The following is a 51590-nucleotide window of genomic DNA, read 5'->3' as shown; positions in this document are numbered from 1 at the left end:
ATGGGAATTAGTATCAGATATTAAAATTCTTTTTGACGAACTTAATTCTAATTTTGCTAAGATTCATTCATTAGCTTATGCTAGAAGTTTCCTAGTATAAGTTAAATTATCACTTAGAAACCCTATATAATATTATGTAAAGAATTAATTTATTAATTTGTACATTTTAAGTATCCAGATCAATGATTGTAGAATTACGAAAGAAATTGAAATATATTTAATAAGGGAGGTAAAACAATGGGTAATAAACTTAAAAAGGTGGATATTATTACTCACAAAGCTAAATTGGAGGAATTAAGAGAAGCATTAAATGACATTGGTGTTACGGGTATGACTGTTACAAATGTTTTAGGATGTGGAGTACAAAAAGGTTATAAGGAATATTATCGTGGATTAACCATGGACATTAATCTACTACCAAAAGTAAAAGTAGAAGTGGTAGTCTGTGAAGTACCTGTAGAACTTGTTATTGAAACTGCTAAAAAAATACTCCACACAGGAGAAATAGGTGATGGAAAAATATTTGTTTATGATATTGAAAACGTTATACGTATAAGTACTGGTGATGAAGGGAGAGAAGCCCTACAATATAGTAAGCCTTAGATTTAATATTAAATGGAAATACCCACTTGTTTATTGTAGTAATATTGCAGTAGACTAGCGGGTGTTTTCTTATTTGTAGTGTTTTCATAAAATAGGTATATGGTAAATTAATCATAAATTTACTTATATACAAATGCAAGGAATATATTTCAATTTATACAAGTAAGATGTATAATATATATTGTATTTATAGTAAATTAATTGGAGGCAAAAATATGTTATCACCGATAGTTGAAAATACAATATTTAATTCTTTAAATGATTCACTGCAATACATAGATATACTTTTTGGTCATCATATAACTATATATATTACTGATACAGAAAAAATTTTAAAAATTCTTTATAGTGACAAGCTAAGTTTATCAAGTAAAGAAGGAGATCCAATACCAAGAAAAGGACCGCCAGGTGAGGCACTAAGAACTGGAAAGCCAGTAATAGATATTGTTTCCAAAGAATTATACGGAGTACCTTTTAGATCGTACTCAATTCCAATTAAAGATAATAATAACAAGGTAATTGGTCTTTTACTAGCGGCACAAAGTCTTGAAAATATGGATAAGGTGCTGACTCTATCTAAAAATGTATCTGGTTCTCTTAAACAAATGTCCTTGGCAAGCAGTGATATTTCCGAGCAAATCCAAAACATAGTTAACTCAAATGAAGATACTTCTAAAGCATTAAATAAAGCTAATAAAAATGCTAAGGATACTAATGAAATCTTAAGATTTATACAAAGCATTTCAAAGCAGACAAATCTTTTGGGATTAAATGCAGCTATTGAAGCTTCAAGAGCAGGAGATAATGGAAAAGGCTTTGGTGTAGTTGCACAAGAAATAAGAAAATTGTCTAAATCAAGTAGTGAATCAGTTAAAGAAATTGATTCCGTGCTAAAAGAAATTACCAGTTCTATGGAACTTGTTACTAATAGTATAAATAAATCAAATTCCAATTTTGAAGCAGCAAGCAGTGCAATAGAGGAGATAACTTCATCTATTCAAGAACTTTCTTCAACTGCTGAAGTATTGGAAGAAGTATCTAAAAAAGTTTAATTAGCATAGTATAAAAGTGCTAATTGATAATCAGTAGACTGTAGGGTCAAATGCTGTTATAACTGCCAAAAAATAAATGGTTATAGGAATTACAACTGCTTATTTTTTGGTTTTTTAGTGCAGCTGAAATTTCAATTAATCATAGTATAGAGATTACGGCAGCTTAGTAAGTAAAAATAACGCATGTATATTAGTTTTAGTAATTTAGCATATAATTTGTGAATATTTTCACTAAATTGGGCTCAAATCGGTGTTTCTTAGTTATTAAACAAATTTCCCATTTGAAAGAAGGATCTTTAAAAGGAATTGGATAAATGTCCTCATAGTTAATATCTTTAGCCATAAAATCAATACTTATTCCAATACCTTTATTAAAATGACTTAGTTTATGAACGGTAATAATTTCTGAGGTAGTAAAGACTATATTTGGTTCAAAACCTGATTCTCTGCATTTATTAATAAAGTTGTGATAAAAATGAAATTTTTCATTAAGAATAATAAATTTTTCGTTTTTTAATTCTTTAAAATCCACTGATGTTTTTTTAGACAATGGATTTTTTTTATTTACTAAAATACAAGGATACTGAGATTTAATGGCAGTAGAATTAAAAGTTTTTTCATTAACGGGGCCAATTGAAACAGCTAAATCTGCTTTTTCATTCATAACAACTTCTTCACAAATTGAATCAGGATAAGTTTTTATAACTAACTTAATGTTAGGATAAGTTTTTTGGAAGTCAGATATAATATCTGGTGATAGAGCATTAAGAACTCCAAAGCTAAAACATACGGTTAGAGTTCCCTCATTGATATTAGCCATTTTATTCATGTCATCTAAAATCAAATCAAACTCCTGTACAATATGTTCCGATCGTTTTTGCAAGTATTGCCCATATTTTGTTATTTTGATTCCTTTAGGTGTAGTATGAAGTAAAGGATATTGAAGTTCTTCTTCCAAATTACTAATTGCCTTGCTTAAGCCCTGTTGAGTAATATAAATTTCTTTAGCAGCTTTTGAAAAACTCTTATGTTTGCAAACTTCTAGAAAATATTTTAATTGTTTGATCTCCAATTCATTACACCTGCCTTTTATAATATCTTAAGAAATTTTAAAAGTATAATATGCTAATTCTTATACTTTTATCTATTATGATATAATAATATAAAATATTGGTTGATACCGTTTTATGTTGATAAAATAAGAAATTAATATAACTTTATTGTAAAACACTAGTGTTATATGTAAAAGTGCCAGATTTAGAAAAAAGAATGAGGCCAACTATAGAAAAGCGTATTCTTAAAGAATCATGATTTTAGGTTAAAAGGATGTGAACGTATGTTTGTTTTAAAAGATAAAAGTGATGTTCCATTATATATTCAGTTGTACCAGCAGTTTAGAGAGCAAATTTTAAATGGTGATTTAAAGCCAGGTAGTAAACTGCCATCAAGCCGAAAACTATGCAGTGATTTACATATAAGTAGAAACACTGTAGAGATAGCTTATCATCAACTATATTCGGAAGGATATTTAATTAGTAAACCTCGCAGCGGATATTATGTTGAAAAGTTAGATCTTTCATATATTCATGGTACAAAAGAAGTTTTTTATAATAAACCTACGTTGCCAGATAATTCGGATTCATTAATTCAATATGATTTTAAATATGGGAAATTGAATGAGAGTGAACTTCCTATGACGCAGTGGAGAAAGCTTACAAATAAGTGCATAAAAAATTTTTCTAGGCAGATGACAAGTTATGGTCCAACTTTTGGAGAAATTGATCTTCGAGAAGAGATATTAAAATATCTTCATTATTATCGTGGAGTAGAATGTACGTTAGATCAAATTTTTATTGGGGCCGGCGTGAATTACTGTTTAGGTATGTTATGTCAACTTATTAAGGATATTACTACCACAATTGCAATGGAAGAACCAGGACATCATATAACCCGCCGTACCTTAGAAAATCATGGATTTAATGTGAAGCCTATTTCTCTTGATTCATCCGGATTAAATGTAACGGAACTAAATTCTACAAATACCAAAGCTGTGCATGTTACTCCATCACATCAGTATCCTTTAGGAATTATAATGCCTATTTCTAGAAGACTTGAGCTTATAGAATGGGCAATTAAAAACAATTCAATAATTATTGAAGATGATTATAGCTGCCACCTTAGATATAATACAAAACCTGTGCAGTCTCTTCAATCTCTTTGTAGTGATAGAGTTGTATATATCGGCAGTTTTTCAAAATTTTTATTTCCAACATTACGTTTATCATACATGATCATTCCCAAATGTATGTTAAATAAGTTTACTGTAATGTTTGAGGGGTATCCACCTTCTGTACCTTTTATTATCCAAAAAACTTTAGAACTTTTTATGAAAGAAGGGCATTGGGAAAGCTACCTTAGAAAAACTAATAGGATGCAGAAGAAAAAACATGATGCACTAGTTGAAAGTTTGAAAAGAATGTTTGGAGACAAAATTTCTATTTATGGCATGAATGCTGGTCTTCACATCTTAGTACAGGTGAAAGAAAATGTGTCAGAAAGGGAGTTAATTGAAAGAGCTCATGAAGTTGGTGTAAAAGTATATCCTACGTCGAAGTTTTGGAAATATCCTGAGAACAGTTTAAAAGGTACTGTTATGTTGGGATTTGGAGGAATAAAATTAGATGAAATTAATCCAGCTGTTAAACTTCTATATAAGGCGTGGACCAATAATAATGTAGATTAAAATAGAGAAAATAAATTGTTTTTGCCCTTCTTTTAAATTTTAAAGTTATAACTTTTAGTTGTATAAGTGTAAATTTAAGTTGTTTATCAAATGTAAATATATGTCGTATAATTTAAACATAAACACAAATATGTTAGGGGTAATCTCATTATTAGTATAATAGTGAGAAAAATTATATTAAATACAATATATCCTTCTTATATAAAATAGCAAAAGTATCTTATAAAGATACATTGTATAATCTTAAAAATACCTAAAACCCTATTTAGTTAAAAAAAGATTAATAATTTTTGCCCCTTCCATGTTAACCTTTACAAATTTGGTAGACAATTAGATTTTAACTATAATAAAAAAATACAATTTGGGTTATAAATTTATTATATTTTAAGGAGGTATTTTATTAATGGAAGACAGAAGATCAGAAATAGTAGCAGCTGAGGAAGAGCTTATTGAAAAAGCAAAAAAAGATGGTGTAGAAACTGTATGGGATAGAAAAGCTAAAATGAAAGTACAATGTGGTTTTGGTTTAGCTGGTGTATGCTGTAGAAATTGTGCTATGGGGCCTTGCCGGGTAAGTCCAGTTCCAGGAAAAGGAGTATCAAGAGGTATTTGTGGAGCTACAGCAGATGTTATAGTTGCAAGAAACTTTGCAAGAATGTGTGCAGCTGGAGCGGCAGCACATTCAGATCATGGTAGGTCAATATGTCTTTATCTTGAAAACGCATCAAGAGATGGACAAATAAATATAAGAGATGAGAAAAAGCTTGCAGCTGTTGCAAAGAGATTTGGAATTGAAACTGAGGGAAGAGATATTTATGATGTAGCACATGATTTGGCCGCAGCTACATTGAATGAGTATGGAAAACCTCATGGAAATTTGACTTTGCCTACAGCACTTCCTAAAAAAAGAAGAGAAGTATGGGACAGGCTTGGTGTAACTCCAAGGGCAATTGATAAAGATATAGTTAGTATAATGCACTCAACTCACATTGGATGTTCAGGAGATGCAGAAAATATTCTTAAAATGTCAATGAGAGCATCCCTTGGAGATGGATGGGGTGGTTCTTATATTGCAACTGAACTTAGTGATATTCTATTTACAACTCCATCAGAAGTAGAAACTACAGCTAATTTAGGCGTATTAGAGGAAAATTCAGTTAACGTTATACTGCATGGACATGAACCAGTACTTTCAGAAGCAGTTGTTGCAGCTGCTGAAGATCCTGAACTCATTGCTCTTGCAAAAGCTCAGGGTGCAGATGGAATAAATCTTTGTGGTATGTGTTGTACAGGAAATGAAATAGCACTAAGACATGGTATTAAGATGGCAGGAAACTTCCTTCAACAGGAACTTGCTGTAGTAACAGGTGCAGTTGAAGCATTGATAGTTGATGTTCAGTGCATAATGCCATCACTTGCAAAACTATCTCAATCTTATCATACTAAATTTATAACAACATCACCAAAAGCTAAGATAACAGATTCATTATATATTGAGTTTGATGAAGACAATGCCTATGAATGTGCAAAACAGATATTGAAAGAAGCTATATTAAATTATAAGAATAGAGATAGAGAAAAGGTTTTAATTCCTCATGAAAAATGTGATGCAGTGGTTGGATTTAGTACTGAAGCTATAGTTGACACCCTTGACAAGGTTGTCAATTCAAATATAGATCAGCTTCAAACAGTTAAACCTCTTGCAGATGTTATATTATCGGGTGTTATAAGAGGTGCAGCTGCTTTTGTAGGTTGTAATAACCCGAAAGTTGAACATGATGGACCTATAGTAAAAATGATTAAGTATTTAATTGCACATGATGTAATAGTAGTTGTTACGGGCTGTGCAGCTCATGCAGCAGCAAAGGCAGGATTGCTTTTAAAAGAAGCTAAAGAGATAGCTGGTCCTGGACTTAAAAAAGTGTGTGATTTATTAGATATTCCACCTGTTCTTCACCAAGGTTCATGTGTTGATATCAGTCGTAATTTACAACTTGTTGGTGAACTAGCAAATTATTTAAAATTGGATATCAGCGATTTGCCAGTAGTTGGAGCTGCTCCTGAATGGATGTCAGAAAAAGCAGTAGCTATAGGAATGTATGTAGTAGGAAGCGGTATAGATGCATGGCTTGGTGTTGTTCCACCTGTAACTGGAGGTCCATTTGTTGCAGATTATCTGTTAAATAAGATGGAAGATGACTATGGTTCAAAATTCTTTGTAGAACCTGATCCAGATAAGGCAGCAGAGCAAATGCTTCAAAGGATAGAGTCAAAACGTAAAAAATTAAATATCTAAAGATAAAAAACAAAGCAGGCATTTATCTAAAATGTCTGCTTTATTTTATGAGATTTATATGTTAGCCGTGAGAGAAAGTTTCAGGATAACTAGTGATTTCATAAAGTTCATTTGAAAAGTCTTTTTTACCAGGTATTCCACATGCATCTGCGCGGCAGTGTTTACAATTTTTAAATACAGAAATATACTTTTCAGCTGTTATTCTTGCTTCATTTAATTGCTGACATGTAGGAGCAAGAATATGGCTGAATTCATGTTGAGGTATAAGTGGTATGATGTTGTATAGAAATGCTCCTGCATCTTTAACGGTTTTAGCTATTGCCCCTATATGTTGGTCATTAATGCCTGGAATCAATACCGAATTTACCTTTACTATAACTCCAAGTTTACTTATTTTGGATATACCTTTTAGCTGATTATTTATGAGAATACTTGATGCTTCTTTACTGTAATATTTTCCGCCTTTGTAATTTATGTAAGATATAATTTTACTTCCAATACATGGATCTACAGCGTTTACAGTAACTGTTATAGTTCTTACTCCTACATCATAAATTTCTTGGGCATACTTATAAAGTAAAAGGCCATTAGTGCTAAGACATTTTATAAGGGTAGGATAGGCTCTATGAATAAGTTTAAAGGTTTCAATTGCTTGAGGAGTAGCCAAGCTATCTCCCGGACCGGCTATACCTACTACAGTTATTTGAGGACAAAGTTCTAGAGCCTTTTTAACTTTTTTTATAGTGTCTTTTGGAGATAGTATTTCCTTTGTAACACCAGGTCTATTTTCGCTGTCATTATAAACTCTTTTACAAAATTTACACTGTATGTTACAGTGAGAACTTACTGGAAGATGAATTCTTCCATAATTCGAAGCATTCCCTCTACTAAAGCAAGGGTGAACTTTTAAAGCATGAGATAATTCCATACTCTTATTTATATCTGCATTCTCCATAATATTTTCTCCCCATGCTATTGATTTTCTTGTTTCAGTAAATAATTTGCTAATTGCTTACCCCAATCTCTTAGTTCTTGAATACCTAGAGGGGAAGGCACTTTTGATTCAGTATGAACTGCTATTTTTTTAGCTAATCTAGTATAAATTTTAGCTTGATCGGAATCCGGGGCATCTTCAATGGTAGTTTTACCTTGAAGTTCGCTGTGTGTAACGGTAATTGACCTTGGTATATATTCGATTACCTGTGTATTTGTTTTTTCTGCAAAAGCATCAAGTATTTTTTTGTCATAAGGTTTGTTAATAGAATTTCCTATAATACCGCCAAGTAATGCTCCATCAGAATTAGAATATTTTTTAATACCTTTAAACAAATTATTAGACGCATATATAGACATGAAATCTGAGGAGGAAACCGTAAATACATGTTCTGCTATTCCCTCTCGTATTGGCATTGCAAAGCCGCCGCATACGACATCACCTAAAACGTCATATATTATATAATCTAAATCCAATTCCTCGAAAATTCTTTGTTGTTTAAAAAATTGTACTGCGGTAATGATACCTCTACCTGCACAGCCTACTCCGGGACATGGACCTCCTGATTCTACACAGTAGACTCCATTGAAACCCTCAAAAATTACATCATGTGCATCTACTTTATCTTTTTCTCGTAGTGTATCTAAAACGGTAGGAATGTAATTACCATTTCTCAATGTGTTTGTTGAATCGCTTTTAGGATCACAACCAAATTGCATTACTTTATAACCCATTTTAGATAGTGCTGCACTGATATTTGAAGTTGTGGTAGATTTACCTATACCGCCCTTACCATATATTGCAATTGACTTTATTTTTTTTGTCATTTCATTCACTCCCATAAATAAGTTAAAACTTTAATAAAATACAGTCCTTTTTGTAAGGTATAATTATTTAGTACTTATATGTTCCTAAAATGCTGTCGTATATATCTTCTGCCAATCGAAGTCCTCCGCTGTATCCAATATAGCTTCTATCTAAAACCAATCTGTGCATAACCGGCAAAGATATATTTAACCAAAATCCATTTTGATGTCGAGCTATATCAATATCCCAGGAGCTACCTAAAATTAGAGGAGTATGTCCATCATAATCATATTCTTTTAATTTATGAGATATTTTGCCTCCATCAATTTCAAAGATTACTTTAGATGAAGTATTTTTTGACAAGTGTTTAAATTGATTTATTATAAATTCTTGATATTCTTTAGGTGTATCTTCTGTAATGTATTGTTCTCCAGGAAGAATGCCGAGTCCATTTGGCAAAAATTTACTAATGCCAAGTGCATAAAAAGAGTCGTTTATATTAAAAAATCTATCTGGCATACTAAAGCGAAATTCAGTAAAAAAATCAATAGCTCTCTCTATGTAGTAGTAAAAATTTTTTTCTTCTTTTTTAATTAGACTTTCAATTCTTGATTTATCGAGTCCTGCAAATTCTCCTACTTGTCTTAGAAATTTACTAGTTTCACTTGCTCCTATAGGCACAACGGGGTAATGGAAATAAGGAGTTTTATATTTAGTTTTAAGCAGTTTGGCAGTTTTCAATCCTACCCAGGGAGATAGTACTAAATTAAACTCTGCATTAGGAATGGTTTTCCATTCTTTAACTCCTCCAGATTCTGGCCCAAAAAGTATATTTACCTTTAAACCTGTTGCTTCTAACAGATGCTTTATTTTAGCTAAATTTCCAGACCAAAAGCTATCCTGATAGGGAATTGATGCGAAAACATTTACTAATCGTTTTTCTTTTTTTACTTCAACATCACCAATAAATTGATTTATTATAGCTTCAATTACTAACTCATGACCCTTGTAATTAGTTCCTTTAAATCCGCCGGTTTCTGCAAAAACTATTGGAATATCTTTTTGCTGATATTCCTTAACTATATGTTTTACATCATCACCTACAATATCAGCTGTACATCCAGTTAAAACAACAAATAGATCTCCTTTTAAAACTTTTAATGCTCCATCTATTACTTCTTTTAATCTACTTTCTCCACCAAATATTACTTCTTTTTCTGTCGAATTAGTACAAGGAACGGAGCTTCCACCAGAATATCCTACTCCTTGATAGCCTGATGATGTGCTTAATCCACGGAAGAGTTTATATGAACATCCAGGGCCTGAATGAACTATAGGAATAGCTTTCTTAATAGCAGCTACAGTCTGTTGGCATCCTAGTGCACAAAAATGCCGGGGTTGTTCAACTATATTATTTGTATTATTACGCCACCAGAATAAGGTAGAATTCCATTTTTCTGAACGCTGATTATCATCATTATTATTATTCAATTTTCTCCCTCCCTAAAAATGTTTGAGGATCTTGATTCATCCACCAGCTAGTATATGGAAGTTCTGAATGAGCAGCAATATTGCTTACGAATTCCTTAGTTGCAAGAGTGTCTAAAATTTTATTACCATAGTTCAAGATTCCTTGATAGCTTATACCAAATTGTTCATCTCCAATTAATAATGTTGGTATTCCAAGGTTTACACCCCAAGCCGATAAACTACCGTGCCGTACAATTAATACATCTGGCTTTAATTTATTTAATGTATTCACCAATTCAAAGACTTGTTTATTGCAAACATTAAAGTTTTTAATATCTCCATAATTGTCAACTACATATTTTAAAACATCACATTTTTTATTTCCATTGTCATAGTGGGGATCATGATGGAATATTCCTGCACCAACAACATTCATTCCAAGATCATTCATCAGTCCTAGTAAACTATGTCCATGGGCAGCTCCAGCACATACATAAACTTTTTTACCTTTCAATTTATCTCTTAATTCTTCAAGTTCTTCTGAAATTCTTTTTCTTTCTTGTTTTATAAGTATTTCAACTTCTCTTTCTTTATGGGTTACCTTCCCAAGTTCCCTAAAAAATTGATCTGAAGCTTTAAGACCATAGGGAGGTGGTGATTTTACCTCTGGAACTCCATATTCTTGTTCTAAAGCTGCAGCTAGATAGGTACCTAGAGTAGGGCAAACTTCTACTGTGGCAGCAGCTTCGGATATTTTCTCTAATTGCTCAATAGTGGTAAAGGGTACAATATAATTAGGCTTAAGACCTATTCGTCTAAACAAATCAGTAAATACGTCGCTACCCCAAAAATTTATAACATTAACTAACTTCTTTTCCTTTTTAACAGGTGGCTTGACTATTTTTCTGATAATCCCATGAAAAGCAGAGTCAAATCCCGTTGCCCATATTTTAGATTTAAAACCTTCACAGGAAATGTATACAACCGGTATACCTAATTCACTTTCTAGTTTATCAGTTATACCTGACACATCATCTCCGATGATACTGGATGCACAAGAGGTTGTTACAAATATTGCTTTTGGTTTAAATCTTATATATGCATTCCTTATAGTTGCCTCTAGCTTTGCTCCTCCACCATAAATCATATCTTTTTCTTCAAGATTTGTGCTCAATAAATTTACATTTTTTAAAGGTAGTTTCCTTCTTATCTGTTCTCCTCTATTAGTAAAATTAAACTCGGCGAAATCCGCACTACATCCTAGTGGGGCATGGTTTATTATTGCAGAATCTCTTATCATTACAAGCATAGACAATGCTCTACTTGAACTACATTCAGTACATTGAGTGAAGGAACGTTTTCTTCCACAAAACTTATTTTGTGTGGATTTGTCACATAACTCCCTAGCAGTTCCTTTGAATTCATTATTTGAACCTAATCGTGATTCTCTAATTTCAACTTCTGATGATTTTGTGTTGATACTCACTTATATTCCCCCTTTCAGGTTTTCTAAGTATAGAAATAAAATTTAATATTATAATTTAGACATGAAAAAGATTTGGGGTTTTTCATACTATGATAAATCTAATTACAGCTTAGAATTGATTGTCCATTAAAATTGTAGGAATTAATATAATACGTTTACAATTAAATTGTACAGCAGATATTTATATTTTAAAAACAACTTAATTTTAGATATTAACAACTAAAAGTTTAATGTGTATAACAAAAAGTAATAAGAAGAAATTAAATAGAACAAACTAGTATATGGACTTATACATGAGAGGTGTTTTGTTTGAAATATAAAAAAAACAAGATAATCCATTTTTTCATATTCGGAAGTATTTATTTAAATGTAGAGATAATTTCTAGAGCATGCTGTGGTGCATTAACAGGTTTTAGTGGTATATGTAAATGGAGTTTATGTGGGTGGACTTCCCTTTGGATGTTTCCTATAGGAGGATTATGTGCTGCATTAATTGGAAGTTTGAATGATAGACCTGAATATTATAACTTAAAAATGTGGCAGCAGGTTATAATGGGAGGTTCTTTAATTTGTATAGTGGAACTACTTACAGGAGTATTTTTTAATTTATATTTGCATTTCAATTTGTGGGACTATTCACAAGAGAAATTTAACTTTATGGGACAAATATGTTTAAAAAACAGTATTTACTGGTATGTATTAAGTATTGTAGTAATATGGTTTGATGATGTTTTATCTTACTATTTTTATGAAGGAGAAAAACCATCCAGCTTATTAAGTTACGTTGTAAAGTTAGTTAAGTTGCAATAGAGCATCATAAGAGAATTTAGAAGTCTTATAAAAAATATTAAGGTATTGATTTTGAAATATGGGATGAAGATACTATAGAGTATTAGAGCTACTAAAGAGAGGAATAATAGAAGTTGAAATTTATTATTATGGGCAAGTAGTGGGATAGGAACAGCTGTTGTACCTGAGGCTGCTATTGGACTTATTCCCAATTCAAATTTCAATTATAAAAAAATTAAACTAGCTTCTGTGGAAACACAGACAGCTATAATATGGATGAAAAATCAGTATTTGTCCTCAGCAGCCAGACATTTTTTAAAAACTTTTAAGGTATAAAATTATTTAATGTTTTACTACAGTTAAAAGCATTTTAAATTTTTCTACAGCTTTTAATCCATGGGGAATGTCAGAAGGCATTATTATAGCTTCACCTGATTTTAAAATAAAAACATTATCATCTATTGTAATTTCAGCTGTACCATCTAGTATTTGAACCATAGCGTCACCAGAAGTCACATGTGTGCTTATACCTTCACCTTTGTCTAGTGAGAATAAAGTAATATTTGAAGTAGGTATTTGTGCTATAGTTTTGCTTATAACTTGACCTTCTTGGTAAGAGATAAGATCTTTCAAATTAAGCACCTTTGAAAATTCTATGTTCTTCATTAAATTGTTCATAACGTTACCTCCTAGAAATTTTAATTATAGTATAAGCTTGTTTTTGACAAAAATACGTACCATAAGATACCATTATTACTGGAATAATTAATTATGTATTAAATAAGTTATGGACATTTTCTTAAGCACATATTAATATATCTCAACAAATAGAGAATATTTTTAATATTTATAATTGTGTTATTTTACTTTTTGCTATAATGCTTGCATAATTTATTACGAAAAAAATCATACAAAGGGGATGATTTTTATGCAAGATGCTAATAAACTAAAGGATTCTGTAAAATTTAAAATATTAGCTGTGCCTGCAGCAATAATTTTTATAGTTATAACTATTATTGCATGTGTATCTATAGGAATAGCAAGAAATAAAATATTATTACAGACAAAAACAGATGGAATGAGTATAGCAAATGAAATTGGTGCTGAATTAGAAAGAAACAATAATTCTATAGATGAGTTGAATAATTCTATAGACACTAGAATAAGGACACTAGGAAGTTTTTTAGTAAACAATTCTGATAAAATTAATAATGATTATCTAACATCCATTGCAAAACAGTTTGATGTAGATGAAATAAATTCTACTGATCCATCTGGAAAAGTAATATATTCAAATCTAACATCAAGTATTAATTTTGTATTTGACAGTAAAACTGATTCTTATAAAGTACTAAAGGGAAATAAAGATATATCAATAGAAAATATTAGAAAAAGTGCTGAATCCAACAATTATTATAAATATGGAAGTATTAGAAAATCCGATGGAGGAATTATACAAATAGGAATTTTGGCAAATAAAGTTCAAAAATTAACTTCAAGTCTTGAAACACAAAACGTTTTGGAAAATATAGTTAAAGACAAAAGTATTGTATATGCTTTGTTTGTAAATAAAAACTTAAAAATTATAGCTCATAGTGATAAAAGCAGAGTGGGTATGACTGTACATGATATAGGAAGTAAAACTGCTGCTGTAGATGGAAAAACTTATTTTTCAGAGTATAAGTATAAAGGGAAAATACCAGTTTATGATATACTAATACCTATAGCTAAAAATGGTATAACCATAGGAGCAGTAGATGTAGGTATGTCCATGGAAAATGTACATAAGACAGTTTATACTACTATAGCAATTATAATAATTTTATCACTTATGTGTTTTACTGTAGCTGTAATTATACTGATTAAGATATCTAAGGGTATAACATCTCCTTTAGAAGAATTGGTTACTGCTGCTAAAAAAATAGAAAATGGTGATTTAGACAGTAAAATAACTGTAAATAGTAAAGGTGAGATTGGGGTATTAGCACGCAGCTTTAAAAATATGAGTGAAAGTTTAAAAAATACTATAGGTTCTATAAGAGAAAATTCAATAAATATAAGATCAATGTCTGATGATTTGAATACCAGTGCAGAACATATGACTGGTGCTGCAAATGAAGTTGCAAATGCTATACAGGAAGTAGCAAAGGGAACTACACAGCAGTCACAAGATTTAATTTTTGTGTCAAATGTTGTAGATAAGTTTGAAAAAGAATTTGAAAATATATCCGGAAAGCTTTCAAATGTCAATGATAGCTCCAAGATAACAAGAAGTAAAGCTGATAATGGAAAAGAACAGGTAAAGCTGCTTCTACAATCAATAGGAGATGTAAAAACGTCATTTGAAAAAGTTACAGGAAAGATTGATAGCTTAAATGATAGTGTTTCAAAAGTTGGAAATATAACTGAAGTGATAAATGACATATCAGAACAAACCAATCTTCTAGCACTGAATGCGGCAATTGAAGCATCAAGGGCAGGGGAAGCAGGAAAGGGTTTTTCTGTTGTAGCTGAAGAAGTTAGATTACTTGCAGAACAGTCCAAGGAATCAACTGGCCAGATACAATCACTTGTTAAATCAATAAGCATTGAGACTAAAGAAGTAATGTCTACTTCAAATAAAGTTAAGAATTTAGTTGAAAATCAAACTGTTATAGTAGATAAAACTATAAATTCTTTTGAAGAAATGACTTCTTCCATACAGACCATTAGACCACTAGTTAAAGATGTGAATGAATCTTTAGAGTCTACCAATAATTCCAAGAATGATATTGTTGGAAAAGTTGAAGCTGTGACTGCCGTATCTGAGGAAACATCAGCTTCATCGGAAGAAATAGCAGCATCTTCAGAGGAAATGTTAGCCTCATCTGAAAGTGTTGCAAAACTTTCAGAACAACTAGAAGAAATGGTAGATAAATTTAATGAGCAGATAAGTAAATTTAAATGTTAAGATAAACAGGGTTCTTGGCATCAGATGGAGTTTTGACTCCACCTGATGCTTAGAAATCGTTATCCAGGGACGTACCTGCTTTAATACTCCAACTTAGAGAAGTTGGAGTATTAAAGCAGGTAGTCATCGGATAAATTATGTAAAAAAGGTTTTTGGAAAATCCAAAAACCTTTTTTAGTTACATAAAATATTATAGATCATAAAATTTATTAAAGGATTCTAAAGCATATACATAATCTTTTATGCCACCTAATTCTCTTACGGAATGCATGGATAATATAGCTAAGCCCATGTCTAAGGACGTCATGTTTATATGACTTGAAGATATTGGACCTATAGTTGAACCTCCTCTTTCATCTGATCGATTCACAAATACTTGAACAGGAACTCCAGCTTCGCAGCATATATTTTTATATATGGCACTGGATACAGCATCTGTAGTATAGCTCTGGCTGGCACTTATCTTTATAATAGGGCCTTTATTTATAATAGGTCTGTTTACAGGATCAGATTTCTCTTGATAATTTGGATGCAGTGCATGACCCAAATCACAGGATATTATAAATGATTTTGATATAGCTCTGTAAAAATCATCTTTGCTTTTACCAAGATTGAAAGCTATTCTTTCTAATATAGACAAAAGCATAGGTGAATTTGCACCCTGTTTTGTGGTGCTCCCTACTTCTTCATTGTCAAAGCAGACCATTACATTTGTAGTATTTTTAATCTTGCTATTTGAAATTGCTTTTATCCCTGAATAAACCATGCTTAAATCATCTAGTCTTCCTGAGGATATAAATTCCTGGTCAGCGCCTATTATGCTGCCTTTTTCAAATTCATATAGGAATAAGTCAAAATCCAATATATCTTCTTCAGGTACTGAAAGTTCTTCACTTATAATTTGAGTAAGGTAATGTCCCTGTTTGAATTTATCATTTACTAGTGCTAAAAGAGGGAGGATATGTTTTTGCCTATTTAGTTCAACACCTGAATTTATATCTCTATTCATATGTATTGCTAAGTTTGGTATTACCATAAGAGGTTTTTTTATGTTTAAAAGTTTTATCTCAGGATGAAAGGAATCTTTGCTTTTTAAAACGACTCTTCCTGCTAACGAAAGAGGTCTATCCATCCATGTATTTAATATTGGGCCTCCGTATACTTCTGTATTTAGCTTTACATAAGCACCTTCTACTTCTATGTCTGAATTTGGCTTTACTCTAAAGCTGGGTGAATCAGTATGAGCTCCTATTATTCTAAACCCATCGTTTTCAAGTTCGCCTTTTCCAACTGTAAAAGCAATAAGGGCAGATTGATTTTTAGTTACAAAATATTTACCTCCCTTTTTTATTTTTAAAGCTTCTCCCTCTTTAATTTCTACAAATCCAAATTTTTTAAGTTCAGATACAGCATTTTTTACTGCATGAAAGGAAGTTGGACTTTCGTAAATATAATTTATAAGTTCTTCAGCCTGTTTAATTTCATAATTTTTCATAATGTCCTCCTTAAAATCTAGATAGATGATTTATCTATGTTAGTTTGCCATTTTAAAATTCTTATTTAAATCAGAAAACTTATCTTTAAACTTTGATGATGTGTAAACCTTATTATCTTTGGTAGTAACCTCGCAAGATATACCAGGTGTTTTGTTTACCAAATTTAAACCTTCCTTAGGGCCTAATTCAAATACAAGTAGAGACATGATGTCGGCTGTGGTATTACTATCAGAGACATTATTGTCAACTATAACAGTTACACTCATAACTCCATTATCTACAGGGTATCCTGTTGCAGGATCAAGTATATGATGATATCTTTTACCATTTTTTATAAAATATCTTTCATAATCACCTGAGGTAGATAGTCCTTCGTTTGATAGTTTAACTATACCTAGCATATCATCGCTTCTAGGATTTTTAATTCCTATTCCCCAAGGGGAATTACTTTCATTTTTACCAACTGCATATATAGAACTTGAGCCTAAGTCTATAAGTCCATTTTTTATATTATATTTTTTGTAAATCTTTAATACTTCATCAGCAGCAAATCCTTTGGCAATTCCGCCTAAATCTAAGGCCATGCCGGGCTGCGTCAGCATAATACTACTATTTTTTTCATCAATTTTGATCTTATCATATCCGACTAGTGGTAATTTAGATTTAATTTCTGAATCCGATGGTAGTCTTGCTTTGTCGGTACCTATTCCCCATAGGTTTATTATAGGACCTACTGTAATATCCCACTTACCACTACTTATTTTTGAATATTTTTGTGAGAGTTTTATCATTTTAATTATTTCAGGGTTAACCTTTACATAATTTTTGCCTGAAGCGTTGTTAATTTTCATAATATCGCTGTTATTTACAGTAGTACTTGCCATATCATTTAGTTGATACAATTTTTTAACACTTTCATCTACTGCTTTCTGAGCATTAGTCCCATAGGCTTTTAAATCCATTGGCGTATCCATCGTTATTATGTTTTTTTCATAGAGCTGATTATTAGAAGCGTTATTGTAAGAACATGAACTAAGTAGTAAAATGAATGACAAACAAACTATTAGTTTTAAAACATGGAATTTTATCTGTGAATTGTATTTTTGACCATTTCGTAACATTTTACATCACCTCATATGTTATATTATATATGACTCATGTTTGTACATCAACTAAAGGAAAAACGGTATAATTTATGTATATATAAATGTGATGTATATATAAAAATAGGAGAATAAAATATGAAAAAGAAAAATAAATTTTTATTGATATTAAGCATAATTGGTCCTGGATTAATCACTGTAAATGCAGGAAATGATGCAGGTGGTATTACTACTTATGCGACTATTGGAGCATCCTATGGTTACAACATGCTTTGGGGACTGTTATTAATAACATTTAGCTTATCTGTTATACAGGAAATGAATGCTAGAATGGCTGTTGTAACAGGAAAGGGGCTTTCTGATTTAATCAGAGAAAATTTTAGCGTTAAGCTTGCCTTTTTTGCAATGCTAATTTTATTTGTTGCTAATTTTGGTGTTTGTGTAGGTGATTTTGCTGGTATAGCTGCTAGCATGGATATGTTTGGCATAAATAAATATGTTTCGGTTCCTGTAATGGCGTTTGTTGTTTGGTTCCTTATTACAAAAGGTTCTTATTCAAATATAGAAAAGATATTTTTAGCTTTTACACTTGTGTTTTTTTCTTATATAATAACTTGTTTTATAGAAAAACCAGATTGGAATCATGTAATAAGAGCAACTTTTACTCCTACTTTAAAATTTGACAGTGGATTTATTTTGTCATTTATAGGAATGATAGGTACTACAATTACTCCGTATATGCAGTTTTATCTTCAATCTTCTGTAGTAGATAAGGGACTACAAATAAAAGACTATAAATATGAAAAATTGGATGTATATTTAGGTTCCGTTTGGGGAAATTTGGTTGCATTTTTTATAATAATATGTACTGCTGTTACCTTATACAAAGCAGGAGTAAAAATAGATAGCGCCAGCCAAGCTGCACAGGCACTTAAGCCGCTAGCAGGAAACTATGCGTCCATCCTCTTTGGAGTTGGGCTTTTTGGAGCATCTGTGCTTGCATGTATGGTTATTCCATTGTCTACTTCATATGCAATATGTGAATGCTTTGGACTTGAAAGCGGATTAGACCATAAGTATAAGGAATCGCCTGCTTTTTATGGTATTTTTACTTTTATGATAATATTTAGTTCAATAATAGTATTGATACCTAATGTATCATTAGTAGGGGTTATGCTTGTTACCCAACAGCTTGCAGGAATTTTATGTCCTATTATATTAATATTTATGGTATTACTTACTAATAATAAAGAACTTATGGGTGAATATGTTAACAATGGATTACAAAATATTATCATATGGGTAACTGTAATATTTATAATTGTTCTTTCAGTAATTCTTTTTGTTTCACCGTTTATTAAAATCTAAGAAACTAAAGGAGCTAAATTAAAATTCTTAATTTAGCTCCTTTAATAATTTAAATGATATTTGAATTAATTTTGGTTTAATTTAGTGTCATTAGATAGATCTTTAGTATTTTTAAGTGTATCCTCATTATTTGCTTTACTTAAATTGTCTGCAGAGGAGTTATCTTTATTGTCAGTATTATTGGTGGTATTTGTATTTAAATTATTGTTTGAAGTTGTATCCTGAGTATTTAAAGAAGAGTTATCTTTAGGTACTGTATATATAATATTATTTATGTTGTAAGTTCCCTCTAAAGTTGTAAGTGGTTTAGTAAAAGTACCTTCTGCTTCTGTTTGACCTTCTTTTAAATCATTAAGATAAGCCATACCTACAAAATCATCACCTTTATATACAAGAACAATTACTTTGTTTCCAAAAACTGTATTTTTGGCAAAAGGATCAGTAAAGTGAACTTTTATACCTTCCTTAGTCAATTTTTCTATAGTGAAGTAAGGTTTAATTTCTATTGGATCAGAAACATAATCATCCATAGTGTTTCCTGCATCATCAGTTATATTTTTAGCTACTAGTTTCCATTTACCTTCAGTTAATGTAGTAACAGGATTTATTAGAAATGAACCAAAATCTCTAAATCTAATGATTCCTTCATTCTGTGGATCAAAATCATACTTAAAAGGGATTTGATTTAGTCTAAATGCAATTTTATCACCATTGTCCTCACCTTTAGCACCAGTTTTAAGTATGTCACCCATTAATGAATATTTTCCTTCGATTGTTACAGGATTACCATCTTTATCAAGTATGTTGTTTCCCTTATCATCAACTTTATAGTATTTAGCTGAGAATATTGGAAGACCATATTTGTTATCTTTAAGTTGTTGTTGACTAGGGGTCAGAGGATTGTATCCACTTTCTATTTCGGGAAGGGTTCCGCCTGATTTTTCTAAAGAATCTGCCATTTCTTGTGTAAATATTTGAACAGGCTCATTAAATACAAGTCTTGTATTTCCAGCAGTCTGGAAACCATTTTCACCGATATAAGTATATATAGGTTTTTGATATATTACCTTTGGTTTTTGAGTATCTTTTGCAAGATTTATGCTGCGTTTTGCAGTTAACTCGGTTGAACCATCTGCATTTGTGAGTTTGTTTCCATTTGCATCCTCTAGGTTTTCTGCTGTGAGTTTTAATCCATTTACTCTAGCATCGTAATAATTTATGCCAGTTTCTTCAGTATTTAAAATTCTTGTCCAATCTTCTGTAAGTTCTATGTATAGACTGTTTACATTTCCTTTATTTTTTACAACGAAACCTGATACAGGTTTCCCCCCATGTACATTTGCAAGAGCTGTAGGTTTATTAGAGCCATCCAAATTAATGATAATTTCTCCAAGTTTATCAGTTCCGTAGGGATCTTTTTTAGTGTTGTCTGGAACTATGATTTTTAAAGTCCCTTTACTTCCGTTTATATTTTGATTAAAATTTACTACAAATTGTTCTATAGATTCATTGTCAGCATCTTTATCATGTGAGTAATCTCCATCTTGATACCAATCAAATGAAAAATTATGGTTTTTGTAAATACTTGAATCTTCACCATTTACTTTTAAGATATCATTTGAAATAGTGTCTAGAGGTGTACCATTTTTTAAATTTGTAAAACTTTCTATATCCTTTCCTGTGTACCATTTTCCATTGTATTTATAGTAAACTCCATTTTTATTGTCTACTGTTTTTGATGACTCTACAAAAGTATTTAGATTATAAACTGAATTATTAGCACTGTCTAGTTTAAATAAGCTTTTTCCAAGTACTAGAGAATTATCTTGTATATTAGGTAATTGATCAATGCTTTCTGCTAGTGCACAATTTCCTGCTCCTAAAATCATTATTGTTGATAGTGCCAATGAATACATAAATTTTTTTCTTATCATTTTTATACCTCCAATTATTTTATTCCACTAAAGTTAATATATTTTCCATCCTTTGAAATTTGAAATTTGGATCTATCAGTGTCATCTCCAAAGAAAATAGATAGAGGTTTTGTTATTCCATCTCCATCCTCGTCACTAGCTATTACTGTTCCATCATACAGTAATTTATATCCTTTTAGCATTTCTGAACCGTTGTTTGAGGTTACTTCTAGGTCATAAGTAAATGCGCCTGGAAATGACTGTTTCATAGATACAGTATAGGAGGATTCATTAGAATTAGAAGAACTACTTGAACCTCCTGAACTTTCAGAAGTGTTATTTTCTTTAGAAGGAGAGCTATTTATATTAACTAAAGTATCTACTAGATTTGCAGATACAATTTTTTCTCCACCAAGTGCAATTATAATGCTTTCTTTAGTAACTTTGGATTTTATAAGATTCAAAGTATCTTTATTTATATCAGTGTTAACTAACACCACTGGGTTACAATTCTTTGCAGCTAATGCAGAACTTGATAGAGCATCGGCAAATTGGTCTATTCCATTATGCTGTGCAGCAGTTAAGTATATGTTGTTAAAATTTATAGAGTCTTGAAATCTGTTCAATATTTTTTCGTTACTTTCATAACGATCTTTTCCATATATTCTCTCAGGGTTTGAAACAATTTTTTCTATATCTTTTGAAACACAAGCTTCTCCTCCAATTATGTAAGTTTTAGTAACAGAATTACTTTTTACATAATTTTGTATACCGTTATTGTTTTGATCTGCTAACAATATAGGCATATTTTTATTTGCAGCTATAGAGCTTATTGATAGTGCATCTGACGGAACTTTACCTGAAACTAATACAATATTATTACTTTTTCCGACTTTTTCTGCAATGATTTTTGAAGTTTCATATCTATCAGTTCCACCTAATCTATCAATTTTTTTCAAATTAGGTACAGAGGATTTTATTTCATCTTCAACTTTGCTATTTATAACTCCTTTTCCACCTATAATAGTGACGCTATCAGGATTTAATCTTTTTAATTCTTGTTTTATATTTTGATTTAGACTATCTTTATTGTTAAGTAAAATAGGTGCATCATATTTTTTAGCTAGTGGTACAGCACAAAGTGCATCGGGGAAATTTTCTCCATTGCATATAATCACATTGGAAGAAATTTTCCAACCTTCCTTACTTATCAGTGCAGAAGTTTCATATCGGTCGTTTCCGAAAATTCTTTTTTGATTTAATGTATATGAAGATTCCGCAAAAACAGTTGATGTAGAAAGTAGTATTGTTGACATTATTAAGCCTATAATTTTTTTTGAATTCAATTAGATCCCCCCTCGTAGCATTTCTTGATTTAGTTAAAGTTTAATTATGATAGAAATTTAACATAATAAAGCCTCCTTACAATATAATGATAATATATTTCATATGAGATTGATTATCATTCACGTTCATACTTTAACATAGATATGATGTGTAGTCAATATAAAGTGAAAAGCAGTTGACTGAAATATTATTTTAGCCAACTGCTTTTTACTTTATAATTATATCTCTTGTAATTTAATTTTCATCGTCCCATGCCATTTTAGCTAGTGGAAATGGTTTTAAAGCTCTATCTAGTATACCTTGGACATATGCAATAAGTATGCCATAGTTTACAATAGGGACATTAAGTTCTTTTGCAGTATTTATTCTATAAAGCATTGCGGCTCTATTTAACATGCAAGCACCGCAGTGAACTACTAAGGCATATTTCTTTATTTCTTCTGTAAAAGAAACACCAGATGAAAATTCAAAATCTATTTTTTTACCGGTAATTTGTCGTATCCATCTAGGAATTTTTACTTTACCTATATCATCAGATTGTCTATGGTGAGTGCAGCCTTCTGCAATAAGTACTTTGTCTCCATCTTTTAATTTTTTTACAGCTTTTACTCCTTTTATAAGTTCTACTAGGTCTCCTTTGCATCTTGCAAAGAGTATGGAAAAGGAAGTCATCAATATATCTTTTGGGGTATCTGCTGCTACTTTTAAAAATGCTTGGGAATCTGTAACTACTATTTTAGGTTTTTTCCCTAGGTTTTGTAAGGTTTCTCTAAGTTCAAATTCTTTAGTTACCACTGCAGTAGCATCACTTTCCAGTATATCTCTTATGGTTTGCTGCTGAGGGAGAATAAGTCTTCCTTTAGGAGCTGCTTTATCTATTGGAGTTACAAGAACCACAAAGTCTCCAGGGTTTATTAAATCACCAATTACTTTAAATTTATCTTCACTTTGAGGTTGTGCAGCTATTATTTGATTTTTTAACTCAAGTATACCTTTTCTTTTAAGTGCAGATACTTTTACAATTGGTATTTTGAGTTCTTTTCTCATATGTTCTACATCTAAATCTTTTATATCAGCAGCATCGATTTTGTTTAAGACTCCTATAAGGGGAATTTTTTTATTTTTAATTTGATTTATTATAGACTCGTCATAATCTGTAATTCCAACAGTTGAATCTATTACAATTATTGATATGTCAGTTTTATTTAAAACGCTTAATGTTTTTTCTTTTCTAAGTTCGCCGAGTTCGCCTTCATCATCAAGGCCTGCGGTATCTATTATTACACAGGGACCTATGGGAAGTATCTCCATAGATTTATAGACTGGATCTGTAGTAGTACCCCTTACGTCTGATACGATGGCTATATCTTGGCCTGTTAAAGCGTTTATAATACTTGATTTGCCAGCATTCCTTTTGCCAAAGAGTGCTATATGTGTTCTTACTGAGCGAGGTGTTTCATTTAAACTCATAAGTAATCTCCTCCAATATTTATTTGCCAGGTATACCTGGTTTTGTCAGCTGATATGGATTTATTATTTCATCTATTTTTTCCTTAGGCAGTATTTTTTCTTCATATAGAATTTCTCTTATAGTTTTATGATTTTTCAAGGCTTTCTTTGCAAGCTCACTAGCCTTATCATAACCTATGTAATGTACTAATGCAGTTACCAGTGCTGTGGAATTTTCAAGATTTTTTTTACAATTTTCTTCATTTACTTTGATTCCGCTAATGCACTTTTCCCTAAATAGTGTAACTGTTCTTTCTAAAAGTTCTAGGGATTCAAGTAGACATTCTGCAATGAGTGGAGTGAATGCATTTAACTCCAATTGACCTGAACTGCTGGCCATAGTAATTGCTGTGTCGTTTGATATTACTCTCATACTTACCTGTGCTACCATTTCAGCTATGACTGGATTGACTTTTCCCGGCATGATGGTTGAACCTGCTTGTACCTTTGGAAGAATGATTTCTCCTATTCCTCCCCGGGGTCCCGAATTTAAAAGCCTTAAATCATTTGAAATTTTTAAAAGATTGCAGGCTAGGGACTTTAAAAGTCCTGAGACCTCAACAAATACATCACAATTTTGAGTAACATCCATAGGATAATCGGAACGGGCAATTCCAAGGCCGGTTAAGTCTTGAAGTACATCTGTTATCTTATATATAAATTTATTAGTTGCATTAAGACCTGTACCTATAGCGGTACCGCCTATGTTGATTTCCCTGAGTCTTTCTTCTACTTTATATATTCTCCATCTATCTCGAGATATTGCTTTGGCGTAAGCACCAAAACCTTGTCCTACCATCATGGGAAGCGCATCCATTAGTTGGGTTCTACCTAATTTCAATATATCTGAAAAATCGTTTTCTTTAACTTGAAGCTCTTCCTGAAGATCAGACAGACAACTGCTTAACTTTCTTATGCGGCGTATAGCTGCAATTCTAAGAGCAGTAGGATAAACATCATTTGTAGATTGAGACATATTTACATCATTTAAAGGATGTACTAATGAGTAATCTCCCTTTTTACCACCTAGTAGCTCTATAGCTCTGTTTGCTATGACTTCATTTACATTCATATTTGTGGATGTGCCGGCTCCACCTTGAAATGCACTTAACTTAAATTGATCGTCAAATTTGCCACCGATAACTTCTTCACTAGCTTTAATTATGGCATCAGCTTTTTCAATTTTAAGTTCTCTTAAATCTTTATTGACTAGGGCAGCTGCTTTTTTTATGAGTGCAATTTCTTTAACTAAATTTAAATTAACGGTTTTGCCCTGTAAATTAAAATTTTCTAAAGCTCTTTCGGTATTAATACCAAAATAGGAAGAGGTTTCAATTTCCTTTTCTCCAAGTAAATCTTTTTCTACTCTAAAGTTCACATTTTATCCCCCTTAAGTTAATAACTAAAATTTAACTTATTAATATTTTATAACAAAAAAGCTAAAAATAAAATAGAATGCAATTTTGAAGAGAAATATAAAAATAAGCACTTAAATTTAATTAAGTACTTATTTTCAAGAGGTATAGAAGTATTAAGGTTTACCAATCCCAGTCATCAAAATCTAGTGGAAATACAATTGGGAATATGAATGGAGAATATGGCATTCTGTGTCTACGTCTGCGTCTTCTTCTTCTCCTTCTTCCACGTTGTCTGTATAGATCATCTCCTGATTCAGTAAAATCGTCCTCTTCATCCATCATTTCTGGATTGTAGGGGCAGTTATATACAGGGCAGTAATAAGCAGGAGAAGAAGCATAAGTATCTTTATCAGTACGATCATAATACTGGGTATTTTCTTCTTTATCATTTGAGTTATTTTGATTGGTATTCATTTAATGCCTCCATAAAATTTATTATATTATCATAGTATGATGAAAGGAAAAATTTGTTACAGAAAATTTCACTATGGAGTTTTACGAATTTTATTATTATTTTAATAGAAATTATTCGTGATTTTCTGTTGACTGTAACATACAATTTTGATACCATATTGTAGGAGGGATGCTACTTGAAAGAAAAATATGATGTAATAATAGTTGGAGCTGGTCCTGCGGGAATATTTACTGCTTTAGAAATTACAAAGCTTAACAAGAATCTAAGTGTACTTATAATTGATAAAGGCAGAAATATAGAGGATAGAAAGTGTCCGGCTAGGATAAATGGAAAGTGTGTAAATTGCAATCCATGTGGTATCACTTCTGGCTGGTCAGGTGCAGGAGCTTTTTCTGATGGAAAGCTTTCTTTAAGCCCAGAAGTCGGAGGTAGAATTTTAGAGTATTTTTCAGAAGATGAATGTAAAAAATTAATAAAATATTGTGATGATATATATTTAAATTTTGGAGCTAACAAGGTTGTATATGGATTAAACAATGAAAATATAGATAAGATAAAGTATGAAGCAAGCAAATATAATATTCGTCTTATACAGTGTCCTGTTAGGCATCTGGGAACAGAGTTAGCCTATGAAGTACTGAAAAAAATGTATTACCATCTTTTGGATAACACAAATACTGAATTTAATGAACTTACTACAGTAGATGAGATATTAGTAGAAGGTGATAGCGTAATTGGAGTTTGTGTGGAAAACAAGGATGGTAAGAAAAAGGTTTTAGCACATCATGTAGTAGTTGCTCCAGGCAGGGGTGGTGCAGAATGGTTTTCAAATCAATCCCAAAAGTTAAAGTTAAAAACTACAAATAATGCTGTAGACATAGGTGTTCGGGTTGAGGTACCAAATTCAATAATGGACCACTTGACTAAAGACTTATATGAAGCAAAACTTGTATATTATTCTGATACTTTTGATAATAAGGTTAGAACTTTTTGCATGAATCCAGGTGGGGTAGTATCAGAAGAGCACTATGATGGTACCATAGCAGTTGTAAATGGGCATAGTTATGAAGAAAAAGAATTGAGAACAGAAAATACAAACTTTGCAATGCTCGTTTCTACATCTTTTACAGAGCCCTTCAACCAACCTATAACTTATGGTAAGTATATTGCAAAGCTTGGAAATATGCTTACTGGAAATGGCATAATGGTACAAAGACTGGGTGATTTATTAAATGGAAGAAGAACTGATTATTCAAGACTTAAAAAATCCACTACTATTCCAACTTTGAAATCAGCAGTGCCTGGAGATTTAAGTTATGTTTTACCTCAGAGATATCTTACATCCATAGTTGAGGCACTAAAAGCTTTTAACAATGTAGCACCAGGACTTTATAGCAAAAATACACTTTTATATGGCGTGGAGGTAAAATTCTATTCTAGTAAATGTGACACAAATGATAAGTTTGAAACTTCTATAAAGAATCTATATGCCATAGGAGATGGTGCAGGTATTACAAGAGGGCTTATGCAGGCCTCAGTAACAGGTGTAGTAGTTGGAAGAGATATAGTTAGCAAATAATTGTAAATTATTATATATTATTTTGAAAGATTTGGGTTATACAAAAAAAGGGGAGGAAATTCTCATGTCAGCATTTATTGTTTTAGGATCCCAATGGGGTGATGAAGGAAAAGGAAAGATGACAGATTATCTTGCAAAAGGGGCAGATGTTGTTGTCAGATTTCAAGGTGGAAATAATGCAGGTCATACAGTTGAAGTAGGTGATAAGCAATACAAACTTCATCTTGTACCATCTGGAATATTGTATAAAGATAAGGTGAATGTAATAGGAAATGGAGTAGTGCTTGATCCAAAAGCATTATTTGAAGAAATGGATTATTTAAAAGACCTAGGAGTAGACATATCACCTGAGAATTTAATAATAAGTGATAGAGCCCAGCTTATTATGCCTTACCATAAGGTATTAGACGGTATAAAAGAGAGGGCAAGAGGTAAAAAAGATATAGGAACTACAGGAAAAGGAATTGGACCGTGCTATACGGATAAAATGGAAAGAAGCGGCATAAGAGTTTGTGATCTTATGCACCAGAATATATTTGAAGAAAATCTAAAAGAAAATTTAAAAATAAAGAATGACATAATAACTAAGGTTTATGGAGAAAAGGCTCTTGACTTTGATACTATATACAATGAATATATTGATTATGCAAAGAAATTAGCTCCTTATGTTAAAGATATATCTGTAGAAGTATATAATAGTATAAAAGGTGGAAAAAAAGTATTATTTGAAGGTGCACAGGGTACTTTGCTGGATATAGATTATGGAACTTATCCTTATGTTACATCTTCAAGCACTATTGCTGGTGGAGTATGTATTGGTTCAGGAATAGGACCTACTATGATAACAGGAGCAGTAGGTATTGCAAAGGCGTATACTACAAGAGTAGGAAAAGGACCTTTCCCTACAGAGCTTTTTGACAAGACAGGAGAATGGATTAGGGAAAATGGTCATGAATATGGAGTTACTACAGGAAGAGCTAGAAGATGCGGATGGCTAGATCTAGTAATACTTAAGACTAGCAGCAGAGTTTCTGGACTTACAAGCTTTGCTATTACAAAAATAGATACTTTAGCAGGACTTGAAAAGGTAAAAGCATGCGTAGGATATAAATTTAATGGAAAAATTATAGACTATGTACCTGCAAGTTTAGAAGATTTAGCTAAATGCGAACCTGTATATGAAGAATTTGAAGGTTGGGGCAGAGAAATAGAAAATGCCAAAACTTATAACGAGTTACCACAGAATGCTAAAAAGTATTTAAGTAGAATAGAAGAATTTACTGGAACAAAGGTATCTATAGTATCTGTTGGACCAAGAAGAGATCAGACAATAGATGTAAGTGAAATATAAAATTAAAGTTATCACCCTTAAATAAATTTATTAAATTAAGTTTATTTAAGGGTGAATTTTTTATCTTTAGCAATTTTATTCTACAGAAAAAATGGAAATTATATTATAATATAAATGTAATAGAAATTTCTAAGATAAGGAGGGTAAATAAAATTGGAAAATGTAGTTACTGAAAAAGAATACGAAGTCCAATACTATGAAATAGATTTTAGAAAGAAATTGCTTGTAACAAGTCTTATGAACTATTTTGAAGATGTATCTACAAAACAATCAGAAGATATAGGAGGAGGACTTGATTACTTAAAACAAAAAGGGGTAGCCTGGGTACTGTATAAATGGGATATACATATTAATAGGTATCCTCATTATGGTGAAAAAATAACAGTTCAAACTAAAGCATATTCCTTCAGAAAGTTCTATGGATATAGGACTTTTAAGGTTTTAGATGATAAGGAAAATGTCATTGCATCAGCCAATTCAATATGGCTTCTTATAGATAAAGAAAAACGTAAAGTAATTAGGATAACTGAAGATATGTATAAAATGTACGGTGTATCTGGAAATGAGATAAAACCGTTGATTATTAAAAAAATAAAGTTACCAGAACAGTTTGATATAGAAAAAGGTTTTAATGTAAGGTACAGTGACATAGATACCAACAGGCATGTCAATAATGTTAAGTATGTAGATTGGATTGTGGAAACTATACCTCTTGATATAGTACTTAATTTTACTATAAAAAATCTAAATATAACTTATGAAAAAGAGGCATTATATGGAGAAAAAATAAAAATATATACTGAACTGAAAAAGAAAGAAAATAGTTATATATCTCTGCATAAGATAGTGGATCAAGAGGAAAAAGAATTATCAGTGATAGAAGCGGTTTGGGAAAAGAATGAAGAATAAAAAGCAGAGAGAAAGGCTGATGAATTATGTTTCAGCAGCACTTTTCCCTGCAGTAAATCCCGAACTCCAGGCCCATTGTAAATTAAAACCACCACAGTCACCATCCACATCCAAAATTTCTCCTGCTAAATATAAATTTTTTATTTTTTTTGATTCCAAAGTAGTGCTGTTTACTTGAGAGGTGTCTACTCCTCCACAGGTAACTTGAGAATTTTTGAAGGAATTAGTATCATATACTGTAAATTCCCAGGATTTGAGTAAGTGACATATATTCTTTTTTTCCTGCCAATTTAATTCACTACATGATTTATGAATATCTTCAATGGATGATTCTCTTAAAAGTATAGGTATGATTTTTTTATTTATTACTCCTATGAATGAGTCGAATATACTTCTGTAACCAAAAGTTCCCCAGCGATTTTCCAGGAACTCTACTAAATCCTTTTCTTCAAAATCTGGAAGCATGTCAATTTTAATCTTAACGGACTTTTTACTAAATAAATTACAGGAAGCTATGCGACTTATGTCAAGTATAGGTGGCCCTGATATTCCGTAATCTGTAAATAATATTTCTCCATATTCTTTTTTTTGTATTATATTATCCACAACTATGTATACATACCCATTAAATTTTACTCCCGATAGGGCTTTTAAATGAGTATAGCTTAATTTCAACTGTACAAGGCCAGGAAGGGGTGGTATTATACTGTGGCCAAGGTTTTTACATAGGGTAAATCCCGAACCGTCAGATCCTGTATTAGGGGCAGATTTGCCACCTGTACATAATATTAGTTTATTACATTCGTAAATTTGATCATTACAGTATATTTTAAAGGATTTTTTACCAAAAGCTATATTACCGACTTTTGAATTTAAATAAACAGGTATATTTCGATCTTCAATAGCCATTTTTAATATATCTAGTACGGAGGATGATTGAAGAGAGAGGGGATACATCCTTCCGTTTTCCAAAGTTGTAATTGGAAGACCTAGTGAATTAAAAAAGTTTATTGTGTCGTCAAGGGAAAAATTATTTAAGACACTTTCAAAAAAATGAGTATTATTACTGTGATATCTACAAAAATCTATATTTTTATTAGTTATATTACATCTCCCATTTCCAGTTGATAATATTTTATTTCCTATTCTACTTTTAGATTCTAAAATTGCTACGTCTTTTCCTCTGTCTTTTGCCGTAATTGCAGCCATGATACCAGAAGCACCTGCACCAATTACTATGATTTCATGAAACATGTAGATACATCTCCTATTTAATAAAATTCATTTATCCGATCGCTATCAGTGCTAACCCCCTCATCTTTATTAAAGTGGGGGATAAGTACTGTTACGCGCCTGGATAAGTTCTTCCCCTAAAGGATAACGTATTCTAAGTGCTAAAGACACTAAGAATACTGTTAATAAGGTTCAGCTAGAGAAAGTCATCCTTATAAGCAAGCTCCATCTGAACCTAAGAATCACTTGATAGTTATATTTTAACTTACTTGTACTTCTTTTAATACAGTTTGCAAAAAAATATATATTTAACTGCAGTTTGTAATATAATAAAAACAACATTATAAACATGAACGAGGTAAAAATTCATTTCTATTATCTTATATATTTTGTAAAAAGGAGTGTTGTCCAAATGGAAGCTGCTAATTTTCTATATTATAAGAACTGGGTAGTAGTTGGCGATGTGTCTAATGAAGAAAAATATGCTTTTAAAATATTAAGTTCTCTTAAGGGCGCAATGTATAATGCAGAGGGAGTGAATCCTAGAGATGCTAGCGGGAAGGTACACAAATCTTTAAGTGAAATACCTTTTAAAGTAGATGTACTTGATTTGTGCATAAATCCTAAGACTGGTATTGATATAGTTAAAAAAGCTTTTGAAATTGGCATAGACAAAATATTAATACAGCCAGGTGCAGAAAGTGAGGAAATATTAAATTTCTGCAGTAACAATGCAATTGATGCAGTAAAAGGATGTGCACTTGTAGAACTTACGAAAAAACATCAATGAATCTTACTTAGTGGGAGTTCGGTTTCTCCCACTAAGTCTAGATGAATTATCTAGGGGCGTAGCTACTGTTATCTCCCGCTTTGATAGAAAAGCAGATATCCCAAATCTTTGATTTGGTGATAGTCGCTTTCACAGAGTGCGTGGGAGTGTTACAGTAGGTAGCCATCAAATAAAGTTTAGGGGGTTTTTTATGCTTAAAATATATGCAGTTTCTGACTCTATAGGTGAGACTGCAGAACTTGTTGCTAAAGGTGCTGCTAGCCAATTTTATTCAGAGATAGAAGTACACAGGGTGCCTTATATAAAGAGTTATGAGGATGTAAATGAATTTATAAATGGGTTAGAAAGCAAAGAAAATATCATGGTTATATCTACAATAATCCTTGTAGAAGTAAGAGAATTTCTAGTTCAAAGGTGTGTAGAATGTGGTATTCCTATAAATAATATTTTAGGACCTTGTATAAGTATGATATCAAGGATACTAAATAAAATACCTGAATATAAGCCAGGTGCTGTATGGGAAATAGATTCTGAGTATTATAAAAAGGTAGAGGCAGTAGAATTTGCCATAAAGTATGATGATAGCAAGGATAATTCAGGAATAAAATATGCGGATGTTGTTCTTTTAGGTCTTTCTAGAACTTCTAAAACGCCACTTTGTATGTATCTTGCAAATAAGGGAATAAAAGCTTTGAACATACCGCTTATGCCCGAGGTACCTGTGCCAGAGGAGCTGTTTGACATTGATAGAAAAAAGATTGTAGCTCTTACTATAGATCCAGTGCACTTAATAGAAGTAAGAAAACATAGAGTAGATAGATACAATACTACATCTAATAGGTTTAAGTATGCAAATGAAGAAAGGGTTCTTCAGGAACTGGAATTTTCAGATAAGGTTATAAGAAGATTAAGGTGTAAGGTAATAGATGTGACAAAAAGGGCAATAGAAGATACAGCATTAATTGTAATGGAATATATAGGATATATGGAATCAAAAGGTTATTAAAGTACAAATTTTATTATAAGAAAGCTGTTTTTTGCTTTTAAATCCAAAATTATATAAGAAATTTTAAAATATAAAATTGACCTAATACGTTGATATATAAGGAATCGTGAAGAAAAGTTCAAAGATGTCCAATAAAATATCACAAAAAAGTATTGACACTTTATAAAATATTTTGTATTATAGTGTATGTCAGGTCGTCAGGTACGACTTAATAAAACAGTATAAGGCCCCTTGGTCAAGTGGTTAAGACACCACCCTTTCACGGTGGTAACAGCAGTTCAAGTCTGCTAGGGGTCACCAAGAGTAAGTATATGTGGGCGCATAGCTCAGCTGGGAGAGCATCTGCCTTACAAGCAGAGGGTCACAGGTTCGAGCCCTGTTGTGCCCACCACATATGGCTCAGTAGCTCAGCTGGTTAGAGTGCCGGCCTGTCACGCCGGAGGTCAAGGGTTCGATCCCCTCCTGAGTCGCCATTATCTATGGTTATGCATAGGTTTGATTTTTAAGTTTAACTTAAAGAGAAGTCTACACTTAAGGTGAGGGTTACTTGTTTAAGTTAAAGTTCTTAGCTTATGCTGTGTAGTAATAGTTAAAGATTTGCATTGACAATTAAATAAGGCCCCTTGGTCAAGTGGTTAAGACACCACCCTTTCACGGTGGTAACAGCAGTTCAAGTCTGCTAGGGGTCACCAAAAGTAAGTATATGTGGGCGCATAGCTCAGCTGGGAGAGCATCTGCCTTACAAGCAGAGGGTCACAGGTTCGAGCCCTGTTGTGCCCACCACATATGGCTCAGTAGCTCAGCTGGTTAGAGTGCCGGCCTGTCACGCCGGAGGTCAAGGGTTCGATCCCCTCCTGAGTCGCCATATGTGCTGGCATGGCTCAGCAGGTAGAGCAACTGACTTGTAATCAGTAGGTCGTGGGTTCGATTCCTACTGCCAGCACCAAAAATAAGAATGTATTTTTAAATACATTCTTATTTTTTTTATCTAGATATTTATTTGAAATTTTTATTTTGTATATTTTGTTTTATTCTTATGTCTTCTCCGAAAAACTTATACAAGGTAAATTCTCCAAGCAACCTAGAAGAAATTCTCTCTGAATAGCATTTTAAAATTTCTTCTAAGTCATAGTTTGTGGATACAAGCATTTTGCTTTGTCTCAATAGTTTTTTATTTAAAAGGTTAAATAGTTCAGTTTTAGAAAAGTCCGTTATTTGCTCAGATCCTAAATCATCTATTATAAGTAAATCACAATTCATTAAAATATCTTCTAATTCTATATTATTGTTGAATCTTATATCTCTTAGGTCTTTAATCAAGGATTCAGAGGTTCTATAAATTACTAAAAAACCTCTGTCTATCAATTCTTTTGATATACAATTTGACAAGAAGGTCTTTCCTGTTCCGGCAGATCCATAAAATAATAAATTTTCGCTGCAGTTAGAAAAGTTTTCTATGTATTTCCACGATGTGGATGCTATTACTTCTATATTTTTTCTAGGACTTGTAGGGTTTCCCTCACTTTTGGTGGAGGAATATAGCTGAAAGTTAAAGTTATCGAAGTTATTCTTAGCTAACATATTTTTGAAGTCAGAATTGCTGTAGTAAAGTTTAATAAGTTTTTGTTTATAGCAGTCGCATTTTTTGTTTCCAATGAATCCAGTGTCTTTGCATTTATCACATTTATAGGACATATCTAAATAATTTACAGGATAATTATTAGATGTTAAAATATGAGCTTTTTTTATTCTTAAATCTGAAATTTTTTGGTGAAGTTCCTTTAAGTAAATATCCTTGTTTGAGACATTGTTTAATATATTTATTGATAATTTTAAGGAAAGTCTACCTATTTGATTTTGTATGTTTAATACTTCAGGTAGTTTTTTTTTAATTTCTTCCTTTCGAAAGCCTAAAGCTTTTCTATCATCGTCTCTTATTTTTTCATATATTTTCATTATATTAGAGTGATAGCTCTTAATCATTCTTATCCCATCCTAGTAGTTTTTTTTCTAAGTCTTTAAAGTCATAGTTTCTCTGTTTAAAATTGTTAAAAGTTCCTTTTGAACTTTTATTTTCTGTAATTCTTTTTACATTTTTAAAATTGCCTTTATTTACTTTCTTTAAATCCTTTTTTTCTATATCTTCTAATGTCTTAATTTTATCTTTATTCCAGCTTGTTAATATTCCATCAATATATTTAAAGTCAGCCTTATTTATTCTTTGAAAGCATATGTCACAAGCTTTATATATAATTTCAACTGAGAAATTGTAAGCTTGAATCCATTTAGAAAGTAAATCCTCTTGGGGCTTCATTATTTCTCCATCTTTTATACCAAGATAGCCTAAAATTTTTCTTATTTTAATCCATTTATCTTCATGTTTTTTTATAAAAGACTGGGCATCATTTATATCTTTTATTTTAGCGTCAAACCAAGATATTGCAGTTTTTTCTATATATCTGCTGTTGGTTTTTCCTTTTAAAGCACAGTATTGAACTAAAAGAAGTATAATCTCTGGAGAAAAATTAAAATCATTTAACCAGCTTATGTACATAGTCATTTCTTTTGAAGATAAGGTCCTACCTAAGGATTTTTCTATATCTTCAAGCATATCTTTAATAGAAGTTTTATTTAATTCTTCAAGTAAATTTATATCATCTTCTTTTTCATTGTCTCTATCTGATAAATCTAAGAATTCTATATTATAATTTCCCATATTGTCAACGGGTACCATTTTAATAACATTTTCGTCATTCCAGTAGTTCCAGGCGTTTAATACATCCGTTTCTAAAAGATGTAAAGCACTTGCAACAATTTGAGAGCTAACTCCTAATTCACCTGATTTGCAATATTTTAGCCCAAGCAGGTATACTTTAACAAATTCCCCTCGGGCTTTAGGCATAAACTTATCTATAAAAACGTTGCTTACAGGAGTATAGTTAGCTTCAGCGGTCTTAAATACAAAAGTACTCATATATTTTTTACCTACCTTTTATAAGCTTTGTTTTAAAAAGCTATCATATAAATATTATAACAAAATATAAAAAGTATAACAATGTAATACTTTTGGAATTATTTTCTATATTTAAGTTTACTAACTTTTCAATTTATTATATTATAGAGTTTAAAGGCATAGTTTTAAACTATTTTGTTTTAATATTATATTAAAATTACTTGATTATACTAAGGTAAATAGGATAAAATTAAGTTTTAGGATATAGTAGTCTTTAATCTTAAAATTTTAAGATGCTGGACAGTTAAAAGTTTTTAATATATACTTTGAATATCAAAATATTCGAGTATCAAAAATTATTTGAAGGAGGGGGTCACATGAAATTACCTCCATTGATCATAGGAGATCTAAAAGCTAAAATACCTATTATACAAGGTGGAATGGGTGTAGGAATTTCTCTACATAATTTAGCACAGGCAGTAGCAAATGAAGGTGGTATAGGTATAATTTCTACAGTGCAGATAGGATATAGAGAACCAGATTTTGAAGCTAACCCAACGGAGGCTAACCTTAGAGCATTGAGAAAGGAAATACAAAAAGCTAAAGAATTAAGTCCCAAAGGTATAATTGGAGCAAATATTATGGTGGCTATAAATGATTATAATGATATGGTAAAGACCTGTATTGAGGAAAAAGCTGACATTATAATATCCGGAGCAGGACTTCCACTTATTTTACCTAAACTTGTTGAGGGAAGCAGCATAAAGATAGCACCTATAGTTTCTTCAGGGAAGGCAGCTTCTCTTATAATTAGACACTGGTTGAAAAAATATTCTAGACTTCCGGATTTAGTTGTAGTAGAAGGACCTAAAGCTGGGGGACATTTGGGATTTCATTTAGAACAACTACAAGAAGGAAAAGAATGTTTAGAAGATATAGTATGTGAAGTAATCAAAGTAGTTAAATATTTTAGAGAAAAATATAATAAGAATATTCCTGTAGCAGCAGCTGGTGGAATATATACAGGAGCTGATATTGCAAAATTCTTCAAGTTAGGTGTAGATGCAGTACAGATGGGAACACGTTTTGTGGCAACTGAAGAATGTGATGCTAGCATAAACTTTAAAAAGGCATACATAGATTCAAAAAAAGAGGATATAAAAATAATAAAAAGTCCTGTAGGGCTTCCTGGAAGAGCTTTAAGAAATAAGCTTATAAGGCAAGCTGAAGAAGGGAGAATTGCGCCTAAAAGATGTTACAATTGTTTGAAAAAGTGTAATCCTAAGGAAACTCCTTATTGTATATCCAGAGCACTGATCAATGCTGTTAAAGGAAATATAGATGAAGGGCTTATTTTTGTTGGAAGTAACGCTTATAAGGTAAACAAAATTGTAAAGGTTAAGGAACTTATGAAAGAGCTAGTTTTAGAAGCAGAAAATATTTGATATAAGTGGCGTAAATTAATTGTCAAAGTGGTGATCTAGTGAACAAAGGTATAAATGTTATAAATGAATTGTTAGTAGATCTTTTTAACGATATTCTAGTAATAGAACAAAAATCCCTTCAATATGCAACATTTAAAGATTTATCTGTAACGGAGGTACACACTATAGAAGCTATAGGTATGGATAAACTGAAGAGAATGAAAGATGTTGCCTGTCAACTAGATATAACTATGGGGACCTTAACTACGGCCATAAATCGTTTAGAAAGAAAGCAATATGTTACACGAACAAGGAGTAAAGAAGATAGAAGAATTGTATACATACAGTTGACCCAAAAAGGAAAACTTGCCTTTAGAGTTCACCATAAGTTTCATTCTAATATGGTTGAAGAAATCGTAGGAGAGTTAACGGAAGAAGAAGAAGGGGTTTTAATTAAATCATTGGAGAAACTCAATAATTTCTTCAGATCAAAGTATAATCTAAAAATTGGATCAAAGGAGAAGAATAATGAATAAAGTAGAAATTACAGGTACAGGAAGCTATGTTCCTCCCAAGATTGTGGATAATAATGATCTGTCTCTCATAGTAGATACCAGTGATGAATGGATAACAAGCAGAACAGGGATAAAGGAGAGAAGGATATCTCAAGGAGAAGATACCTCAGATATGGCAACAAAAGCAGCTATAGAGGCAATTAAGGATGCTAAAATAAGTGTAGAAGATATTGAACTTATAGTACTTGCAACTGTTACTCCGGATAGCTTTATGCCTTCTACCGCCTGTATAGTTCAGAAAAATATAAAGGCAGTAAATGCTACATGCTTTGATGTATCGGCAGCTTGTTCAGGTTTTGCATATGCAATGGATATTGCAGTTCAATTTATAAGGGCTGGAAGGTTTAAAAATGTTCTTGTCATAGGAGCAGATACATTTTCTAAAATACTTGACTGGAAAGATAGAAGCACTTGTATATTGTTTGGTGATGGTGCGTCAGCTGCATTTTTGCAAAGTGGAGAAGAAGATCAGATACTTTCAACTTATACTGGATCAGATGGAAGTAAGGGAGATTCATTAACATGTCCTGCAGTAGCTGTAAACAATCCTTATGTTGATGGTGTTACAGGCACTATTAAGAGTGTAGTTGGAATGGAAGGAAGAGAAATATTTAAATTTGGAGTAAAAGTTTTAGAAAAATCAGTTAAAGCCCTACTTCAACAGGCTGATTGTACTTTAGAAGAAATTAAATATATAATTCCTCACCAGGCAAATTACAGGATAATAGAATGTGCAGCAAAAAAACTTGGAATAGGTATGGATAGGTTTTATATCAATTTGGATAGTTATGGCAATACTTCTGCTGCAAGTATAGGGATAGCCTTAGATGAAGTTCGCAAAAAAAACTTAGTTAAAAAAGGGGATAAAATACTTATTGTAGGTTTTGGAGGAGGATTAACCTATGGAGGATTTATATTAAAGGTAAATTTATGATTGATATAAAACTCTGGAGGTTAAGAATGATATTAGGAAAAATTAAAGAGGATAAAGGGAGGTTAATTTATGATTAATTCTGTATTTTCAAATATGGTAGGAATAAAGTATCCAATTATTCAAGGAGCAATGGCTTGGATTGCAGACAGCTCACTAGCAGCTGCGGTGTCAAATGCAGGAGGACTTGGAATAATTACTGGAAACGCACCACTTGAATGGGTAAGAGATGAAATACGAAAGGCCAAAAAACTTACAGATAAACCTTTTGGCGTAAATATAATGCTTTTATCAGAAACAGCTGAAGCAGTAGCTAAAATGGCATGTGAAGAAAAGGTTAAAGTTGTAACTACTGGAGCAGGAAATCCAGGAAAGTACATAGATATGTGGAAGGAAAATGATATAAAGGTTATACCTGTTGTAGCATCTGTAGCATTAGCTAAAAGAATGGAAAGAGCAGGAGTCGATGCAGTTATTGCAGAAGGCTGTGAATCTGGAGGACACGTAGGAGAGCTTACTACTATGGCATTAGTACCTCAAGTAGTAGATGCTGTAAGTATTCCTGTAATTGCAGCAGGTGGTATTGGAGACGGAAGAGGTGCAGCAGCTGCTTTTATGTTGGGAGCTCAGGGGATACAGCTTGGAACTAGATTTTTAGTTGCAAATGAATGTACAGTCCATGAAAATTATAAAGAAAAAGTGTTAAAGGCAAAAGATATAGACACACAGGTTACAGGTAGGGTGACGGGTCATCCCGTTCGTGTTCTTAGAAATAAACTAGTGAGAAAATTCCAGCTGCTAGAGAAAAATGGAGCACCTATGGAAGAATATGAAAAATTAGGAAGAGGAGCACTAGCAAGGGCAGTTCGTGAAGGAGATATAGATAACGGTTCTGTTATGGCAGGTCAAATAGCAGGACTTGTATGTAAAGAACAAAGCTGTGATGAAATTATTCAGGAAATATTTAAAGAGACTCAAGAGAACTTAAAAAGAGTTCAAAATATGTTTTAAAAATAATATTTGGAGGTATATATGGGTAAAATAGCTTTCTTATTTTCAGGACAGGGAGCCCAGTACGTAGGTATGGGAAAAGACCTTTTTGAAAATATAGATGTATGTAAAAATGTGTTTAAAGATGCGGATGAGGTATTGGATTTTTCAATAAGTAATATGTGTTTTGAAGGTCCGGAAGAAGATTTAAACAAAACTGAAAATACCCAACCTGCAATTTTAACTACAAGTATAGCAGCTTTAAGAGCATTGGAGGGCTTTGGAATTAAGCCAGATATAGCAGCAGGTTTAAGTCTTGGTGAATATTCAGCTCTTGTATGCAGCGGTGTTATGGGATTTAAAGAAGCAGTTTCCCTAGTTAAAAAGAGAGGAAAGTATATGCAGGAGGCAGTGCCTGAAGGTATTGGTACAATGGCCGCAATACTAGGATTAGATTATGTAAAAGTGGAAAAAATATGTGCAGATAGTTCTTCTTTTGGTATAGTGGAAACTTCAAATATGAACTGTCCTGGTCAGGTAGTAATTGGAGGAGAAATAGAAGCGGTAAAAGCTGCTTGCAAGCTAGCAAAAGAGCGAGGAGCTCGCAGAGCTATAGAGCTTTCAGTTAGCGGACCTTTTCATACTTCTATGTTGAAGCCAGCAGCAGAAAAGTTAGAAGGAGAATTAAATAAATTATCCCTTAAGGAGTTTTTAATTCCAGTTGTAACAAATGTTACAGGGGAGATAATTGAAAAACTGGATAAGGTAAAATCTTATTTGAAAAGGCAGGTTATGAGCACTGTACTCTTTGAGAAAAGTATAAACACTATGCTTGAAGCAGGGGCAGATACTTTTGTAGAAATAGGGCCTGGAAAGGTTTTGAGTGGATTTGTAAGAAAAATAGACAGAAAAGCCCTTATATTAAATGTTCAGGATATTAAATCATTAAATTCTACTGTGGAAGAATTAAAAAATAGATAGGAGAATTAAAATGGATATTGTTAGTAAAAAGGTAGCGGTAGTCACAGGTGGAGCTAAAGGCATTGGAAGAGCCATTGCACTTAAATTGGCAGAAGACGGATTTAATATAGTAGTCAATTATAGAAGCAGCTTAAATTCAGTAGAAAAAGTAATAGGTGAAATTAAGGAAAGAGGTTCTGAAGCTATTGCAGTGCAGGGTGATGTAAGTGTATTTGAAGATGCAAAAAATATTATGAAGCAAGCAGTAGATACTTTTGGTAGAATAGATGTACTCGTAAATAATGCAGGGATAACTAGAGATGGACTTATACTTAGAATGAAAGAAGAAGACTTTGATAAGGTAATAGAGGTAAACTTAAAAGGAGCCTTTAATTGTATAAGACATGTGAGTCCTATAATGGTTAAACAAAAAAGTGGTAAAATAATAAGTATATCTTCAGTAGTAGGAGTTACAGGGAATGCTGGCCAAGTAAACTATTCTGCAGCAAAAGCCGGAATAATAGGCATTACGAAGTCTACAGCTAGGGAATTAGCATCAAGAGGAATAAATGTGAATGCTGTGGCACCTGGTTTTATAAAAACCGATATGACAGAAGTTCTTTCAGATAAAGTTAAAGATGCTACATTAAATAATATACCTCTAAAAAAATTTGGAAGTGCTGAAAATGTAGCAAATGTAGTAGCTTTTTTAGCATCTTCTAGTGCAGATTATGTAACAGGTCAGGTAATAAACGTAGATGGTGGAATGGTAATGTAAAAATTTTTAAGGGTTGGTGAAAGATATGGAAAAAAGAGTGGTAATTACAGGACTTGGAGCAATTACACCAGTAGGAAATGATACCGATACATTTTGGAATAATATAAAAAATGGAGTTTGTGGAATAGATTTTATTAAGGCTTTTGATGCAGAAAATTATAAAGCAAAAGTTGCAGCAGAAGTTAAAGGATTTGATCCACATGAACATTTAGACAGAAAAGAATCAAAAAGGTTTGACAGATTTTGTCAGTTTGCTATGGTTTCAGCAATGGAAGCTGTAGAAGATTCTAAACTTGATATTGAAAGTGTAGAGAAAGAAAGATTTGGAGTAGTTATTGGTTCAGGTATAGGTGGAATAGGAACTATAGAAAAACAACATTCTGTGTTAGAGGAAAAAGGACCTAACAGAATAACTCCTTTATTTATACCAATGATTATAAGTAATATGGCTGCTGGAAATATAGCTATAAAATTTGGAGCTAAGGGACCATGCAGTAATATAGTTACAGCTTGTGCTACAGGTACAAATTGTGTGGGTGAAGCTTTTAGAATGATTAAAAATAATCTTGCAGATGTAATGATAGCAGGTGGAACCGAAGCATGTATTACACCATTGTCTATGGCTGGATTTGCTGCAGCAACTACTTTAACTAAGAGTACAGATCCTAAAAGAGCATCTGTTCCTTTTGATAAGGAAAGGGATGGATTTGTAATGGGAGAAGGTTCTGGCATATTGATATTGGAGTCTTTAGAGCATGCTCAAAAAAGAGGAGCTAAAATATATGCAGAATTAGTTGGATATGGTTTTACATGTGATGCATACCATATGACATCACCAGCACCAGGTGGTGAAGGTGCAGCAAGGGCTATGAGCCTTGCTATAGAAGAAGCTGGAATTGAAAAAGAAGAAGTATCTTATATAAATGCTCATGGAACAAGTACAAAAATAAATGATAAAGTTGAAACAGAGGCAATTAAAAAAGCTTTTGGAGATTATGCTAAGAATATACCTATAAGCTCTACAAAATCAATGACTGGACATTTGCTTGGAGCTGCAGGAGCAATAGAGGCTATAATAAGTGTTAAGGCTTTAGAAGAAGAAATTATACCTCCTACAGTAGGATATAAAGTTCAGGATGAGGAATGTGACTTAGATTATGTTCCAAACAAGGCAAGAGAGGCTGAACTTAAATATGTTATGTCTAATTCTTTAGGATTTGGTGGACATAATGCAGTGATTTTATTAAAAAAGTGGAGTGAGTAAATATGGACTTTAAAGCAATTGAAAATATGATAAAAACTATGGATAATTCAAAGCTTGGATATTTAGAAGTTAATTGGGATAACGTATCTATAATTATGAAAAAGCAAGGTGAAGAAGGAAACATAAAACAGGTAAACATAGTAAAAGAAAATGGAGAAAATATAAAACCTGTTTTTCAAAAACAAAGTGACAAAATTGAAGTAAAAGAAGATAATATAGATAAGGTTAAAAAATCTGAAGAAAAAAAAGATGACGATATAGAAGGTGACAACATAAAAGATGTAAAGTCACCTATAGTAGGTACTTTTTATAATTCATCAGGACCTGAAAAACCTGTTTTCGTAAATGTAGGATCTAAAGTAAAAAAAGGAGACACTCTCTGTATAATAGAAGCTATGAAACTTATGAATGAGATTCAAAGCGAGGTAGATGGAGAAGTAGTGGATATTTTAGTTAAGAATGAACAAATGGTAGAGTATGGTCAGCCACTATTTAAAATAAAAACTGAAGCTTAATAGCTGTGGGAGGAGAATACTTATGGAACAAGATGAATTTAATGTGAACTTTGGAATAAATGAAATAAAAAAAATTATTCCTCATAGATATCCATTTCTTTTGTTGGATAAGGTAACCTATATGGAGCCAGGTAAAAAAGTTATAGCATATAAGAATGTTACTGCTAATGAATATTTTTTTCAGGGACATTTTCCAGAAGAACCTGTAATGCCTGGAGTACTTATAATAGAAGCATTAGCTCAGGCTGGAGCTGTAGCTATTTTAAGCAAAGAAGAATTTAAAGGAAAAATAGCTTTCTTTGGAGGAATAAATAAGGCAAAATTCAGAAGAAAGGTAGTGCCTGGGGACACACTTAAATTAGAAGCAGAAATTGTAAAAATTAAAGGACCTGCAGGAATTGGAAAGGCAGTAGCCTATGTGGAAGGCAAAAAAGCTGCTGAAGGTGAATTGTTGTTTATGATAGGAGACAAAAATTAAATTGTCAGGAGTTGAATTTTAAAAGTGTTTAATAAGATTTTGATTGCCAATAGAGGAGAAATAGCAGTTAGGATAATTAGAGCTTGCAGGGAAATGGGAATAGAAACTGTAGCAGTGTATTCAGAAGTAGATAGGGATGCACTTCACACTCAGATGGCAGATGAAGCCATATGTATAGGACCGGCATCTCCTAAAGAAAGCTATTTAAACGTACAAAATATAATAAGTGCCACAGTTTTATCAGGAGCACAAGCCATTCATCCTGGATTTGGTTTTTTATCTGAAAACAGTAAGTTTGCAAGTATATGTCAGCAGTGCAATATTACTTTTATAGGTCCTACTCCGGAATGCATTGACAATATGGGCAATAAGTCTAATGCCAGAGATATAATGGGAAAGGCAGGGGTTCCTATCGTACCAGGGTCAGATGGGGCCATAAAAACAAATGAAGAACTTTTGGAAACTGCAAGAAAAATAGGATACCCTGTTATGATAAAAGCATCTGCAGGCGGTGGTGGACGTGGTATAAGAGTTGTATATGATGAATCTGAGATTATAAAAAATTATGAAAATGCTAAAGCTGAAGCTAGTGCAGCCTTTGGAGATGATACTATATACTTGGAAAAGTTTATAGAAAGGCCAAAGCATGTAGAAATTCAGATACTTGGAGATAATTTTGAAAATGTAGTTTATCTGGGAGAAAGAGACTGTTCCATGCAGAGAAGAAATCAAAAAGTAATGGAAGAAGCACCTAGCAAGGTAGTTACGGAAGAACTTAGAAAATCCATGGGAGAAACAGCTGTAAGGGCTGCAAAAGCTGTACATTATAATAATGCTGGAACTGTAGAATTTCTTTTAGACAAAAATAACAATTACTATTTCATGGAGATGAATACTCGTATTCAAGTAGAACATGCTATAACAGAAATGGTAACGGGTATAGATCTTGTAAAAGAGCAGATAAAAATTGCAGCAGGAGAAAAGTTGGATTTTTCTCAAGAGGATGTGAAAATAACTGGTCATTCTATAGAGTGCAGAATAAATGCAGAAGATGTAAAAAGAGGTTTTATGCCTTCTCCAGGAAAAATAAAAGATTTATATGTACCTGGAGGTTTTAATGTAAGAGTAGATAGTGCAGTGTACTCGGGATATAATATTCCTCCCTATTATGATTCTATGATAGCAAAGCTCATTGTATATGGAAAAGATAGAGATGAGGCTATATGTAGAATGAGGAGAGCTCTGGGAGAGTTTATTATAGAAGGAGTTAGTACCAATATAGACTTCCAATTTGAACTCATAGATAGTAAGGAATTTATAGAAGGAACTTACGATACAAAGTTTATAGAAAATAATTTCAAGTATTAATTCCTTCCTTTATTTGTAGTAAAATAGTTATATTGCTTTACTATAAAATAAATTGACTATTTACGATTTGGTGGTCAATCTTATAAGAGAGGTGATAAAGCTTGTTAAATAAATTCTTCAAAAAAACAAAATATATTACAGTTAGTCAGAGGGCTTTAAATAATATCCATGAAGATTTAGATTCAAGGCCAAGTATACCAAATGGAATGTGGGTAAAATGTGATGGATGTGGCAAGGTACTTTATAAGCAGGATCTAGAAAAAAATAATAGAGTATGCCAGTATTGCAAGCATCATTTTAGGATGAATGCTAAAGAAAGAATAGATCTTATAACAGATAAGGACAGCTTTTGCCAATTTGATGAAAACATGACGTCTACTAATCCTATAGGATTTAAAGGATATGAAGATAAAATCAGTAACATGCAGAAAAAGACTAATCTCAAAGAAGCTGTAATTACAGGAAAGGGTACCATAGGAGGAGAGTCTGCAGTAATTTGTGTTATGGATAGTAATTTTATGATGGGAAGCATGGGTTCCGTTGTAGGAGAGAAAATTACCAGAGCTGTAGAAAAAGCTATTGAGTTAAAAATACCTCTAATTATTTTTACAGCTTCTGGAGGTGCTAGAATGCAGGAAGGTATTTTTTCATTAATGCAGATGGCAAAGATAAGTGGAGCTATAAATAGGTTGAATGATGCAGGACTTTTATATATATCGGTTCTTACAGATCCTACTACTGGTGGAGTTACAGCAAGTTTTGCTATGCTTGGTGATATAATTTTAGCAGAACCTGGAGCGCTCGTGGGATTTGCAGGAAAGAGAGTAATAGAGCAGACCATAAAGCAAAAACTTCCTGAGGGATTTCAAAGTGCAGAATTTCTATTAAAACATGGATTTGTAGATAGTATAGTTTCAAGGGAAAGTTTAAAGAATACCTTGAAGAAGATATTGTATATTCATAATAGGAATAGGTAAATTTTCTAAATGAAAGGAAGCTCTTATATGGAAAAATTAGAAAAGGTTCAAAAAATTTTTAATAAAAAATTTGAGAGTAAAAATGCGTGGGATAGGGTTACTTTAGCTAGAATGATAGAAAGGCCAACTTCACTTGATTATATAAATAGAATATTTGACTCTTTTATGGAGCTTCATGGAGATAGATATTTTAATGATGATCCTTCTGTAGTAGGAGGTATTGGATTGTTAAATGGGGAACCTGTAACAATTGTGGCCCAGCAAAAAGGTAGGAATACACAAGAAAATATAAAGAGAAATTTTGGTATGCCAGAGCCTGACGGATATAGAAAAGGATTAAGACTTATGAAACAGGCAGATAAATTTGATAGGCCTATTATATGTTTTGTGGATACACCTGGAGCCTTTTGCGGCATGGAAGCAGAGGAAAGAGGACAGGGAGAGGCAATAGCCAAAAATCTAATGGAGATGTTTAATTTAAAAGTACCTATAATATCTATAATAGTTGGAGAAGGTGGAAGTGGTGGCGCCCTTGCTTTTGCTGTAGCAGATTCAGTTTGGATGCTGGAGAATTCTATATATTCTATTTTAACCCCGGAAGGTTTTGCAGGTATACTATGGAAAGATGCTTCCAAAGCTAAGGAAGCAGCTGAGATTATGAAAATTACAGCTCAAGATTTAAAAAAATACGGTATAATAGATAAAGTATTAAAGGAACCTGCAGGAGGGGCACAAAAAGATGTAGATAAAATGTCCTGCACCATAAAAGAAGAACTTATAGAAAAAATAGGTATACTTAGGAAAAGATCTAAAGAAGAGTTACTCCAGGAAAGGTACAATAAATTTAGAAAAATGGGCAAGTTTATGGAATAAGTGGATTTTAGGTATTTGATTTTGTAGGGGTGAGTCTTATGGGAATTAAATTACTGTGTACGCGTGATTTTGGTAAGAAAAGTATCAGCGGCATACAAAGATTAGGATATGACATAGAAGTAGTTGAAGATGACAATTTGCATTATAAGGATGAATTTAGGGATGCAGAGGTTTTGTTATGCTATGATCCTTTTAAAACTCTAGATATAAGTAAAATGAATAAGTTAAAATGGATACAGCTTTTTAGTGTTGGAATAGATCAGGCTCCCAAGGATGATATTAGGAAGAAAAATATAATTTTGACTAATAATAAGGGTGGATATAGCATACCTATGGGAGAATGGATAGTATTAAAGATATTAGAAATGCTGAAACACAGCCAGAAGTTCTATGAAAAACAAAAAAATAAGATCTGGAAAATGGATATGGGAATATTGGAGTTGTGGGGCAAAACGGTAGGATTTATAGGTACAGGTAGTATAGCTAAAGAAGCGGCAAGTAGATTGAAACCGTTTGGTGTAAAAATTTTAGGATTAAATACAAAGGGCAATGATGTGGAACATTTTGATAAGTGTTTCTCTTTGGAAAATGTAGAAGATATGTTAAAGTTATCTGATATAGTAGTAGTGTCTATTCCCTATACTAAGAAAACCAATCATTTAGTAAATGAAAACTTATTTAAAAGTATGAAAAATGGAGTTTATATAGTGAACATTGCTAGAGGATCTATATTAGATGAAAAAGATTTGCTAGAGAACATAAAAAATGGGAAAATAGCAGGAGCTGCTTTAGATGTGGTAGAAAATGAGCCTTTAGATGAAAGTAGTCCTTTTTGGGAATTTGAAAATGTAACTATAACACCTCATAATTCTTGGGTATCAGATCAAGTGGACATTAGGAGATTTAATATGATATATGATAATCTAAAAAGGTATGCATCAGGAGACAAGTTAGTAAACATAGTAGATATAAATAAGGGTTATTAGAATTAAATTATATTTTGTTAAATGATAAACTACAAAGAATAGATCAAACTATTCATTTGTAGTTATTTTATATTTAAGGCAATAATTTATTTAAATCCAACATACCAGAACCTTGACACCATTTTGGTACGTTGATCAGGTTGCAGGATATTTTTAAAAGAGAACTTAGATCATTGAAAGTGAGCTCAGGATTATTTTCATACATTAAGGCACATACACCACTTATATAGGCTGCGGCACAGGAGACTCCCGTATAATATACATATGGATTTTCAAGCAGTTTTGGATATAGTTTCGCTCCATTTCGCTGGGGTATATATTGTGTATTTGAATTTATAGAGCATATATTTACGCAGGCAGCACTCAGGTCAGGTTTTTGAATTTTATTAATGGGACCGCAGGAAGAGTATTTATAGGGTTTAAGATCTCTAAAAGTTGTATCAATGCCTGCAGCAGTTATACAATTGTTTAAAGTGGCAATGCCTTTTATGCTACCTTGAAGGTTACCTCGGTGACCAGACGGCACTATAATTGTTATGTTTAATTTAACAGCTATTTGAAACATTTTTTCAAATAAGGATAGTATGAAATGATTATCCATATCTAATTCAAAGGGAAGGCAAATTATTTTTATTTTTTCATCTGAGCTTTCATTCAATAATAGCTGAAGTGAAAATAATATATCTGACACATAGCCTTTACCTAGAGCATTAAAGGCTTTTATAGAGTAAATACTGCTGTTTTCTGCAATACCTTTATATAGTCCTTTGGACTCAATACCGCTGCCACACATAATTCCACTCATAAAAGTACCATGTCCATTGTCATCATAGGGATATTTATATGAGTTTATTAAATCCACAAATTTTGTTATCTTATTTTTAGGATTCAAAAGATCTGGATGAGGGTAAGAACCTGAGTCTATTAACCCTATACACACATTTTTACCTGTGAGTTTGTAGTTATCCTCAAATACTACACCATTTGAAGCAAGTATGCTATTATTACCGCATAGTAGAGCACAGCAGTCATTTGTCACGTAACGCACTTGAGGAAATTCTATTATCCTGTTTATAGAACGAGAGGTTAAGGTGGCACATATGCAATTTATAATTGGAATTGAACGTATTATTTTACCGTTGTACAGCTTTATTTTTTTTTCTATAATTTCCATAAGAGAATTACATTTTATTATAACTCTGTAAGTTTTATATAATCCCTTGTCCATTGATAATTTTAGGTTAAGTTCCAATTTCTTTTTTATGGAAAACATATTATTCTCCTTAAAATTTATTACAATATATTATAATGCTTATTACAGTATATGTGCTATAGTTAAGAATTAATAATTAAAAACTCAACTTTCGCAGTTTAAAAAATTACGATGTAATTTTTTTATATTAAGTCGAAATTTTATGTATAAGTTAATTTACGGAAAAAGGACCCTATATCATACTAATCTACCTTAAAACATTTTTTACAAAAGTTAAAAAATGATTTTGCTGTTGGAGTAAGAGATCTCTTAGAACTTATAATAAGATATATGGATCTAGTTAGTGGAATATCCTTTATAGTACTTTCCTTTATAAGTCCTAGGGATATATAATTTTTAAGTACTTGCTTTGAAACTACAGCTATACCAAATCCTTTTCTTACAAATTGTATAAGAGTGCTTATATTATTCACTTCTAAACATGAAGTTATGTGAGAAGTACTATATCCATTTTTTATTAAGGCATCTTCAAATGTCTTTCTTGTAGCAGAACCTTTTTCTCGTAATATAAAATTGTACTTAAAAAGGGAAGGTATGTCTATAATATCGGGAATGTTAAAGGAAGGATGAGATATAATAACTAGCTCATCTTTAGTTAATTCATAACTTTCAATTTTTTCATCGTCTATAGGTTCTCCTATTAATCCAATTTCAAAATTAAATTTTATTATGTTATCAATTATTTTTGAAGAGTTTAATTCTAATACATCGAAAGTTACACCAGGATGTATATTATGAAATTTTTCTATTAAGGAAGGAACTAAGGTGTTACAGGGAGTAGTACTAGAAGCTAATTTTAAATTACCAGTTATAGTTTCATTAAAATTAGTTAATGTATATATGGCGTTGTCACGAATTTCTAAAATTTCTAATGCAAAGTTTAGAAAAGATTCTCCTGCAGGAGTAAGACGTACCTCTTTAGAAGTCCTATCAAATAAATATACTTTTAATTCTTTTTCTAAAATAGAAATGTGAGAACTAATGGCAGGCTGAGATAAAAAACTGAAATTTGCAGCCTTTGAAAAGCTTTTAAATTTAGCTACATTTATAAAAGCTTCTATTTGTTTAAAGTCCATTGAAAATTCCCCCTTAAAATGGCAGTTTTACTTTTTTAACATATCCTGTATTAATTATATATTTATTTAATTAATTAGTCTAATATATTAAAAGTATCTAACTTCTCCATTTAAGTATTATTATACCTAAAACCATCATAGTCAATCCTAGTATTTTATTTGTTGTAAAACTTATTTTCTGGGAATCAAACAATCCCCAAAAATCAATTAAGGCTGCAGTAGCAAGTTGGGCAACTAAAATTATTGCAATAGAATGAGTTGGCCCTAGAAATTTAATGCCTTGTATTACAGTTACTGTTATGATTATACCTAAAACCCCACCTAAAAGGTATAACTTTTTGCAGCAACTTATGTTTTGCAAGGTGTTTTTTTTGCTAAAAAAAGCTAAGATAAGGGCTATTACAAACCCAGTGCCTTGAACTATTGTGGTTGTGATCCATAGCCCTAATTTATCACTCAATCTAGTATTAAATACACCCTGAATGCTCATGCTTATTCCTGCTACTATTGAATAAAGTATACCAAACAATTTATATCGCCTCCCACAGTAGTTTAACCATAGGAGATCTATATTATTAAAACTTTGTTTATAAAAATATTCTCAAGGTTATGCACTTGAGAATATTAGAAGTTAAGTTTATTTACATAAGAACAGAATGTTTAGAGTAGTAAGCATTTTCTATGACTTTCGTGGAAAAACCTAGGCTGTATCCTAAACTCAAAAAATCTTCGAATAAAGTTATGTAATGATCTTTAGATGAACAGACGATAAAGTCATTTATATCGATATATAAATTTAAGAATTGAGATGTAATATCTCCATCGTTGGTTTTTACGTTTATTTTAATATCAGTAAATTCTTTTTCAAGTCCTAGAGTTAATATAAAATTTAAAGAATTTATATACTCCTTTAAAATTAAATCATTGTTTGCAGTTACATCATTACTCCAAAAATTAAAACACTGGGTTTCATTAGCCAGTTCAGCCATTTTTACTTGAAGTGCAAGAGTTTCCTTTGAAATTAAAGAATCTTTTTTTATAGAAATGTTACTTCTAATTCTGCTATTTAAATTTTCTTGTAATTCAAATAATTTTACTATATTCATGCATAGGCCGCCTTTCTTTATATATAATTATTATAAAATTTTTTTACAATGACTTTTCCTACATATTATATTTTAGCGAAATTTAATAAATATTGAAACAATGTGCAACCGGTTACAATGAAAAAAATTATAAAAATTTATAAATTTTTATAATTTTTCGTATAAAGTAATTTTAATGTCAAAAGTAAAAGGTTTACAAAGTAATTTTATTATGTAAGGATATTTTGAACACAAAAATAAGACCTCCTTAATTTTATGTAAATTTTAGAAGTCTTATTCTTATTTAATAAAATTACTTTTTAGTTATAGCAGTTTTTACCGTTATTCCATCCATTTTACCTAACTTGCCAGTCATGGAACTTATTTCATCTGAGGTACCGTCTACTATTACTGATATAACTGAAACGTTTTTTTCTCTGTATGGAATACCTAATCT

At 31.8% G+C, this 51590-nt stretch carries 46 protein-coding genes and 7 tRNA genes (1 of these 53 only partly in view); 32 read left to right on the top strand and 21 right to left on the bottom strand.

From position 1 onward, the window contains the following. Positions 1-237 precede the first annotated feature (237 nt). Positions 238-603, top strand: coding sequence for a P-II family nitrogen regulator (locus CLRAG_RS02775; protein WP_065076969.1), 366 nt, complete (start codon positions 238-240; stop codon positions 601-603). A gap of 215 nt (positions 604-818) precedes the next feature. Next, the gene (locus CLRAG_RS21200; protein ID WP_065076968.1) at positions 819-1655 is read left to right on the top strand and encodes a methyl-accepting chemotaxis protein; all 837 of its coding nucleotides are present in this window, start codon (positions 819-821) and stop codon (positions 1653-1655) included. 196 nt (positions 1656-1851) lie between these two features. Here the strand turns inward: CLRAG_RS21200 and CLRAG_RS02765 are convergent, their stop codons facing one another. Then, positions 1852-2727, bottom strand: coding sequence for a LysR family transcriptional regulator (locus CLRAG_RS02765; protein ID WP_065076967.1), 876 nt, complete (start codon positions 2725-2727; stop codon positions 1852-1854). 264 nt (positions 2728-2991) lie between these two features. Between CLRAG_RS02765 and pdxR the strand changes: the two genes are divergently transcribed. Continuing rightward, positions 2992-4398, top strand: a complete 1407-nt coding sequence (gene pdxR, locus CLRAG_RS02760; RefSeq protein ID WP_065076966.1) for a MocR-like pyridoxine biosynthesis transcription factor PdxR — start codon at positions 2992-2994, stop codon at positions 4396-4398. Positions 4399-4801: 403 nt separating this feature from the next. Further along, a complete protein-coding gene (gene cooS, locus CLRAG_RS02755; RefSeq protein WP_065076965.1) occupies positions 4802-6694 on the top strand; it encodes an anaerobic carbon-monoxide dehydrogenase catalytic subunit in 1893 nt (630 codons plus the stop codon). A 61-nt stretch (positions 6695-6755) separates the two neighbouring features. Here cooS and CLRAG_RS02750 read toward each other — a convergent pair whose 3' ends face one another. The 4 genes from CLRAG_RS02750 to CLRAG_RS02735 form a co-directional block, all read right to left on the bottom strand. Next, positions 6756-7649 carry a radical SAM protein gene (locus CLRAG_RS02750; protein ID WP_083985514.1) on the bottom strand — a complete coding sequence of 298 codons (894 nt, stop codon included), beginning with the start codon at positions 7647-7649 and terminating at the stop codon, positions 6756-6758. Positions 7650-7666: 17 nt separating this feature from the next. Beyond that, positions 7667-8515: a nitrogenase iron protein gene (gene nifH, locus CLRAG_RS02745; RefSeq protein WP_065076964.1), complete on the bottom strand. Its 849-nt coding sequence runs from the start codon at positions 8513-8515 to the stop codon at positions 7667-7669. A 67-nt stretch (positions 8516-8582) separates the two neighbouring features. Further along, the gene (locus CLRAG_RS02740; RefSeq protein WP_065076972.1) at positions 8583-9905 is read right to left on the bottom strand and encodes a nitrogenase component 1; all 1323 of its coding nucleotides are present in this window, start codon (positions 9903-9905) and stop codon (positions 8583-8585) included. A 73-nt stretch (positions 9906-9978) separates the two neighbouring features. Next, positions 9979-11451: a nitrogenase component 1 gene (locus CLRAG_RS02735; protein WP_065076963.1), complete on the bottom strand. Its 1473-nt coding sequence runs from the start codon at positions 11449-11451 to the stop codon at positions 9979-9981. A gap of 309 nt (positions 11452-11760) precedes the next feature. Here CLRAG_RS02735 and CLRAG_RS02730 point away from each other — a divergent pair, with 309 nt between their 5' ends. Beyond that, entirely contained in the window at positions 11761-12261 is a 501-nt protein-coding gene (locus CLRAG_RS02730) for a putative ABC transporter permease (protein WP_013240811.1), read from the top strand. A gap of 321 nt (positions 12262-12582) precedes the next feature. On the opposite strand, the gene CLRAG_RS02725 is transcribed toward CLRAG_RS02730, so the two are convergent. Next, on the bottom strand, positions 12583-12918 hold the full coding sequence (locus CLRAG_RS02725) for a cupin domain-containing protein (protein WP_065076962.1): 336 nt from the start codon (positions 12916-12918) through the stop codon (positions 12583-12585). Positions 12919-13168: 250 nt separating this feature from the next. Here CLRAG_RS02725 and CLRAG_RS02720 point away from each other — a divergent pair, with 250 nt between their 5' ends. Further along, positions 13169-15190 carry a methyl-accepting chemotaxis protein gene (locus CLRAG_RS02720; protein ID WP_065076961.1) on the top strand — a complete coding sequence of 674 codons (2022 nt, stop codon included), beginning with the start codon at positions 13169-13171 and terminating at the stop codon, positions 15188-15190. Between the two features lie 190 nt (positions 15191-15380). Here CLRAG_RS02720 and CLRAG_RS02715 read toward each other — a convergent pair whose 3' ends face one another. Further along, on the bottom strand, positions 15381-16685 hold the full coding sequence (locus CLRAG_RS02715) for a M18 family aminopeptidase (RefSeq protein WP_065076960.1): 1305 nt from the start codon (positions 16683-16685) through the stop codon (positions 15381-15383). Between the two features lie 39 nt (positions 16686-16724). After that, on the bottom strand, positions 16725-17807 hold the full coding sequence (locus CLRAG_RS02710) for an FAD:protein FMN transferase (protein WP_065076959.1): 1083 nt from the start codon (positions 17805-17807) through the stop codon (positions 16725-16727). Between the two features lie 120 nt (positions 17808-17927). Here CLRAG_RS02710 and CLRAG_RS02705 point away from each other — a divergent pair, with 120 nt between their 5' ends. Continuing rightward, the gene (locus CLRAG_RS02705) at positions 17928-19157 is read left to right on the top strand and encodes an Nramp family divalent metal transporter (RefSeq protein ID WP_065076958.1); all 1230 of its coding nucleotides are present in this window, start codon (positions 17928-17930) and stop codon (positions 19155-19157) included. A gap of 65 nt (positions 19158-19222) precedes the next feature. On the opposite strand, the gene CLRAG_RS02700 is transcribed toward CLRAG_RS02705, so the two are convergent. From CLRAG_RS02700 to CLRAG_RS02680, 5 genes are all read right to left on the bottom strand, one after another. Next, positions 19223-21091, bottom strand: coding sequence for a hypothetical protein (locus tag CLRAG_RS02700; protein ID WP_065076957.1), 1869 nt, complete (start codon positions 21089-21091; stop codon positions 19223-19225). 14 nt (positions 21092-21105) lie between these two features. After that, positions 21106-22416, bottom strand: a complete 1311-nt coding sequence (locus CLRAG_RS02695) for a cell wall-binding repeat-containing protein (protein WP_065076956.1) — start codon at positions 22414-22416, stop codon at positions 21106-21108. Positions 22417-22651: 235 nt separating this feature from the next. After that, positions 22652-23887, bottom strand: coding sequence for a [FeFe] hydrogenase H-cluster maturation GTPase HydF (gene hydF, locus CLRAG_RS02690; RefSeq protein WP_065076955.1), 1236 nt, complete (start codon positions 23885-23887; stop codon positions 22652-22654). A 19-nt stretch (positions 23888-23906) separates the two neighbouring features. Beyond that, positions 23907-25304, bottom strand: a complete 1398-nt coding sequence (locus CLRAG_RS02685; protein ID WP_065076954.1) for an aspartate ammonia-lyase — start codon at positions 25302-25304, stop codon at positions 23907-23909. A 160-nt stretch (positions 25305-25464) separates the two neighbouring features. Continuing rightward, positions 25465-25758, bottom strand: coding sequence for a hypothetical protein (locus tag CLRAG_RS02680; protein WP_065076953.1), 294 nt, complete (start codon positions 25756-25758; stop codon positions 25465-25467). 176 nt (positions 25759-25934) lie between these two features. Here CLRAG_RS02680 and CLRAG_RS02675 point away from each other — a divergent pair, with 176 nt between their 5' ends. The 3 genes from CLRAG_RS02675 to CLRAG_RS02665 all read left to right on the top strand — a co-directional run bounded on the left by CLRAG_RS02675 (position 25935) and on the right by CLRAG_RS02665 (position 29598). Continuing rightward, positions 25935-27338, top strand: coding sequence for an NAD(P)/FAD-dependent oxidoreductase (locus CLRAG_RS02675; RefSeq protein WP_065076952.1), 1404 nt, complete (start codon positions 25935-25937; stop codon positions 27336-27338). 64 nt (positions 27339-27402) lie between these two features. Beyond that, positions 27403-28689 carry an adenylosuccinate synthase gene (locus CLRAG_RS02670; protein ID WP_065076951.1) on the top strand — a complete coding sequence of 429 codons (1287 nt, stop codon included), beginning with the start codon at positions 27403-27405 and terminating at the stop codon, positions 28687-28689. A gap of 153 nt (positions 28690-28842) precedes the next feature. Next, positions 28843-29598, top strand: a complete 756-nt coding sequence (locus CLRAG_RS02665) for an acyl-[acyl-carrier-protein] thioesterase (RefSeq protein ID WP_065076950.1) — start codon at positions 28843-28845, stop codon at positions 29596-29598. Positions 29599-29622: 24 nt separating this feature from the next. On the opposite strand, the gene CLRAG_RS02660 is transcribed toward CLRAG_RS02665, so the two are convergent. Further along, on the bottom strand, positions 29623-30852 hold the full coding sequence (locus CLRAG_RS02660) for a BaiN/RdsA family NAD(P)/FAD-dependent oxidoreductase (protein ID WP_065076949.1): 1230 nt from the start codon (positions 30850-30852) through the stop codon (positions 29623-29625). Positions 30853-31243: 391 nt separating this feature from the next. Here CLRAG_RS02660 and CLRAG_RS02655 point away from each other — a divergent pair, with 391 nt between their 5' ends. The 9 genes from CLRAG_RS02655 (at position 31244) to CLRAG_RS02615 (ending at position 33573) form a co-directional block, all read left to right on the top strand. Further along, entirely contained in the window at positions 31244-31621 is a 378-nt protein-coding gene (locus CLRAG_RS02655) for a CoA-binding protein (protein WP_065076948.1), read from the top strand. A 190-nt stretch (positions 31622-31811) separates the two neighbouring features. Then, entirely contained in the window at positions 31812-32627 is an 816-nt protein-coding gene (locus CLRAG_RS02650; RefSeq protein WP_065076947.1) for a pyruvate, water dikinase regulatory protein, read from the top strand. Positions 32628-32852: 225 nt separating this feature from the next. Then, positions 32853-32927: transfer RNA gene (locus CLRAG_RS02645), tRNA-Glu, on the top strand. 15 nt (positions 32928-32942) lie between these two features. Further along, positions 32943-33018: transfer RNA gene (locus CLRAG_RS02640), tRNA-Val, on the top strand. A 5-nt stretch (positions 33019-33023) separates the two neighbouring features. Next, positions 33024-33100, top strand: a tRNA-Asp gene (locus CLRAG_RS02635). A 144-nt stretch (positions 33101-33244) separates the two neighbouring features. Beyond that, positions 33245-33319 (top strand) — tRNA-Glu (locus tag CLRAG_RS02630). A gap of 15 nt (positions 33320-33334) precedes the next feature. Further along, positions 33335-33410 (top strand) — tRNA-Val (locus CLRAG_RS02625). 5 nt (positions 33411-33415) lie between these two features. Next, a tRNA-Asp gene (locus CLRAG_RS02620) sits at positions 33416-33492 on the top strand. A gap of 5 nt (positions 33493-33497) precedes the next feature. Then, positions 33498-33573 (top strand) — tRNA-Thr (locus tag CLRAG_RS02615). A 50-nt stretch (positions 33574-33623) separates the two neighbouring features. Here CLRAG_RS02615 and CLRAG_RS02610 read toward each other — a convergent pair. Together CLRAG_RS02610 and CLRAG_RS02605 are read right to left on the bottom strand one after the other, a co-directional pair. Then, positions 33624-34610 carry an ATP-binding protein gene (locus CLRAG_RS02610; protein WP_065076946.1) on the bottom strand — a complete coding sequence of 329 codons (987 nt, stop codon included), beginning with the start codon at positions 34608-34610 and terminating at the stop codon, positions 33624-33626. Beyond that, on the bottom strand, positions 34603-35601 hold the full coding sequence (locus CLRAG_RS02605; RefSeq protein ID WP_065076945.1) for a DnaD domain protein: 999 nt from the start codon (positions 35599-35601) through the stop codon (positions 34603-34605). Before CLRAG_RS02605 ends, CLRAG_RS02610 begins: the two co-directional genes overlap by 8 nt. A gap of 356 nt (positions 35602-35957) precedes the next feature. Here CLRAG_RS02605 and CLRAG_RS02600 point away from each other — a divergent pair, with 356 nt between their 5' ends. From CLRAG_RS02600 to CLRAG_RS02540, 13 genes are all read left to right on the top strand, one after another. Beyond that, entirely contained in the window at positions 35958-37025 is a 1068-nt protein-coding gene (locus CLRAG_RS02600; RefSeq protein ID WP_065076944.1) for an NAD(P)H-dependent flavin oxidoreductase, read from the top strand. Positions 37026-37063: 38 nt separating this feature from the next. Next, positions 37064-37540, top strand: coding sequence for a MarR family winged helix-turn-helix transcriptional regulator (locus CLRAG_RS02595; RefSeq protein ID WP_065076943.1), 477 nt, complete (start codon positions 37064-37066; stop codon positions 37538-37540). Then, positions 37533-38513: a beta-ketoacyl-ACP synthase III gene (locus CLRAG_RS02590; protein ID WP_065076942.1), complete on the top strand. Its 981-nt coding sequence runs from the start codon at positions 37533-37535 to the stop codon at positions 38511-38513. The genes CLRAG_RS02595 and CLRAG_RS02590 overlap by 8 nt, the downstream gene beginning before the upstream one ends. Positions 38514-38582: 69 nt before the next feature. Further along, positions 38583-39521 (top strand): enoyl-[acyl-carrier-protein] reductase FabK, encoded by a 939-nt coding sequence (gene fabK, locus CLRAG_RS02585; RefSeq protein ID WP_065076941.1) that lies wholly within the window; start codon positions 38583-38585, stop codon positions 39519-39521. A 21-nt stretch (positions 39522-39542) separates the two neighbouring features. Then, positions 39543-40481 (top strand): ACP S-malonyltransferase, encoded by a 939-nt coding sequence (gene fabD / locus CLRAG_RS02580; RefSeq protein WP_065076940.1) that lies wholly within the window; start codon positions 39543-39545, stop codon positions 40479-40481. A 10-nt stretch (positions 40482-40491) separates the two neighbouring features. Further along, the gene (gene fabG / locus CLRAG_RS02575) at positions 40492-41238 is read left to right on the top strand and encodes a 3-oxoacyl-[acyl-carrier-protein] reductase (RefSeq protein ID WP_065076939.1); all 747 of its coding nucleotides are present in this window, start codon (positions 40492-40494) and stop codon (positions 41236-41238) included. Between the two features lie 25 nt (positions 41239-41263). Further along, positions 41264-42502, top strand: a complete 1239-nt coding sequence (gene fabF, locus CLRAG_RS02570) for a beta-ketoacyl-ACP synthase II (protein WP_065076938.1) — start codon at positions 41264-41266, stop codon at positions 42500-42502. 2 nt (positions 42503-42504) lie between these two features. Then, positions 42505-43017 (top strand): acetyl-CoA carboxylase biotin carboxyl carrier protein, encoded by a 513-nt coding sequence (accB, locus tag CLRAG_RS02565; protein WP_065076937.1) that lies wholly within the window; start codon positions 42505-42507, stop codon positions 43015-43017. Positions 43018-43039: 22 nt separating this feature from the next. Continuing rightward, positions 43040-43495: a 3-hydroxyacyl-ACP dehydratase FabZ gene (gene fabZ, locus CLRAG_RS02560; protein WP_065076936.1), complete on the top strand. Its 456-nt coding sequence runs from the start codon at positions 43040-43042 to the stop codon at positions 43493-43495. A 24-nt stretch (positions 43496-43519) separates the two neighbouring features. Then, complete coding sequence (locus CLRAG_RS02555) at positions 43520-44863, top strand: acetyl-CoA carboxylase biotin carboxylase subunit (RefSeq protein ID WP_065076935.1); 1344 nt, start codon at positions 43520-43522, stop codon at positions 44861-44863. Positions 44864-44964: 101 nt separating this feature from the next. Further along, positions 44965-45840 carry an acetyl-CoA carboxylase, carboxyltransferase subunit beta gene (gene accD / locus CLRAG_RS20945; RefSeq protein WP_065076934.1) on the top strand — a complete coding sequence of 292 codons (876 nt, stop codon included), beginning with the start codon at positions 44965-44967 and terminating at the stop codon, positions 45838-45840. A 27-nt stretch (positions 45841-45867) separates the two neighbouring features. Continuing rightward, positions 45868-46713 (top strand): acetyl-CoA carboxylase carboxyltransferase subunit alpha, encoded by an 846-nt coding sequence (locus CLRAG_RS20940; RefSeq protein ID WP_065076933.1) that lies wholly within the window; start codon positions 45868-45870, stop codon positions 46711-46713. 38 nt (positions 46714-46751) lie between these two features. Further along, positions 46752-47699 carry a phosphoglycerate dehydrogenase gene (locus tag CLRAG_RS02540; RefSeq protein ID WP_065076932.1) on the top strand — a complete coding sequence of 316 codons (948 nt, stop codon included), beginning with the start codon at positions 46752-46754 and terminating at the stop codon, positions 47697-47699. Between the two features lie 73 nt (positions 47700-47772). On the opposite strand, the gene CLRAG_RS02535 is transcribed toward CLRAG_RS02540, so the two are convergent. The 5 genes from CLRAG_RS02535 to CLRAG_RS02515 form a co-directional block, all read right to left on the bottom strand. After that, positions 47773-48972 carry a S8 family serine peptidase gene (locus CLRAG_RS02535; RefSeq protein ID WP_065076931.1) on the bottom strand — a complete coding sequence of 400 codons (1200 nt, stop codon included), beginning with the start codon at positions 48970-48972 and terminating at the stop codon, positions 47773-47775. A gap of 182 nt (positions 48973-49154) precedes the next feature. Then, on the bottom strand, positions 49155-50048 hold the full coding sequence (locus CLRAG_RS02530) for a selenium metabolism-associated LysR family transcriptional regulator (RefSeq protein ID WP_065076930.1): 894 nt from the start codon (positions 50046-50048) through the stop codon (positions 49155-49157). Positions 50049-50145: 97 nt separating this feature from the next. Beyond that, complete coding sequence (locus CLRAG_RS02525; RefSeq protein ID WP_065076929.1) at positions 50146-50577, bottom strand: DMT family transporter; 432 nt, start codon at positions 50575-50577, stop codon at positions 50146-50148. A 112-nt stretch (positions 50578-50689) separates the two neighbouring features. After that, positions 50690-51154 (bottom strand): dUTP diphosphatase, encoded by a 465-nt coding sequence (locus CLRAG_RS02520; RefSeq protein WP_065076928.1) that lies wholly within the window; start codon positions 51152-51154, stop codon positions 50690-50692. A gap of 292 nt (positions 51155-51446) precedes the next feature. Continuing rightward, a protein-coding gene (locus tag CLRAG_RS02515) for a TM1266 family iron-only hydrogenase system putative regulator (protein ID WP_065076927.1) crosses the window boundary here: on the bottom strand, positions 51447-51590 show its 3' portion. The gene runs 102 nt beyond the window's last position; the window shows 144 of its 246 coding nt (coding positions 103-246); its start codon lies beyond the right edge, outside the window; the stop codon is at positions 51447-51449.

The sequence above is a fragment of the Clostridium ragsdalei P11 genome, assembly GCF_001675165.1.
In the GTDB taxonomy this organism is placed as follows: Bacteria; Bacillota; Clostridia; order Clostridiales; family Clostridiaceae; genus Clostridium_B; species Clostridium_B ragsdalei.
The sequence above is the reverse complement of the archived record's forward strand: the minus strand, read 5'-3'. Positions and strand labels throughout refer to the sequence as shown.

What these genes read in the sequence shown, in the direction of transcription:
- CLRAG_RS02775 (WP_065076969.1), top strand. Translation starts at nt 238, where the DNA reads ATGGGTAATAAACTTAAAAAGGTGGATATTATTACTCACAAAGCTAAA.
- CLRAG_RS21200 (WP_065076968.1), top strand. Translation starts at nt 819, where the DNA reads ATGTTATCACCGATAGTTGAAAATACAATATTTAATTCTTTAAATGAT.
- pdxR (WP_065076966.1), top strand. Translation starts at nt 2,992, where the DNA reads ATGTTTGTTTTAAAAGATAAAAGTGATGTTCCATTATATATTCAGTTG.
- cooS (WP_065076965.1), top strand. Translation starts at nt 4,802, where the DNA reads ATGGAAGACAGAAGATCAGAAATAGTAGCAGCTGAGGAAGAGCTTATT.
- CLRAG_RS02750 (WP_083985514.1), bottom strand. Translation starts at nt 7,649, where the DNA reads ATGGAGAATGCAGATATAAATAAGAGTATGGAATTATCTCATGCTTTA.
- nifH (WP_065076964.1), bottom strand. Translation starts at nt 8,515, where the DNA reads ATGACAAAAAAAATAAAGTCAATTGCAATATATGGTAAGGGCGGTATA.
- CLRAG_RS02725 (WP_065076962.1), bottom strand. Translation starts at nt 12,918, where the DNA reads ATGAACAATTTAATGAAGAACATAGAATTTTCAAAGGTGCTTAATTTG.
- CLRAG_RS02720 (WP_065076961.1), top strand. Translation starts at nt 13,169, where the DNA reads ATGCAAGATGCTAATAAACTAAAGGATTCTGTAAAATTTAAAATATTA.
- CLRAG_RS02715 (WP_065076960.1), bottom strand. Translation starts at nt 16,685, where the DNA reads ATGAAAAATTATGAAATTAAACAGGCTGAAGAACTTATAAATTATATT.
- CLRAG_RS02710 (WP_065076959.1), bottom strand. Translation starts at nt 17,807, where the DNA reads ATGTTACGAAATGGTCAAAAATACAATTCACAGATAAAATTCCATGTT.
- CLRAG_RS02705 (WP_065076958.1), top strand. Translation starts at nt 17,928, where the DNA reads ATGAAAAAGAAAAATAAATTTTTATTGATATTAAGCATAATTGGTCCT.
- CLRAG_RS02700 (WP_065076957.1), bottom strand. Translation starts at nt 21,091, where the DNA reads ATGATAAGAAAAAAATTTATGTATTCATTGGCACTATCAACAATAATG.
- hydF (WP_065076955.1), bottom strand. Translation starts at nt 23,887, where the DNA reads ATGAGTTTAAATGAAACACCTCGCTCAGTAAGAACACATATAGCACTC.
- CLRAG_RS02680 (WP_065076953.1), bottom strand. Translation starts at nt 25,758, where the DNA reads ATGAATACCAATCAAAATAACTCAAATGATAAAGAAGAAAATACCCAG.
- CLRAG_RS02670 (WP_065076951.1), top strand. Translation starts at nt 27,403, where the DNA reads ATGTCAGCATTTATTGTTTTAGGATCCCAATGGGGTGATGAAGGAAAA.
- CLRAG_RS02660 (WP_065076949.1), bottom strand. Translation starts at nt 30,852, where the DNA reads ATGTTTCATGAAATCATAGTAATTGGTGCAGGTGCTTCTGGTATCATG.
- CLRAG_RS02655 (WP_065076948.1), top strand. Translation starts at nt 31,244, where the DNA reads ATGGAAGCTGCTAATTTTCTATATTATAAGAACTGGGTAGTAGTTGGC.
- CLRAG_RS02650 (WP_065076947.1), top strand. Translation starts at nt 31,812, where the DNA reads ATGCTTAAAATATATGCAGTTTCTGACTCTATAGGTGAGACTGCAGAA.
- CLRAG_RS02610 (WP_065076946.1), bottom strand. Translation starts at nt 34,610, where the DNA reads ATGATTAAGAGCTATCACTCTAATATAATGAAAATATATGAAAAAATA.
- CLRAG_RS02605 (WP_065076945.1), bottom strand. Translation starts at nt 35,601, where the DNA reads ATGAGTACTTTTGTATTTAAGACCGCTGAAGCTAACTATACTCCTGTA.
- CLRAG_RS02600 (WP_065076944.1), top strand. Translation starts at nt 35,958, where the DNA reads ATGAAATTACCTCCATTGATCATAGGAGATCTAAAAGCTAAAATACCT.
- CLRAG_RS02590 (WP_065076942.1), top strand. Translation starts at nt 37,533, where the DNA reads ATGAATAAAGTAGAAATTACAGGTACAGGAAGCTATGTTCCTCCCAAG.
- fabK (WP_065076941.1), top strand. Translation starts at nt 38,583, where the DNA reads ATGATTAATTCTGTATTTTCAAATATGGTAGGAATAAAGTATCCAATT.
- fabD (WP_065076940.1), top strand. Translation starts at nt 39,543, where the DNA reads ATGGGTAAAATAGCTTTCTTATTTTCAGGACAGGGAGCCCAGTACGTA.
- fabG (WP_065076939.1), top strand. Translation starts at nt 40,492, where the DNA reads ATGGATATTGTTAGTAAAAAGGTAGCGGTAGTCACAGGTGGAGCTAAA.
- fabF (WP_065076938.1), top strand. Translation starts at nt 41,264, where the DNA reads ATGGAAAAAAGAGTGGTAATTACAGGACTTGGAGCAATTACACCAGTA.
- accB (WP_065076937.1), top strand. Translation starts at nt 42,505, where the DNA reads ATGGACTTTAAAGCAATTGAAAATATGATAAAAACTATGGATAATTCA.
- fabZ (WP_065076936.1), top strand. Translation starts at nt 43,040, where the DNA reads ATGGAACAAGATGAATTTAATGTGAACTTTGGAATAAATGAAATAAAA.
- CLRAG_RS20940 (WP_065076933.1), top strand. Translation starts at nt 45,868, where the DNA reads ATGGAAAAATTAGAAAAGGTTCAAAAAATTTTTAATAAAAAATTTGAG.
- CLRAG_RS02540 (WP_065076932.1), top strand. Translation starts at nt 46,752, where the DNA reads ATGGGAATTAAATTACTGTGTACGCGTGATTTTGGTAAGAAAAGTATC.
- CLRAG_RS02535 (WP_065076931.1), bottom strand. Translation starts at nt 48,972, where the DNA reads ATGTTTTCCATAAAAAAGAAATTGGAACTTAACCTAAAATTATCAATG.
- CLRAG_RS02530 (WP_065076930.1), bottom strand. Translation starts at nt 50,048, where the DNA reads ATGGACTTTAAACAAATAGAAGCTTTTATAAATGTAGCTAAATTTAAA.
- CLRAG_RS02520 (WP_065076928.1), bottom strand. Translation starts at nt 51,154, where the DNA reads ATGAATATAGTAAAATTATTTGAATTACAAGAAAATTTAAATAGCAGA.